General features: G+C 40.5%; 56 protein-coding genes and 1 other annotated feature (2 of these 57 cut by a window edge). Of the genes, 52 read left to right on the plus strand and 4 right to left on the minus strand.

Features of this window, described 5'->3' with window-relative positions; genetic code table 11:
- The 26 genes from ftsZ to pyrE form a co-directional block, all read left to right on the plus strand.
- Window positions 1-796, plus strand: the 3' portion of a protein-coding gene (ftsZ, locus tag FXW34_RS00885) for a cell division protein FtsZ (protein WP_147531951.1). It extends 344 nt beyond the left edge of the window; only the last 796 of its 1,140 coding nucleotides appear in the window; its start codon lies off the left edge, out of view; its stop codon occupies window positions 794-796.
- A gap of 1,145 nt (window positions 797-1,941) precedes the next feature.
- Window positions 1,942-2,877 (plus strand): sigma-E processing peptidase SpoIIGA, encoded by a 936-nt coding sequence (gene spoIIGA, locus FXW34_RS00890; RefSeq protein WP_147531954.1) that lies wholly within the window; start codon window positions 1,942-1,944, stop codon window positions 2,875-2,877.
- Between the two features lie 47 nt (window positions 2,878-2,924).
- Window positions 2,925-3,644 (plus strand): RNA polymerase sporulation sigma factor SigE, encoded by a 720-nt coding sequence (gene sigE / locus FXW34_RS00895; RefSeq protein WP_147531957.1) that lies wholly within the window; start codon window positions 2,925-2,927, stop codon window positions 3,642-3,644.
- Window positions 3,645-3,837: 193 nt separating this feature from the next.
- A complete protein-coding gene (gene sigG, locus FXW34_RS00900; protein ID WP_147531959.1) occupies window positions 3,838-4,617 on the plus strand; it encodes an RNA polymerase sporulation sigma factor SigG in 780 nt (259 codons plus the stop codon).
- 90 nt (window positions 4,618-4,707) lie between these two features.
- Window positions 4,708-4,980, plus strand: coding sequence for a YlmC/YmxH family sporulation protein (locus FXW34_RS00905; protein WP_147531961.1), 273 nt, complete (start codon window positions 4,708-4,710; stop codon window positions 4,978-4,980).
- 69 nt (window positions 4,981-5,049) lie between these two features.
- Window positions 5,050-5,871: a peptidoglycan editing factor PgeF gene (gene pgeF / locus FXW34_RS00910; RefSeq protein WP_147531963.1), complete on the plus strand. Its 822-nt coding sequence runs from the start codon at window positions 5,050-5,052 to the stop codon at window positions 5,869-5,871.
- An 8-nt stretch (window positions 5,872-5,879) separates the two neighbouring features.
- Entirely contained in the window at window positions 5,880-6,575 is a 696-nt protein-coding gene (locus FXW34_RS00915) for a YggS family pyridoxal phosphate-dependent enzyme (RefSeq protein WP_147531965.1), read from the plus strand.
- Window positions 6,572-7,015, plus strand: a complete 444-nt coding sequence (locus FXW34_RS00920; RefSeq protein ID WP_147531967.1) for a cell division protein SepF — start codon at window positions 6,572-6,574, stop codon at window positions 7,013-7,015. The genes FXW34_RS00915 and FXW34_RS00920 overlap by 4 nt, the downstream gene beginning before the upstream one ends.
- A 7-nt stretch (window positions 7,016-7,022) precedes the next feature.
- Window positions 7,023-7,286, plus strand: a complete 264-nt coding sequence (locus FXW34_RS00925; RefSeq protein ID WP_147531969.1) for a YggT family protein — start codon at window positions 7,023-7,025, stop codon at window positions 7,284-7,286.
- Between the two features lie 72 nt (window positions 7,287-7,358).
- Window positions 7,359-8,132 (plus strand): YlmH family RNA-binding protein, encoded by a 774-nt coding sequence (locus FXW34_RS00930; RefSeq protein WP_147531971.1) that lies wholly within the window; start codon window positions 7,359-7,361, stop codon window positions 8,130-8,132.
- An 81-nt stretch (window positions 8,133-8,213) separates the two neighbouring features.
- Window positions 8,214-8,726: a DivIVA domain-containing protein gene (locus FXW34_RS00935; protein ID WP_147531974.1), complete on the plus strand. Its 513-nt coding sequence runs from the start codon at window positions 8,214-8,216 to the stop codon at window positions 8,724-8,726.
- 55 nt (window positions 8,727-8,781) lie between these two features.
- Window positions 8,782-9,019, plus strand: a binding site (T-box leader).
- A 110-nt stretch (window positions 9,020-9,129) separates the two neighbouring features.
- The gene (ileS, locus tag FXW34_RS00940; protein ID WP_147531976.1) at window positions 9,130-11,889 is read left to right on the plus strand and encodes an isoleucine--tRNA ligase; all 2,760 of its coding nucleotides are present in this window, start codon (window positions 9,130-9,132) and stop codon (window positions 11,887-11,889) included.
- 96 nt (window positions 11,890-11,985) lie between these two features.
- A complete protein-coding gene (locus FXW34_RS00945; RefSeq protein WP_147531978.1) occupies window positions 11,986-12,519 on the plus strand; it encodes a hypothetical protein in 534 nt (177 codons plus the stop codon).
- A 32-nt stretch (window positions 12,520-12,551) separates the two neighbouring features.
- The gene (locus tag FXW34_RS00950; RefSeq protein WP_147531980.1) at window positions 12,552-12,842 is read left to right on the plus strand and encodes a TraR/DksA family transcriptional regulator; all 291 of its coding nucleotides are present in this window, start codon (window positions 12,552-12,554) and stop codon (window positions 12,840-12,842) included.
- 74 nt (window positions 12,843-12,916) lie between these two features.
- Window positions 12,917-13,387, plus strand: coding sequence for a signal peptidase II (gene lspA / locus FXW34_RS00955; protein WP_147531982.1), 471 nt, complete (start codon window positions 12,917-12,919; stop codon window positions 13,385-13,387).
- 4 nt (window positions 13,388-13,391) lie between these two features.
- Window positions 13,392-14,303 carry an RluA family pseudouridine synthase gene (locus tag FXW34_RS00960; RefSeq protein WP_147531984.1) on the plus strand — a complete coding sequence of 304 codons (912 nt, stop codon included), beginning with the start codon at window positions 13,392-13,394 and terminating at the stop codon, window positions 14,301-14,303.
- Between the two features lie 244 nt (window positions 14,304-14,547).
- On the plus strand, window positions 14,548-15,090 hold the full coding sequence (gene pyrR, locus FXW34_RS00965) for a bifunctional pyr operon transcriptional regulator/uracil phosphoribosyltransferase PyrR (RefSeq protein ID WP_147531986.1): 543 nt from the start codon (window positions 14,548-14,550) through the stop codon (window positions 15,088-15,090).
- Between the two features lie 138 nt (window positions 15,091-15,228).
- Entirely contained in the window at window positions 15,229-16,527 is a 1,299-nt protein-coding gene (locus FXW34_RS00970; protein ID WP_147531988.1) for a solute carrier family 23 protein, read from the plus strand.
- A gap of 181 nt (window positions 16,528-16,708) precedes the next feature.
- On the plus strand, window positions 16,709-17,647 hold the full coding sequence (locus tag FXW34_RS00975) for an aspartate carbamoyltransferase catalytic subunit (protein WP_147531990.1): 939 nt from the start codon (window positions 16,709-16,711) through the stop codon (window positions 17,645-17,647).
- A complete protein-coding gene (locus tag FXW34_RS00980) occupies window positions 17,610-18,896 on the plus strand; it encodes a dihydroorotase (RefSeq protein WP_147531992.1) in 1,287 nt (428 codons plus the stop codon). The genes FXW34_RS00975 and FXW34_RS00980 overlap by 38 nt, the downstream gene beginning before the upstream one ends.
- A complete protein-coding gene (locus tag FXW34_RS00985; protein ID WP_147531994.1) occupies window positions 18,893-19,993 on the plus strand; it encodes a carbamoyl phosphate synthase small subunit in 1,101 nt (366 codons plus the stop codon). The genes FXW34_RS00980 and FXW34_RS00985 overlap by 4 nt, the downstream gene beginning before the upstream one ends.
- On the plus strand, window positions 19,986-23,195 hold the full coding sequence (gene carB / locus FXW34_RS00990) for a carbamoyl-phosphate synthase large subunit (protein ID WP_147531996.1): 3,210 nt from the start codon (window positions 19,986-19,988) through the stop codon (window positions 23,193-23,195). The genes FXW34_RS00985 and carB overlap by 8 nt, the downstream gene beginning before the upstream one ends.
- Window positions 23,192-23,971 (plus strand): dihydroorotate dehydrogenase electron transfer subunit, encoded by a 780-nt coding sequence (locus FXW34_RS00995; RefSeq protein ID WP_147531998.1) that lies wholly within the window; start codon window positions 23,192-23,194, stop codon window positions 23,969-23,971. The genes carB and FXW34_RS00995 overlap by 4 nt, the downstream gene beginning before the upstream one ends.
- Entirely contained in the window at window positions 23,968-24,912 is a 945-nt protein-coding gene (locus tag FXW34_RS01000; protein ID WP_147532000.1) for a dihydroorotate dehydrogenase, read from the plus strand. Before FXW34_RS00995 ends, FXW34_RS01000 begins: the two co-directional genes overlap by 4 nt.
- Entirely contained in the window at window positions 24,884-25,603 is a 720-nt protein-coding gene (gene pyrF / locus FXW34_RS01005; protein ID WP_147532002.1) for an orotidine-5'-phosphate decarboxylase, read from the plus strand. Before FXW34_RS01000 ends, pyrF begins: the two co-directional genes overlap by 29 nt.
- The gene (gene pyrE, locus FXW34_RS01010) at window positions 25,600-26,232 is read left to right on the plus strand and encodes an orotate phosphoribosyltransferase (protein WP_147532009.1); all 633 of its coding nucleotides are present in this window, start codon (window positions 25,600-25,602) and stop codon (window positions 26,230-26,232) included. The genes pyrF and pyrE overlap by 4 nt, the downstream gene beginning before the upstream one ends.
- Window positions 26,233-26,393: 161 nt before the next feature.
- On the opposite strand, the gene FXW34_RS01015 is transcribed toward pyrE, so the two are convergent.
- The 3 genes from FXW34_RS01015 to FXW34_RS01025 all read right to left on the minus strand — a co-directional run bounded on the left by FXW34_RS01015 (window position 26,394) and on the right by FXW34_RS01025 (window position 29,112).
- On the minus strand, window positions 26,394-26,645 hold the full coding sequence (locus tag FXW34_RS01015; protein ID WP_147532011.1) for a sigma-G-dependent sporulation-specific acid-soluble spore protein CsgA: 252 nt from the start codon (window positions 26,643-26,645) through the stop codon (window positions 26,394-26,396).
- 13 nt (window positions 26,646-26,658) lie between these two features.
- A complete protein-coding gene (locus tag FXW34_RS01020) occupies window positions 26,659-26,862 on the minus strand; it encodes a hypothetical protein (RefSeq protein ID WP_147532013.1) in 204 nt (67 codons plus the stop codon).
- Window positions 26,863-27,402: 540 nt separating this feature from the next.
- Complete coding sequence (locus FXW34_RS01025; protein WP_147532015.1) at window positions 27,403-29,112, minus strand: Rqc2 family fibronectin-binding protein; 1,710 nt, start codon at window positions 29,110-29,112, stop codon at window positions 27,403-27,405.
- Window positions 29,113-29,369: 257 nt separating this feature from the next.
- Here FXW34_RS01025 and FXW34_RS01030 point away from each other — a divergent pair, with 257 nt between their 5' ends.
- The 17 genes from FXW34_RS01030 to spoVM all read left to right on the plus strand — a co-directional run bounded on the left by FXW34_RS01030 (window position 29,370) and on the right by spoVM (window position 47,552).
- Window positions 29,370-32,048 carry a calcium-translocating P-type ATPase, SERCA-type gene (locus tag FXW34_RS01030; RefSeq protein WP_147532017.1) on the plus strand — a complete coding sequence of 893 codons (2,679 nt, stop codon included), beginning with the start codon at window positions 29,370-29,372 and terminating at the stop codon, window positions 32,046-32,048.
- 120 nt (window positions 32,049-32,168) lie between these two features.
- Window positions 32,169-33,044, plus strand: coding sequence for a YicC/YloC family endoribonuclease (locus tag FXW34_RS01035; protein ID WP_147532019.1), 876 nt, complete (start codon window positions 32,169-32,171; stop codon window positions 33,042-33,044).
- Between the two features lie 59 nt (window positions 33,045-33,103).
- Complete coding sequence (gene remA / locus FXW34_RS01040) at window positions 33,104-33,370, plus strand: extracellular matrix/biofilm regulator RemA (RefSeq protein ID WP_147532021.1); 267 nt, start codon at window positions 33,104-33,106, stop codon at window positions 33,368-33,370.
- 11 nt (window positions 33,371-33,381) lie between these two features.
- A complete protein-coding gene (gene gmk / locus FXW34_RS01045; protein WP_147532023.1) occupies window positions 33,382-33,996 on the plus strand; it encodes a guanylate kinase in 615 nt (204 codons plus the stop codon).
- Between the two features lie 2 nt (window positions 33,997-33,998).
- The gene (gene rpoZ / locus FXW34_RS01050) at window positions 33,999-34,220 is read left to right on the plus strand and encodes a DNA-directed RNA polymerase subunit omega (protein WP_147532025.1); all 222 of its coding nucleotides are present in this window, start codon (window positions 33,999-34,001) and stop codon (window positions 34,218-34,220) included.
- A 173-nt stretch (window positions 34,221-34,393) separates the two neighbouring features.
- Window positions 34,394-35,587: a bifunctional phosphopantothenoylcysteine decarboxylase/phosphopantothenate--cysteine ligase CoaBC gene (gene coaBC, locus FXW34_RS01055; protein WP_147532027.1), complete on the plus strand. Its 1,194-nt coding sequence runs from the start codon at window positions 34,394-34,396 to the stop codon at window positions 35,585-35,587.
- An 11-nt stretch (window positions 35,588-35,598) separates the two neighbouring features.
- A complete protein-coding gene (gene priA / locus FXW34_RS01060; protein ID WP_147532029.1) occupies window positions 35,599-38,016 on the plus strand; it encodes a primosomal protein N' in 2,418 nt (805 codons plus the stop codon).
- Window positions 38,017-38,078: 62 nt separating this feature from the next.
- Entirely contained in the window at window positions 38,079-38,564 is a 486-nt protein-coding gene (gene def / locus FXW34_RS01065) for a peptide deformylase (protein WP_147532031.1), read from the plus strand.
- A complete protein-coding gene (gene fmt, locus FXW34_RS01070; RefSeq protein WP_147532033.1) occupies window positions 38,561-39,502 on the plus strand; it encodes a methionyl-tRNA formyltransferase in 942 nt (313 codons plus the stop codon). The genes def and fmt overlap by 4 nt, the downstream gene beginning before the upstream one ends.
- Before the next feature lies 1 nt (window position 39,503).
- Window positions 39,504-40,853 (plus strand): 16S rRNA (cytosine(967)-C(5))-methyltransferase RsmB, encoded by a 1,350-nt coding sequence (rsmB, locus tag FXW34_RS01075; RefSeq protein WP_147532035.1) that lies wholly within the window; start codon window positions 39,504-39,506, stop codon window positions 40,851-40,853.
- A 4-nt stretch (window positions 40,854-40,857) separates the two neighbouring features.
- Window positions 40,858-41,946, plus strand: coding sequence for a dual-specificity RNA methyltransferase RlmN (gene rlmN / locus FXW34_RS01080; RefSeq protein WP_147532037.1), 1,089 nt, complete (start codon window positions 40,858-40,860; stop codon window positions 41,944-41,946).
- 4 nt (window positions 41,947-41,950) lie between these two features.
- Window positions 41,951-42,703: a Stp1/IreP family PP2C-type Ser/Thr phosphatase gene (locus FXW34_RS01085; protein ID WP_147532039.1), complete on the plus strand. Its 753-nt coding sequence runs from the start codon at window positions 41,951-41,953 to the stop codon at window positions 42,701-42,703.
- Between the two features lie 2 nt (window positions 42,704-42,705).
- Window positions 42,706-44,679 carry a Stk1 family PASTA domain-containing Ser/Thr kinase gene (gene pknB, locus FXW34_RS01090; RefSeq protein WP_147532041.1) on the plus strand — a complete coding sequence of 658 codons (1,974 nt, stop codon included), beginning with the start codon at window positions 42,706-42,708 and terminating at the stop codon, window positions 44,677-44,679.
- 437 nt (window positions 44,680-45,116) lie between these two features.
- Window positions 45,117-45,998 (plus strand): ribosome small subunit-dependent GTPase A, encoded by an 882-nt coding sequence (gene rsgA, locus FXW34_RS01095; RefSeq protein ID WP_147532043.1) that lies wholly within the window; start codon window positions 45,117-45,119, stop codon window positions 45,996-45,998.
- Window position 45,999: 1 nt separating this feature from the next.
- On the plus strand, window positions 46,000-46,644 hold the full coding sequence (gene rpe, locus FXW34_RS01100) for a ribulose-phosphate 3-epimerase (protein WP_147532045.1): 645 nt from the start codon (window positions 46,000-46,002) through the stop codon (window positions 46,642-46,644).
- A gap of 74 nt (window positions 46,645-46,718) precedes the next feature.
- Window positions 46,719-47,375, plus strand: a complete 657-nt coding sequence (locus FXW34_RS01105) for a thiamine diphosphokinase (protein WP_147532047.1) — start codon at window positions 46,719-46,721, stop codon at window positions 47,373-47,375.
- A 96-nt stretch (window positions 47,376-47,471) separates the two neighbouring features.
- Window positions 47,472-47,552 (plus strand): stage V sporulation protein SpoVM, encoded by an 81-nt coding sequence (spoVM, locus tag FXW34_RS01110; RefSeq protein WP_147532330.1) that lies wholly within the window; start codon window positions 47,472-47,474, stop codon window positions 47,550-47,552.
- A gap of 435 nt (window positions 47,553-47,987) precedes the next feature.
- Here the strand turns inward: spoVM and rpmB are convergent, their stop codons facing one another.
- Entirely contained in the window at window positions 47,988-48,176 is a 189-nt protein-coding gene (gene rpmB / locus FXW34_RS01115; RefSeq protein ID WP_090830093.1) for a 50S ribosomal protein L28, read from the minus strand.
- 315 nt (window positions 48,177-48,491) lie between these two features.
- Between rpmB and FXW34_RS01120 the strand changes: the two genes are divergently transcribed.
- The 9 genes from FXW34_RS01120 to fabG form a co-directional block, all read left to right on the plus strand.
- On the plus strand, window positions 48,492-48,854 hold the full coding sequence (locus FXW34_RS01120) for an Asp23/Gls24 family envelope stress response protein (RefSeq protein ID WP_147532049.1): 363 nt from the start codon (window positions 48,492-48,494) through the stop codon (window positions 48,852-48,854).
- A 15-nt stretch (window positions 48,855-48,869) separates the two neighbouring features.
- A complete protein-coding gene (locus tag FXW34_RS01125; protein WP_147532051.1) occupies window positions 48,870-50,540 on the plus strand; it encodes a DAK2 domain-containing protein in 1,671 nt (556 codons plus the stop codon).
- 121 nt (window positions 50,541-50,661) lie between these two features.
- The gene (gene sdaAB / locus FXW34_RS01130; protein ID WP_147532053.1) at window positions 50,662-51,324 is read left to right on the plus strand and encodes an L-serine ammonia-lyase, iron-sulfur-dependent subunit beta; all 663 of its coding nucleotides are present in this window, start codon (window positions 50,662-50,664) and stop codon (window positions 51,322-51,324) included.
- Window positions 51,325-51,378: 54 nt separating this feature from the next.
- Window positions 51,379-52,257: an L-serine ammonia-lyase, iron-sulfur-dependent, subunit alpha gene (sdaAA, locus tag FXW34_RS01135; protein ID WP_147532055.1), complete on the plus strand. Its 879-nt coding sequence runs from the start codon at window positions 51,379-51,381 to the stop codon at window positions 52,255-52,257.
- 11 nt (window positions 52,258-52,268) lie between these two features.
- Window positions 52,269-54,308, plus strand: a complete 2,040-nt coding sequence (gene recG, locus FXW34_RS01140; RefSeq protein ID WP_425457382.1) for an ATP-dependent DNA helicase RecG — start codon at window positions 52,269-52,271, stop codon at window positions 54,306-54,308.
- A gap of 461 nt (window positions 54,309-54,769) precedes the next feature.
- Entirely contained in the window at window positions 54,770-55,333 is a 564-nt protein-coding gene (fapR, locus tag FXW34_RS01145; RefSeq protein WP_147532059.1) for a transcription factor FapR, read from the plus strand.
- A 16-nt stretch (window positions 55,334-55,349) separates the two neighbouring features.
- Window positions 55,350-56,351 (plus strand): phosphate acyltransferase PlsX, encoded by a 1,002-nt coding sequence (plsX, locus tag FXW34_RS01150; RefSeq protein ID WP_147532061.1) that lies wholly within the window; start codon window positions 55,350-55,352, stop codon window positions 56,349-56,351.
- A gap of 18 nt (window positions 56,352-56,369) precedes the next feature.
- The gene (gene fabD / locus FXW34_RS01155) at window positions 56,370-57,314 is read left to right on the plus strand and encodes an ACP S-malonyltransferase (protein ID WP_147532063.1); all 945 of its coding nucleotides are present in this window, start codon (window positions 56,370-56,372) and stop codon (window positions 57,312-57,314) included.
- On the plus strand, window positions 57,314-57,671 hold the 5' end (the start) of the coding sequence (fabG, locus tag FXW34_RS01160) for a 3-oxoacyl-[acyl-carrier-protein] reductase (RefSeq protein ID WP_147532065.1). It continues 386 nt past the right edge of the window; the window shows 358 of its 744 coding nt (coding positions 1-358); the start codon lies at window positions 57,314-57,316; its stop codon lies off the right edge, out of view. Before fabD ends, fabG begins: the two co-directional genes overlap by 1 nt.

Here is a 57,671-nt window from a genome sequence, read left to right on the forward strand (position 1 = left end):
AGTAATAGCGCAAATTGCCCGTGAATTAGGGGCACTAACTGTAGGTGTTGTAACTCGCCCATTTACCTTTGAAGGTAAGAAGCGTGCCTCACAAGCAGCTGGTGGTATTTCTGCTATGAAGGAAGCTGTCGATACACTGATTGTTATTCCAAATGATCGCTTATTAGAAATTGTTGATAAGAGTACTCCGATGCTAGAAGCGTTCCGTGAAGCGGATAATGTACTTCGCCAAGGGGTACAAGGTATATCTGACTTAATTGCTGTACCGGGGTTAATTAACCTTGACTTTGCCGACGTAAAAACAATCATGTCCTCTAAAGGTTCTGCATTGATGGGTATCGGTGTAGCATCAGGTGAGAATCGTGCAACTGAAGCAGCTAAAAAAGCCATTTCATCTCCATTACTAGAAACTTCTATTGATGGTGCACAAGGTGTGCTAATGAATATCACAGGTGGAACAAATTTAAGCCTTTATGAAGTTCAGGAAGCAGCCGATATCGTTGCAACCGCTTCTGATCAGGAAGTGAATATGATTTTTGGTTCTGTTATTAACGAGAACTTAAAAGACGAAATTGTTGTAACAGTCATTGCAACAGGTTTTAACGAAGAAGTTATTCAACCTAAAATGACTCGTCCAGCGTTTGGTGGAGTTAAGCCAGGTTTAAATTCAATTAAGCGCGAACCAAAACGAGAAGAAACTCAAACTGAAGCACCTCGTCCAGTTCAAACGCAGCAAACAACTGAGGATACATTAGATATCCCAACGTTCTTAAGAAATCGCAATCGTAGACGTTAATTTTATATGATAAAAAAACAAGGTCATAATCTGGCCTTGTTTTTTTATGCTCAATGAGGGCTATTGGCTACTTCGTTTACAATGGTCCCCACAAACCACATAGTCAATGGGAGCGATTGGCTACATAATTTGCACTGGTCCCCGCAAACCACGTAGTCAATGGGGTCGATTGGCTACATAATTTGCACTGGTCCCCGCAAACCACGTAGTCAATGGGGTCTATTGGCTACATAATTTGCACTGTCCCCCGCAAACCACGTAGTCAATGGGAGCGATTGGCTACATAATTTGCACTGGTCCCCGCAAACCACGTAGTCAATGGGGTCGATTGGCTACATAATTTGCACTGGTCCCCGCAAACCACGTAGTCAATGGGGTCTATTGGCTACATAATTTGCACTGTCCCCCGCAAACCACGTAGTCAATGGGAGCGATTGGCTACATAATTTGCACTGGTCCCCGCAAACCACGTAGTCAATGGGGTCGATTGGCTACATAATTTGCACTGGTCCCCGCAAACCACGTAGTCAATGGGGTCTATTGGCTGCTTAATTTGCACTGTCCCCCGCAAACCACGTAGTCAATGGGGTCTATTGGCTACTTAATTTGCACTGTCCCCGCAAACCACGTAGTCAATGGGGTCTATTGGCTGCTTAATTTGCACTGTCCCCCGCAAACCACGTAGTCAATGGGAGCGATTGGCTACTTAATTTGCAATGGTCCCCGCAAACCACGTAGTCAATGGGAGCGATTGGCTACTTAATTTGCAATGGCCCCCGCAAACCAAGTAGTCAATGAGCGAAATTGGTTACTAAATTTACCGGACCCTTCATTTTTCTATTACTTTGAGATACACATACACTTGGCTGTTGCAATAAACACCAGCTCCCATATTAATCACTATTAGTGATTGCGGATAGTAAATATATAATAGCGGTAAAAAATGTGACAAAAACCGAATGGAATAGTGAAAACTTCCTCTTTTTTGTGTACAGGAAGTGACATACTTCTGTTCCCTTGATACGTTATACTTTTTCGTAACGGACACTAGAATTCCAATAAATACAATTTCTTATGTCCAATAGCTTTTATGAATCACGCTGCAACAAACTTAATAGAAACGGTCTTAGGAAGGGGGGAACAAGGTGACCGTCTACCTTGATGTAATCTGGGTATTAAACGTGTTATTTGATAGCCTCCTTTTGTTTTTAACAGCGATAATCTTGAAACGTCAAGTTTCAATTTGGCGCATTACTGCCGGAGGAATAATTGGCTCGATTATTGTTTTATTAGCCGTAACTCCACTCCAGTCTATTTCAGGGCATCCGCTCACCAAGTTGCTTTTTTCTATTGTCATGGTCTTTATAGCTTTTGGATACAAAAGATTTCGTTATTTTATTTCTGGGCTCATGACTTTTTACTTCACTACATTTCTCATTGGAGGAGCCCTAATAGGCACGCATTACTTTGTCAATTTTGATTTTAAATTATCATCATCTGTAATGCTTGCCAGTGTAAAAGGATTTGGAGATCCAATTAGTTGGATGTTTGTGCTCTTAGGTTTCCCAATAGCCTGGCATTTCTCGAAATCAAATATCGAGAGAATAGAAACTGTTAAAATTCAGGCAAATCATTTCGTAAAAGTAAAAATTCAGTTGGACGATTTGAAGCTAGAGTTAACAGGATTGGTTGATAGTGGAAATCAGCTATATGATCCGATTTCTAAAGCTCCCGTTATGTTTGTCTCGATAAAGAATTATAGAGAGGGGTTACCTGAAGAGATTATTCGATTGACTGAAAACCCAGAGGCAATCATGTTTGGAGAAGAACAGGCACCGAGCCAGCTAGAAGGAAGGATGAGAATTATACCTTGTAAGGTGGTCGGAAAAGAGCATCAGCTCATGCTTGCCTTAAAGGTCGATCAAATTATCATCGAGCAGGAAGATCATCGATTTATCAGAAAGAATGACTTAATTTCCTTCACAATGCAGGAGCTATCAAGTGAGGATTCTTTTCAATGTATCGTTCATCCGAAAATGCTTTCAGGACCTAAAGAGTACACCACAACAAAAGTAAGCTAATAATACTATACTCATTAAAATTAATATTTAGAAGGTGAGGATATTTAATGAAAAGAATCAAACTACGCCTTTACTATTATTGGTATAAATTATTGATGAAGCTTGGTTTAAAAAGTGATGAAGTCTATTATATTGGTGGAAGTGAGGCATTGCCACCTCCATTATCGAAAGAAGAGGAGGAGGTGCTGCTTAAAAAACTTCCAAACGGTGACAAAACTGCACGTTCGATGCTAATAGAACGGAACCTACGACTTGTAGTTTATATAGCTAGAAAGTTTGAAAATACCGGAATTAATATTGAGGACTTAATCAGTATCGGCACAATCGGGCTGATAAAGGCGGTAAATACATTTAATCCGGAAAAGAAAATCAAATTGGCTACATATGCCTCCCGTTGTATCGAAAATGAAATTTTAATGTATTTACGAAGGAATAATAAAATTCGTTCAGAAGTTTCCTTTGATGAACCATTAAATATTGATTGGGACGGTAATGAGCTGCTGTTGTCAGATGTATTAGGGACTGAGGATGATATTATCACCAAGGATTTAGAAGCGAATGTGGATAGAAAGCTGCTCTTAAAAGCGCTTCATCAATTATCTGACCGTGAAAAACAAATTATGGAGTTGCGTTTTGGTCTTGGGAGTGGGGAGGAAAAAACGCAAAAGGATGTAGCAGATATGCTTGGGATTTCTCAATCATATATATCCAGATTAGAAAAAAGAATTATCAAGCGGCTGCGCAAGGAGTTTAATAAAATGGTGTAAAAAGAATGAAAATTCTCCTATGTCAGCTTTAAAAAGTTATCTATAGTAAAAAATATTTTTTTCGGCAATCTTTCCCAATCATGCAAGCCTTTTTCGAGTTTTTCATGATTTCCTTTCATAAGGCTTGTGCATATTTTTCCTTCTTGCGGAGATACTGTTTTTTGTACAGCAACTCCTGTGAGGAGGGAATGGATTGACTCGAAACAAAGTTGAAATTTGCGGGGTTGACACATCAAAGCTTCCAGTTTTAAAAAATGAGGAAATGAGAGAACTCTTCAAGCAAATGCATAAGGGAGATATTACTGCACGAGAAAAACTCGTGAATGGCAATTTAAGATTAGTATTAAGTGTCATTCAACGGTTTAATAATCGAGGCGAGTTTGTTGATGACTTGTTTCAAGTCGGATGTATCGGTCTTATGAAATCAATTGATAATTTTGATTTAAGTCAAAACGTGAAGTTTTCTACTTATGCTGTTCCGATGATTATTGGAGAAATTCGCAGATACCTAAGGGATAATAACCCAATTCGGGTATCGCGCTCGCTTCGGGATATTGCTTATAAGGCCCTGCAGGTCAGAGAAAGATTAATGAGTGAAACATCCCGAGAACCGACAGCTGAAGAAATTGCTAAGGTATTAGAAGTACCACATGAGGAAATCGTCTTTGCCCTAGATGCAATTCAAGACCCTGTCTCATTATTTGAGCCAATCTATAATGATGGCGGTGATCCAATTTATGTAATGGATCAGTTAAGCGATGAAAAAAATAAAGATACTCAATGGATTGAAGAAATTGCCTTAAAAGAAGGCATGAGACGCTTAAATGAACGAGAAAAATTGATTTTGAGAAAGAGATTTTTCCAGGGGAAAACGCAAATGGAGGTCGCCGAAGAAATCGGAATCTCTCAAGCGCAAGTATCTCGTTTAGAAAAAGCGGCCATTAAACAGATGAACAAAAATATTCAACATTAAAGCTGCCAAATCGGCAGCTTTTCGTATTTTTAATATTATTTATAGCTAACTATACATATAATCTAAAAGAAGCTCTGTGAGGTGATCAGCATGGTTAAAATATCTGATTTTCAAATTAAAGATGTTGTCAATGTGTTTGATGGTAAACGTTTGGGGAATATCGGAGACATTGATATTAATCTTAATACGGGGAAGATAGATGCGGTGGTAATAGGCGGTACTGGTAAGGTGCTTGGTATTTTTGGGAAGGATGACCAAATTGTCATTCCGTGGAAAAATATTATCAAAATTGGTGAAGATGTTATTTTAGTTCGTTATCAAGCTTCACATGATAGTCAATTTCTGGAGGCTGAGTTAAAGTAAACGCTTTTTTACTGGGAGCGATTGGGGCAATGTGGTAAACTATAGGAAAATGTAATGAGGGATTAATTCATGGAGCCTTTTATTTTAAAAAGTTCATCATTTTTTGAAATTGATGAATGGACTAGAGAATTTCCTGATTTAGTTGCCGGTTTTACAACGAAGCATGGGGGGATTAGTAATGCCCCATTTGCTTCGTTGAATTTTGGGTTTCATGTTGGTGATGACCAAAATACTGTCTGTGAAAATAGATCCCGGTTGGCGAGGATTATTGATTTTCCACTTAATCAATGGGTTGGTGCTGAGCAGACCCATGAAATTAACATTCGCAAAGTGACAAAATCAGACTGTGGCTATGGAGCATTTTCTTATGATGATGCTTTTAAAGCGACTGATGGATTTTATACAACAAATGAAGGGATTCTTTTAACGCTTGCCTATGCTGACTGTGTACCTTTATATTTTTTTGCACCGAAACAGAAGATAATTGGAGTTGCTCATGCCGGCTGGAAGGGGACAGTATCGGGAATTGGAGCGGAAATGATTTCGATTTTACAAAGGAATGAAGCTGTCCGTCCAGAAGAGGTACAAGTAGTAATTGGACCATCGATTTGCGGAAATTGTTATGTCGTAGATGAACCTGTCATATCTCATTTGCAAAATAGGCTAGAAGCTGTCGAAGAAAAACCGTATAATTTAATAGGAGACAATCAATACCAACTTAATCTGCGCGAAACAAACCGTTTTTTATTAATCGAGGCTGGTGTGCAGGAAAATCATATAAAACAGACACAATTGTGTACGAGTTGTCATCATGATGTGTTTTTTTCACATCGGAAGGACAAAGGAAAAACTGGAAGAATGATTAGTTTTATTGGCTGGAAGGAGGCCTAGTAATTGAAATGAGCGTTACAGCAAATTTACAAGCAATCCAGCAAAAAATCCAAGCTGCTTGTGAAAAAACAGGCCGAGGGCCGTCTGAAATAAAGATTATTGCCGTTACGAAATACGTGAGTGTAAAACGTGCGCAAGAAGCAGTAGAGGCTGGCGTGGCTCATTTAGGTGAGAACCGAGATGAAGGTCTGCTTGAAAAATGGTCTATTTTACAGGACAAGCCTACTTGGCATTTTATCGGTACGCTGCAAACAAGAAAGGTTAAAAATATTATCGATAAGGTTGACTATATTCATTCACTAGACCGGCTATCGCTTGCTGCAGAAATAAACAAGCGGACGAAGAAACCTATAAATTGCTTTGTACAGGTCAATACTTCTGGAGAAGAGTCAAAACATGGTCTTAATCAGGATGAAGTAATTGATTTTGTAAAATCGTTATCAGCGTATCCAAATATTATCGTTGCAGGCTTAATGACAATGGCACCAAATACAGAGGATGAAGCAATTTTACGAAGTTGCTTTCAAAACTTAAGAAAGCTAAAGAATTCTATTACTGATTTGAATCTCGACTATGCTCCATGTAAGGAGTTATCGATGGGAATGTCAAATGACTTTGAGATTGCAGTTGAAGAAGGCGCGACAATGGTTCGAATCGGTACGGCGTTAGTCGGAAATGAGTCTTTAGGAGGTGAACAAAGATGAGCATCAAATCGAAACTTAAAACATTCTTTTTCTTAGATGATGAGGATTATGAATATGAGGAAGTTGAGGACAATAATATTCAGGAGCCTAGGCGTGAAATAAAGCCATCTCCGCAAAATGTATCTAAGCAAAATATCGTCAGTCTTCAAAGTGTTCAAAAGTCGTCTAAGCTTATCTTATGTGAACCTCGTGTTTATGCTGAAGCACAGGAAATAGCTGATCATTTGAAAAATCGCCGCTCGGTTGTGGTAAACCTGCAGCGCAGTGATGCTAATCATGCAAGACAGATTGTAGACTTTTTAAGTGGCACAGTCTATGCGATTGGCGGAGAAATTTCAAAAATAGGCGCTGATATATTCCTTTGTACTCCAGATAATGTTGAGGTATCAGGTAATATTACCGAATTTCTACAAGAAAATGACATCCATCATTCGAGGTGATTAATTAATGAGTTTTGTATTTGAGGTATTAGTCCAGATTATTCAAATATATTCTTGGGCATTGATAATTTATATTTTATTGTCGTGGTTTCCTAATGCACGTGAATCAGGGTTTGGCCGTTTTTTAACAAATATTTGTGAGCCATACCTAGAGCCGTTCCGTCGGATTATTCCACCGCTAGGAATGATTGATATTTCACCAATCGTTGCTATTCTCGTACTCCGATTTGCAACAAGTGGATTATATCAATTATTTGCTTGGTTAGCATAAAGACAAAGGCTCTCCTTATTGAGCAGAGCCTTTTTTCATTGCTTCATAAGTAACATGATGAAGGGTGCTTTCATGAATATTTATCAGCATTTTCGACCGGAAGAGCGCGGCTTTATCGATACTATTATCGATTGGAAGGGCTATGTGGAAGCTTCCTATTCTCCAAAGCTAACCGACTTTCTAGACCCGCGTGAACAGCAAATTGCCAAAACAATCATTGGGGAGCATGGGGATGTCCTCATTTCATTCTTTGGTGGAGTGGAAAATAGTGAACGGAAACGGGCCATTCTTGCTCCTGACTATTTTCAGGCTACTAACGATGAATTCAAGATCTCTCTTTATGAAATCGAATATCCTTCAAAATTTGTAACAATTGAGCACCGCCAAGTATTGGGCTCATTAATGTCGTTAGGACTAAAACGGAGTAAGTTTGGGGATATTTTATTTCACGGAAGCACTGTCCAATTTTTCGCGACAATGGAAATTCGTGATTACATTGAGATGGAATTAAAATCGATTGGCAGGGCACAAGTTCGACTAAAGGAAATTCCGTTAGAAAACGCCTTGATGGTGGATGAGAATTGGCAAGAACTTTCAATTACCAGTTCATCACTACGCTTGGATACTTTAGTGTCTTCCATCTATCATATTTCTCGCCAAAAAGCTCAAGTTTTAATAAGCCAAGGTTTAGTTAAAGTAAACTGGACAATTGTTGAATCTGTATCGTTTGAATGTGGTGAAGGGGATACATTGTCGGTAAGAGGCTATGGTCGAGTTAAGATTTCTGCAATCGAAGGAAAAACAAAAAAGGACAAATGGCGAATTTTAGCGAAACTACTAAAATAAATTTCGTTTATAAAGAAGGAATATAAAGGGTACTGTCGAATATTTGAATATACATACGAGTCTTGATTTGGAGGTGGCGTTATGCCGTTAACACCGTTAGATATACACAATAAGGAATTCAGCAAGGGATTTCGAGGCTATGATGAAGATGAAGTAAACGAATTCCTTGATCAAGTTATCAAAGATTATGAATTATTAATCCGAGAAAAGAAGGAATTAGAAGAAAGATTAAAGGATCAAACTGAGAGACTAGGTCACTTTTCAAGCATTGAAGAGACCTTAAATAAATCGATTGTGATTGCGCAGGAAGCGGGCGAGGAAGTTAGACGTAATGCGCAAAAGGAAGCAAAGCTCATTATTAAAGAAGCAGAAAAAAATGCTGATCGTATTGTAAACGAATCTTTAACAAAGGCAAGAAAAATTGCCTTGGAAATAGAAGATTTGAAAAAACAATCTAAAGTTTTCCGTACTCGTTTTAAAATGCTAATTGAAGCGCAGCTTGATTTATTAAAAAATGACGATTGGGATCATTTATTACAATACGAATTAGATGCATCTGAATTAAAAGCTGCAGAAGAAGATTCTTTAGCGTAACTTGACGAACGAAAGGCAAATCGCATATAATGTCATCACAAAAGAATGTTAATAATTTTTGACGATGATAGGGACAGTACGTTTTTTCAATAACTTTTAAAAGCGAACCGGGGGCGGTGAAAGCCCGGGAAAGTTGAAAATTCGAAAAATCACCCTTGAGTTCCAAGTTGAACGCTATTTAAGGATAGTCTAAGTAAGCTATGGCGTATATTCACGTTACGAATAACTAGTGGACAGAAGCATTTTGCTCTGTCAATTAGGGTGGTACCGCGGGAAACCTTCTCGTCCCTTTTTTGTGGGATGAGAAGGTTTTTTTATGTTTATTTTTATTAATGGTACCGTTATTTGGAATGCGAATCACTCAAAAAGTCTATATAAATAACATTCCATAGGAGGAAAAGAAATGGAGTATAAAGATACATTATTAATGCCGCAAACTGAGTTCCCAATGCGTGGAAACCTTCCAAAGCGCGAACCAGACATGCAGGCAAAGTGGGAAGAAATGAATATTTACAAAATGGTACAAGAACGAACAAAAGGCAGACCGATGTTTGTTCTTCATGACGGACCGCCATATGCAAACGGCGATATCCACATGGGCCACGCTTTAAACAAAATCCTTAAAGATTTCATCGTACGCTATAAATCAATGAGCGGTTTCCAAGCCCCATATGTACCTGGTTGGGATACGCATGGTTTACCAATTGAGCAAGCATTAACAAATAAAGGCGTAAAACGGAAGGAAATGAGCATCGCTGAATTCCGTAAGCTTTGTGAGAAATATGCATATGAGCAAATCGAAAACCAACGCGGTCAATTTAAACGTCTAGGTGTACGCGGTGATTGGGAAAATCCATACATCACACTTAAGCCAGAATACGAAGCTCAGCAAATTAAAGTGTTTGGTGAAATGGCAAAGAAAGGCTATATTTACAAAGGTCTTAAGCCAGTTTATTGGTCTCCATCCAGTGAGTCAGCACTTGCTGAAGCTGAAATTGAATATCAAGATAAGCGCTCTGCTTCCATTTATGTGGCGTTTAATGTGAAGGACGGAAAGGGTGTCTTGGATAGCGATACAAAAATCGTCATCTGGACAACAACTCCTTGGACGATTCCAGCTAACCTTGGTATCTCCGTTCACCCTGACTTAACTTATGTAGTTGTTGAAGTAGACGGAAATAAATTTGTTGTGGCAGAAGCTTTATTAGAGTCAGTAACTAATGAAATTGGCTGGGAAAACCCAAATGTTGTTAATAAAGTGAAGGGTAGCGAGCTTGAATATGTTGTTGCACTTCATCCAATTTATGGTCGTGAATCTCTTGTTATGCTTGGTGAGCATGTAACAACTGATGCCGGTACTGGCTGTGTTCACACTGCACCAGGCCACGGGGAAGATGACTTCCACGTTGGGCAAAAATATGGTCTTGATGTCTTGAATCCAGTAGATGATAAAGGACACATGACTCATGAAGCGCCTGGATTTGAAGGTTTATTTTACGAAAATGCTAATAAGCCAATCACTGAAAAGCTTGAAGAAAATGGTGCATTATTAAAGCTTTCATTTATCACACACTCTTATCCGCATGATTGGAGAACTAAAAAACCGGTTATCTTTAGAGCAACTGCCCAATGGTTTGCTTCAATTAAGGATTTCCGCAATGAGCTCCTTGAAGCGGTAAAGGAAACAAAATGGGTACCTGAATGGGGCGAAACTCGTCTATTCAATATGGTACGTGATCGTGGCGATTGGTGTATTTCACGTCAACGTGCATGGGGTGTACCAATTCCTGTATTCTATGCTGAAAATGGTGACGCAATCATTACGGATGAAACGATTGCACATGTATCTGCAATGTTCCGTGAACATGGTTCAAATATTTGGTTTGAGCGTGAAGCTAAGGACTTGCTTCCAGAAGGCTTTACTCATCCAGGTAGCCCGAACGGTGAATTTACGAAAGAAACGGATATCATGGATGTTTGGTTTGACTCAGGTTCATCTCACCAAGCAGTTTTAGAAGAGCGTGATGACTTGCAACGTCCGGCCGATCTTTACTTAGAAGGATCTGACCAATATCGTGGCTGGTTTAACTCATCATTATCAACTGGTGTTGCGGTTACTGGTAAAGCTCCATATAAAGGTGTATTGAGCCACGGCTTTGCTCTTGACGGTGAAGGTAGAAAAATGAGTAAATCAATCGGAAACGTTGTTGTACCAGCAAAGGTAATGCAACAGCTTGGTGCCGATATCCTGCGTTTATGGGTTGCTTCTGTTGATTATCAGGCAGATGTTCGCGTATCTGATGCAATTCTTAAACAGGTTGCCGAAGTTTACCGTAAAATCCGTAACACATTCCGTTTCTTGCTTGGAAATCTTGCTGATTTCAATGCTGAGACAGATGCGGTTGCGTTCGAGGAGCTTCGCGAAGTGGATCAATTTATGTTGGTCAAATTAAATAAAGTGATTAAAACTGTTCGCGATTCTTATGAAAATTATGAATTTGCAACTATCTACCATGCAGTTAATAATTTCTGTACATTAGACTTAAGCTCATTCTATTTAGATTTCGCAAAAGACGTACTATATATCGAAACAAGTAATAATCATGAGCGTCGCGCCATTCAAACTGTACTTCATGAAAGCTTAATCGCCTTAGTGAAGCTAGTAACGCCAATTCTCCCTCATACTGCTGATGAGGTTTGGGGTTATATTCCAACTGCGACAGAAGTGAGTGTCCAATTAACGGATCTTCCTGAATACCAGGAGCTTCCAAATGCAAGCAAGCTTGAGGAAAAATGGACATTATTTATGAAGCTTCGTGATGATGTGTTAAAAGCGTTAGAGGAAGCTCGTAATGAAAAGGTAATTGGAAAATCTTTAACAGCTAAAGTAACGCTTTATGTTAATGAAGCAACAAGAGAATTGCTCGATTCTATTGATGAGAATTTGATGCAGCTCTTTATTGTATCAGGCTTCGAAGTGGCTGGCACGTATGGAGATGCACCAGAAAATGCTGTGAAGCTAGACAATGCGGCGATTGTGGTCACAAAAGCGGAAGGCGAAACTTGTGAACGTTGCTGGACAGTTACGACTGAAGTCGGTCAGGATAGTGACCACCCAACGCTTTGCCCTCGCTGTGCAACAGTGGTAAAAGAAAATTATTAAGAAATGTGTTTTGATTGTGGCTAACCGTTTTTGGTTAGCCCTTTTTTCATTACCCAAGAGATCGAGAAAAGTGAGCTAGGGTAATGAAAAAGTGATTTGAATTACCCTAGAGCCAAAAAAGAGTCGCTAGGTAAATACAAAAAGGATTTGAATTACCCTAGAGCCAAAAAAGAGTCGCTAGGTAAATACAAAAGTGATTTGAATTACCCTAGAGCCAAAAAAGAGCCGCTAGGTAAATACAAAAGTGATTTGAATTACCCTAGAGCCAAAAAAGAGTCGCTAGGTAAATACAAAAAGGATTTGAATTACCCTAGAGCCCCAAAAGACGCGCTAGGTAAATACAAAAAGGATTTGAATTACCCTAGAGCCCCAAAAGACGCGCTAGGTAAATACAAAAGTGATTTGAATTACCCTAGAGCCAAAAAAGACGCGCTAGGTAAATACAAAAGTGATTTGAATTACCCTAGAGCCCCAAAAGACGCGCTAGGTAAATACAAAAAGGAAAATTCCCACTACTCATCGTCCGTCATCGACCTCCACAAAAATCGCATCCATCGATTTCCACTTCCACTAATACTTGTGGCATTTGACAATAGTTTAAATGTTACTGAAAATACAATCCGGTCATAATAAAGTCAAATGAACCAATCGGAGGGATAGAGATGGAAGCGAAATTAGCAAAGCTTTATACCGAACTCCGTACAACCAGCGAAGAATTATTAAAAAGAATGGAAAGCAGTAATGGTTCAAATGAAATTCAAGAAATCTTAAAGGAAGAATTGAATGATATAGAGGCAACGATGGTAAAAATAAAAACAGGACAGTATGGAATTTGTGAAATGTCCGGAGAAATGATTCCAGCAGAGGTTCTTAAAATCATGCCGACAATTAAGTCATTAAAGGATATTGAAGGGTTAAACAGTTTTTTTCGAAAACCAATTAACACAATTTGAAAAAAATATCGTTTTTGTCTGGAGTATGCTAAAATGCAAAGGTATAGATTTGTCGAGAGTTGGAGGTTGCCTTTGTGTTTTATTACATAATAGCTTTATTTGTCATTATTCTTGATCAACTAACCAAGTGGTTGATTGTTAAAAATCTAGAGCTTGGTGAAAGCATACAGATTATCGAAAATTTTCTTTATATTACCTCTCATCGGAATAGAGGCGCAGCATGGGGAATTTTACAAGGACAAATGTGGTTCTTTTATGTTATTACGGTAATTGTGATTATAGGTATTGTTTTTTATATCCAAAAGGTTGTAAAAGATAAATGGCTAGCAGGTGTTTCACTTGGATTAATGCTTGGTGGAGCAATAGGGAATTTCATTGACCGAGTTTTCCGTAAAGAGGTCGTTGATTTTATTAATACCTACATATTTGGCTATGATTTCCCAGTATTTAACATTGCGGATTCTGCTTTGGTAATCGGTGTTATTTTGCTGATGATTCAAATGTTTCTTGAAGAGCGGGAATTAAAGAGAGCAAAAGAGGAGTAATTTAATGGAAAGTTTAGCGTATACAGTCCCAGAGGAACAGAAAAATGATCGGATTGATAAAGTAATTTCTGGCTTAAATAATGAATGGTCACGAACACAGGTTCAACAGTGGATTAAAGAGGGACATATTCTCGTTAATGGCACAGGTGTGAAAACAAATTATAAGTGTCATATCGGTGATGAATTAGTTGTTAATATTCCTGAACCTGAAAGTTTGGATGTTGAAGCGGAAGAAATGGATTTAGATATTTATTATGAAGATTCAGATGTATTAGTCGTTAACAAGCCTAAAGGAATGGTGGTTCATCCAGCACCAGGACACTTAAGTGGGACACTTGTAAACGGGTTGATGGCTCATTGCAAGGATCTATCAGGAATAAATGGTGTTCTCAGACCAGGGATTGTGCATAGAATTGATAAGGATACATCAGGGCTACTCATGGTTGCAAAAAATGATTTAGCTCATGAAAGCTTGGTCAATCAATTAGTAAATAAGACTGTCGTTCGAAAATATAAGGCAATTGTTCATGGAAATATACCTCATGATTACGGAACTGTTGATGCACCGTTAGGACGTGATCCAAAAGATCGCCAGAGCATGACAGTAGTAGATAACGGCAAGAATGCTGTTACGCATTTTGAAGTATTAGAGCGACTCGGTGAGTTTACGTTAATTGAATGTCAGCTCGAAACTGGAAGAACACATCAAATTCGTGTTCACATGAAATATATTGGCTATCCTTTAGTTGGAGACCCAAAATATGGTCCGAAGAAAACTCTTGATATTAACGGTCAGGCTCTTCATGCAGGCATATTGGGTTTTAACCATCCACGTACAAATGAATACCTACAATTTGAAGCACCGCTTCCGTCTGATTTTATGTCCGTATTGGAACAACTGCGAAATAATCGTTGACAAAAATCGACTCTTATTTTAAGATAGCAATAGTTAATAGAACCTTTAATACAGTCCCGTGAGGCTGAGAAGGAAACGGATATCTTTTGGGGGATTTTTGTGTAGAAATCCTCAAGAGTACTCTTTGTGTACGCACACCCTCTCGCTAACTCGGCGAGAGGGTTTTTGGTTTATCCAGCTCCAGCTCCAGCGCCAAGGCGCTTCTGCTTTTATTTAAATCTTTCAGAGAGGAGGGCACAACACCATGAGCCAAAAAGCGATTGTATTAGATGAACAAGCAATACGGCGCGCACTAACAAGAATAGCCCATGAAATTATTGAAAGAAATAAAGGAATAAAAAACTGCATATTAGTTGGAATTCGTACTAGAGGAATTTACTTAGCAGACCGCTTAAGTGCCAGAATTGAACAAATCGAAGGTACAAAGGTACCGGTCGGTGAAATTGATATTACATTATATCGAGATGATTTGACTAAAATAACAGTAGATCAAGAACCAGTTGTAAAGGGCAACAATATCCCGATTGATATCAACAATCAAATTGTGATTTTAGTAGATGATGTATTATTCACGGGGAGAACAGTCAGAGCTGCGATTGACGCAGTGATTGACCTTGGCAGACCAGCAGCCGTCCAGCTGGCGGTATTAGTGGACAGAGGTCATCGCGAACTGCCAATCAGAGCAGATTATGTTGGGAAAAATATTCCAACCTCTAGTTCCGAAAAAATCGTTGTCGAATTAACAGAAGTAGATGAGAATGACCAAGTAAGTATATATGACAAATAAATAACCCTTTTAAATGCAGTCCTGTGAGGCTGGCAAAAGGGGGGAGGGCAAACCACAACAATGTGTTTCGCCAACGCTTTCATAACCCTCTTTTGCCCAAGGCAAGAGAGGGTTATTTCATAAAGGAGAGGTAGAAACATGAGTAAACCAGCATTAGATATCAACGAAGTACCCACACCCGGAAAATGGTTAACACTTAGTCTCCAGCACTTATTTGCGATGTTTGGCGCAACCATCCTTGTTCCGTATTTAGTCGGATTAAGTCCATCGATTGCCCTCATCTCAAGTGGTTTAGGTACGCTTGCCTTTCTCATCATTACAAAATGGCAAGTACCAGCTTATCTCGGATCTTCTTTTGCATTCATCGCACCAGTCATTGCTGCTAAAGCAAGTGGTGGTCCTGGCGCTGCGATGATAGGGACCTTCTTGGCCGGCTTGGTCTACGGTATGGTCGCTCTCGTAATCAAAAAACTTGGCTATCGCTGGATAATGAATTTACTTCCACCAGTGGTAGTAGGACCGATTATAATCGTCATTGGTCTTGCTCTATCAGGAACTGCCGTAGGAATGGCAATGAATAACCCTGATGGAGATTACAGTTTATTGCACTTCTCGATTGCCCTTGTAACATTAGCAGCAACAATTATTTGTTCAATATATATGAAAGGGATGTTAAGTCTAATCCCGATTTTATTCGGAATTGTAGTAGGCTACATCTATGCTCTAGCTGTTGGAGTGGTTGATTTTTCTCCGGTACAACAAGCTAAATGGTTTGAAATGCCAGACTTTATCTTCCCATTTGTTGATTATAAAGTAAAAGTAACAGCTGAACTTATTCTCTTGATGGTTCCAGTAGCAATCGTTACTTTATCAGAACACATTGGACATCAGCTTGTGTTAAGTAAGGTAGTTGGTCGTGATTATATAAAAAATCCTGGCTTACACCGCTCCATTTTAGGAGACGGAATGGCAACAATGATTTCTGGTTTAATTGGTGGACCACCGAAAACCACCTATGGTGAAAATATTGGTGTCCTTGCCATCACTAAAGTTTATAGTGTCTATGTATTAGCAGGTGCTGCGGTCATTGCGACAATCTTCGGGTTTGTTGGTAAAATCACTGCATTAATATCGACGATTCCAACGCCAGTAATGGGCGGAGTATCGATTCTCCTGTTTGGTATAATCGCTTCATCAGGTTTAAGAATGCTTGTTGATAGTAAAGTAGATTTTGGTAATAATCGTAATTTGATGATATCGTCTGTTATACTTGTAATTGGAATAGGTGGAGCATTCATCAAAATTAGTGACGACTTCCAAATTCAAGGAATGGCACTTGCAGCCATCATTGGAGTGCTACTCAATCTGATCCTACCTGGTCGAGAACCAGTAAAAGATGATATGTTTGAAACAGAATCTAACGAAGCCATTTCGTAAGTACCTTTTAATTAAGTCCAGAGAGACTTACAAGGGTGATAAACAAAATGATTGGAAAATGTGCACTAGTATGCCTTTTTCCAAACCTTAACGAGTTCATTTTGACACCCAGATGATTTGTATTCTGGGTGTCTTTTTTAAAAAAATAAGGAAGAAAATTCCACCAAGGAGATGGGAGTAAATGACTGATTTACTTAAAACTACGGAGCTTTCAACCGAAGATATTAAAACAATCTTGATAGATGCACAGCGCTTTGCCCAAGGCGAACAATGGACACCTGAAAAGCCAACCTATGTTGCCAATTTGTTTTTCGAACCAAGCACAAGAACAAAAACAAGCTTTGAAATGGCTGAAAGAAAATTAGGGTTACAAGTCATTCCGTTTGAAACAGGTCGCTCAAGTGTTCTAAAGGGAGAGACTTTGTATGACACAGTCAAAACGTTAGAATCAATTGGTTTGGACGCTGTCGTAATCCGACATGAACACGATAATTATTTTGATGAATTAAAGGATAAATTCAAGTTAGCGATTGTTAATGCAGGCGATGGTTGTGGCCACCATCCTACCCAATCATTACTAGATCTATTAACCATCCAGCAAGAGTTTGGTCGATTTGAGGGCTTAAAGGTTGCCATCATTGGTGATATTCGCCATAGTCGCGTTGCACGCTCCAACGCTGACGCACTTGTTCGTCTCGGGGCACAGGTAGTTTTTTCAGGACCTGAGGCTTGGTTTGATGAAGAAATGCCACAAGGGTGTATAATGGAACCGATAGACCGCGCAATTTCGACAGCAGATGTCGTAATGTTGCTTAGAATTCAACATGAACGTCATAATGGGTCGGAAACAGCTGATTTAGATGAGTATCATCGTCAATATGGCTTAACCGTTGAAAGAGAACAAACGATGAAGCAGGGTAGTATCATCATGCATCCAGCACCGGTTAATCGAGGCGTCGAAATAGCAGATTGCTTAGTTGAAGGGAAGCGTTCAAGAATCTTTAAGCAAATGCAAAATGGGGTCTTTGTCAGAATGGCGGTGCTCAAGCGAGTTTTAGAATCATCACAAGGGGGTAGTGAAAATGTCGTACATAATCAAAAATGGTCAGTTACTTACTGAGACAGGTGAATTAACAAAAGTAGACTTGTTTATTGACAAAGGGGAAATTATTGAAGTAAATCAAGACATCAATCGCGAGGCTGATGAAATCATCGATGCAAATGGGCTCTTGGTCGCTCCAGGTTTTATCGATGTTCACGTCCATCTTCGTGAGCCAGGTGGAGAAAAGAAGGAAACAATCGCTACCGGAACGATGGCAGCAGCTAAAGGCGGTTTTACAACGGTTGCAGCCATGCCAAATACAAGACCTGTTCCAGATTCAAAGGAACAGCTACAAGCATTAAATCAACGTATTAGCGAAACAGCAGCGGTTCGTGTGCTGCCATATGCTTCGATTACAGTGAGAGAGCTTGGTCAAGAATTAACCAATTTTGAAGAATTAAAAGAAGCTGGTGCATTTGCCTTCACTGATGATGGCGTCGGAATTCAAGAAGCTAGCATGATGCTTCAAGCAATGAAAAATGCTGCCGCTTTAGACATGGCGATTGTCGCTCATTGCGAAGACAACTCATTAATTAATAAAGGTTGTGTCCATGAAGGTGAATTTTCAAAAGCTAACTCTTTAAACGGAATTCCGTCAGTGTGTGAATCCGTACAAATCGCACGCGACGTGCTGTTAGCTGAAGCAGCTGATTGTCACTATCATGTATGCCATATCAGTACAAAGGGTTCTGTTCGCGCAGTAAGAGACGCAAAGCGAGCTGGAATTAAAGTAACAGCAGAAGTAACACCACATCACTTATTACTATGTGATGAAGATATCCCAGGCTTAGATACGAATTACAAAATGAATCCGCCACTTCGTGGAAGTGAAGATAAAAAGGCGCTTATCGAAGGGTTGCTTGATGGAACGATTGATTTTATCGCAACTGATCACGCTCCACATACTGCTGAGGAAAAAAGTGCAGGAATGCAGCTGGCTCCATTCGGAATTGTTGGCTTAGAAACTGCCTTCCCGCTTTTATATACACATTTTGTAGAAAAAGGAATCATTACGCTAAAACAATTAATAGATTACTTAACGATAAAGCCGGCAGAAACCTTCAAGCTTCCTTTTGGAAAAATTGAAGCTGGAGCCGCAGCTGACCTTGTACTTCTCGATTTACAACACAAGGAAGCAATTGATTCAAGCAAGTTTCTTTCTAAAGGAAAAAATACACCTTTTGATGGCTGGGAATGTAAAGGCTGGCCAGTGCTTACAATCGTCGCAGGAAAAATCGTATGGAAAAAGGAGAGAGTCGATATATGAAAAGGCAATTGATACTCGAAGACGGAACGATCATGGTCGGTGAAGGATTTGGTAGTGAAGTAGATACAATCGGAGAGGTCGTTTTCAATACCGGGATGACCGGTTATCAGGAAATATTGTCTGATCCATCTTATTGCGGTCAAATCGTTACCCTAACATATCCGTTAATTGGTAACTATGGGATTAACCGTGATGATTTTGAATCGATTCAACCAGCGATTAAAGGTTTTATTGTGAAGGAAGTTTGTGATTTTCCATCAAACTGGCGGAATGAATTATCGCTAGACGAATATTTCAAAATTAAAAAAATCCCAGGAATCGCAGGGATTGATACGAGAAAATTGACTAGAATCATCCGTAACCACGGTACATTAAAAGGTGCCATCTGCAGCATAGAAGAAGATGCGTCAAAAGTTGTCGAAATGTTAAGAGAAAAGCCGTTAGAAACGGATCAGGTGAAACAGGTCTCGACTGTTACACCATATGCTAGTCCAGGGCGTGGCAACCGTGTTGTCCTTGTTGATTTTGGTATGAAACATGGAATTTTACGTGAGCTTAACCAACGTGACTGTGATGTAATTGTTGTTCCTTACCACTTCACAGCAGAGCAAATACTACAATTAAGTCCTGATGGAGTGATGCTTTCCAACGGACCTGGGGATCCAAAAAGCGTTCCAGAAGCAAAAGAAATGATTGCGGGTCTAATCGGAAAAGTTCCATTATTCGGAATTTGCCTAGGACACCAACTATTCGCTTTATCATGTGGTGCCAATACAGAAAAAATGAAGTTCGGTCACCGTGGATCTAACCACCCTGTAAAAGATTTAGCAACAGGCAAGGTTTCATTAACTTCGCAAAACCATGGTTATACAGTTGAAGATGCATCAATTGCTGGAACCAACCTTGAAGTAACCCATATTGCCTTAAATGATGGCACAGTAGAAGGCTTAAAGCATACACAATATCCAGCATTCACTGTCCAATTCCATCCAGAAGCTTCACCTGGACCGGAAGATACAAACGGATTATTTGATCGTTTCTTAAATATGGTAGAAGAACACAAACAAGAGAACGGGAGAGTGCTAAATAATGCCTAAACGTACCGATATTAATAGTATTTTAGTAATTGGGTCAGGTCCGATTATCATCGGTCAAGCCGCTGAATTTGACTATGCGGGAACTCAAGCATGTATGGCACTGAAAGAAGAAGGCTATCGTGTTATTCTTGTAAACTCAAACCCTGCAACGATTATGACTGATACAGAAATTGCCGATGCAGTATACATTGAGCCGTTAACAGTTGAATTTATTTCACGAGTTATCCGTAAAGAACGTCCAGACGCACTTGTACCGACATTAGGAGGCCAAACAGGTTTAAACCTTGCAGTTGAATTAGCAGAGTCTGGGATTCTTGAAGAATTAAATGTCGAAATATTAGGAACTAAGCTATCTGCGATTAAGCAAGCAGAAGACCGGGAGCTGTTCAGAGATTTAATGAATGAGCTAGGTGAGCCAGTTCCAGAAAGTGATATCGTCCATACTTTAGAGGAAGCCTATCGTTTTGTTGGTGAAGTTGGCTATCCTATCATCGTTCGTCCTGCTTACACATTAGGTGGTACAGGTGGAGGTATTTGCCATAACGAAGCAGAATTAATCGAAATCGTAACAAGCGGTTTAAAAAATAGTCCAGTTAACCAATGTTTACTTGAGAAAAGTATTGCTGGGTTTAAGGAAATCGAATATGAAGTAATGCGCGATGCCAACGACAGTGCGATTGTTGTGTGTAACATGGAAAACATCGACCCGGTTGGTATTCATACAGGCGACTCAATCGTTGTGGCACCAAGCCAAACCTTAAGTGATCGCGAATATCAATTATTAAGAAATGTATCGTTAAAAATCATTCGTGCGTTAGGAATCGAGGGTGGTTGTAACGTTCAACTAGCGCTTGACCCAGACAGCTTTAACTACTACATCATTGAAGTTAACCCACGTGTAAGCCGTTCATCAGCACTAGCATCAAAAGCAACTGGCTACCCAATTGCTAAGCTTGCTGCAAAAATTGCTGTTGGCTTAACGCTTGATGAAATGATGAACCCTGTAACTGGAAAAACTTATGCATGCTTTGAACCAGCACTTGATTATATCGTTACGAAAATCCCACGCTGGCCATTTGATAAATTTGAATCAGCAAACCGACTTTTAGGTACGCAAATGAAAGCTACTGGTGAGGTCATGGCAATTGGTCGTACCTTTGAGGAATCGCTATTAAAGGCTATTCGTTCACTTGAGGCAAAAATTTACCATTTCGAGCTTAAAGAAGCAGATCAAGTTGATGATGGTTTAATCGAAAAACGGATTAAGAAAGCAGGCGATGAGCGCTTATTCTACATCGCTGAAGCATTAAAACGTGGTGTAACGATTGAAACAATTCATGAATGGTCTAAAATTGATTTATTTTTCCTTAAGAAATTTGAAGGAATTATCAAATTTGACGCTGTTGTTGAACAAAATGCGTACGATGTTGAAGTAGCAAGACAAGCTAAGGAAATGGGTTATTCTGATAAAACTTTAGCAGCTAAATGGAATGCAAAGGAAATCGATGTTTACAACTGGAGAACAGAACAAGGAATTGTTCCTGTCTATAAAACAGTCGACACTTGTGCAGCTGAATTTGAATCAGAAACACCATATTTCTATGGAACGTACGAGGACGAAAATGAATCGCTTGTAACGGAGCGCGAAAGTGTCATCGTGTTAGGTTCAGGTCCGATTCGTATCGGTCAAGGAATTGAGTTTGACTACTCAACAGTTCATGCAGTTTGGGCGATTAAAGAGGCAGGCTATGAAGCCATTATCATTAACAACAACCCTGAAACAGTTTCAACTGACTTCAGTATTTCCGATAAATTATACTTTGAGCCACTGACAATTGAAGATGTAATGCACATTATCGATTTAGAAAAGCCGCTTGGAGTTATCGTTCAATTCGGTGGTCAAACAGCTATCAATCTAGCAGGCCAGTTGGTTGAAAGAGGCGTGAAGATTTTAGGAACTTCCTTAGAAAATCTTGACCGAACTGAAGACCGAAATCAATTTGAAGCAGCTCTTTCACAGCTTGGCATTCCACAGCCAAAAGGAAAAACGGCTTTAACAGTCGAAGAAGCTGTTGCTGTTGCAACTGAAATTGGCTATCCAGTGCTCGTTCGTCCTTCCTATGTTTTAGGTGGAAGAGCGATGGAAATCGTTCATAAAGAAGATGAGTTAAGATTTTACATGAAGAATGCGGTAAAAGAAAACTCTGATCCAATTCTGATTGACCGTTATGTAACAGGAAAAGAAATCGAGGTTGACGCGATTTGTGATGGTAAGGATGTAGTGATTCCAGGGATTATGGAGCACATCGAACGCGCCGGAGTCCACTCAGGGGATTCCATCGCCGTTTATCCGCCACAACGAATCACTGATACTGTGAAGGCAAAATTGATTGAGTATACGGATACATTGGCTAAAGGCTTAGGAATCATCGGCTTACTAAACATTCAATACGTGGTTGCAGGTGAAGATGTATTCGTAATTGAAGTAAACCCACGTTCAAGTAGAACTGTGCCATTCTTAAGTAAAATTACGAACGTACCGATGGCTAATATCGCGACAAAAGTAATTTTAGGTCATAGCCTTGCTGAACAAGGGTATGAGTCAGGCCTTGTTCCAGAAAAGAAAGGTGTATTTGTAAAAGTACCAGTCTTCTCATTCGAAAAGCTTCGTCGTGTTGACATTACGCTTGGACCTGAAATGAAATCAACTGGGGAAGTAATGGGTAAAGATTTAACGTTTGAAAAAGCTTTATACAAAGGCTTTGTAGCGGCAAAAATGAATATTAAAAAATCAGGAACAGTGTTATTGACTGTTGCCGATAAAGATAAAGCAGAAGCATTACAGCTTGCGAAACGATTTGCTGCCATTGGCTATCAGCTATTAGCTACTAGTGGAACAGCAACTTACTTACAAGAAAACAGCATTCCAGTGATGGTAGTTGAAAAAATCGATGCGAGTGATTCAAATCTCCTTGATGTGATCCGTAAAGGTGAAGCACAGTTAGTCATCAACACATTTACTCGAGGAAAACAACCAGAACGCGATGGCTTCCGCATTCGTCGTGAATCAGTTGAGAACGGGGTGCCGTGCTTAACATCATTAGATACTGCTGATGCTATTCTACGAGTGATTGAATCAATGACCTTCTCTGCAGAAGCGATGGAAAGCGCTCCTGAGGTGCGAAAGGCGGTCTTAATGTGATCAAAAAAGAGCAATGTACCGTTATTAATCAACAAGAAATCGCAGCAGACGTATTTGAACTAACGTTACAAGGTGAAGTGGTGCTCGAAATGCAGGAGCCTGGGCAATTTGTTCAGTTAAAGGTTACAAACGCAATTGATCCATTATTAAGAAGACCCATTAGTATTTCGAATATAGATAAAGACAACTCTCAATTTACAATGATTTATCGGAAAGAAGCGAAGGGTACGACGCTTCTTTCCCAGAAAAAAAGCGGAGATACTGTCGATGTACTTGGACCACTTGGGCACGGTTTTCCAGTTGAGGAAACTCAGGCTGGTGAAACGGCTCTATTAATTGGCGGTGGTATCGGCGTTCCGCCACTGTATGAATTATCAAAGCAATTAGTAAAGAAGGGAGTCAAGGTGATTCATGTCCTTGGCTTCCAAACTGAATCGGTTGTATTTTATGAAAACAAATTTGCTGAGCTTGGGGCAACATATGTAGCAACGGTCGATGGAACACATGGAACACGTGGCTTTGTAACTGATGTTATTTCTGGTGAAGGCTTGGAGTTTGATACTCTTTATGCTTGCGGTCCAAAACCAATGCTAAAGGCCCTCGAGAGTGGTTTTCATGACAAAAAAGTGTTCTTGTCTTTAGAAGAGCGAATGGGCTGTGGTATTGGTGCGTGCTTTGCTTGCGTCTGCCATACCGGTGATAACCCAGAGGGACATTCCTATAAAAAGGTTTGCACAGATGGTCCAGTATTCCGAGCAGGGGAGGTTGTCATATGAGTTCATTAAATATCGAATTGCCAGGTTTATCATTAAAGAATCCTGTGATACCTGCTTCCGGATGCTTCGGCTTTGGAAAAGAGTACGCCCAGTTGTTTGATCTAGATAAATTGGGTGCGATTATGATTAAGGCGACTACAAGTGAGCCGCGTTTTGGAAACCCAACACCACGTGTTGCTGAAACTGAAGCAGGGATGCTCAATGCGATTGGCTTACAAAACCCCGGTTTAGAGAAGGTTATGAACGAAGAGCTTCCATGGCTGGCTGAGCGTTATTCTGTGCCAATTATTGCTAACGTCGCTGGTTCAAAGGAAGAGGATTATGTTGAGGTGGCACGAAAAATTTCTACAGCTCCAAATGTTCATGCATTAGAGCTAAATATTTCATGCCCAAACGTTAAAACTGGCGGAATTGCTTTTGGAACCTGTCCGGAAACGGCAAAACGGTTAACAAAACTTGTCAAAGAGGTTTCCTCTGTACCGGTTTACGTAAAATTATCACCTAATGTCACGAATATCGTTGAAATTGCCAGAGCTGTTGAAGCGGGTGGTGCAGACGGAATCACAATGATAAATACTTTGCTCGGCATGCGCCTTGATTTGAAAACAGGAAAGCCGATTTTAGCTAATCGTACCGGTGGTTTATCGGGTCCGGCAATTAAACCGGTTGCCATCCGAATGATCCATGACGTCAGTCAAGTCGTATCGATTCCAATCATCGGAATGGGCGGAATTTCTTCAGCGGAAGATGTCATCGAGTTTTTCTATGCGGGAGCAAGCGCTGTTGCAGTCGGAACAGCAAACTTCGTTGATCCATTTGTTTGTCCAACCATTATTGAAGAGTTACCTGATCTTTTGAAAAAATTAGGCTATGAGCACATTTCAGAATGTACGGGAAGGAGCTGGGGACGCCATGAAAAACTCGCTCATCATCGCTCTTGATTTTGCGTCAAAGCAAGAAGTATTCCAGTTTCTTGACCGGTTTGAAGGAGAATCCTTATTTGTAAAAGTTGGAATGGAGTTATTTTATCAAGAAGGACCTGCGATCATTTCTGAGCTAAAAGAGAAAAATCATCAGGTATTTCTAGATTTAAAGCTTCATGATATACCAAATACGGTTCATAAAGCAATGAAGGGGCTAGCACGACTTGGTGCTGATTTAGTCAATGTTCATGCAGCTGGTGGCAGTGAAATGATGAAAGCAGCCATCGCAGGTTTGGAGGCTGGTACTCCAAGTGGTTTAGTACGCCCTCGTTGTATTGCGGTTACACAGTTAACGAGCACATCAGAGGAACAAATGCGTGCTGAGCAGTTGATTCCAGTATCAATTGAGGAATCAGTGCTTCATTATGCCAGTGTGGCGCAAGGTTCGGGAATGGATGGAGTCGTTTGCTCAACGTGGGAAGCCGGAAAAATCCGCTCTGAGCTTGGTCCAGACTTTTTAACAGTAACCCCTGGAATTCGCTTAAGCTCTGATGCGACACAGGACCAAAAACGAATCGCAACGCCGGAAACTGCTAGACTTGCGGGAGTATCATCGATTGTTGTTGGTCGACCAATCACACAGGCTAGTGACCCTGTTGCAAGTTACAAACGCATCAAGGAAGCTTGGGAAGGAGTTAGTTTAACATGAAACGTAAAATTGCTGAAAGACTATTAGAAATCGAAGCGGTGGCACTTCAGCCGAATGATCCATTTACTTGGGCATCTGGCTTACGCTCACCAATTTATTGTGATAATCGCTTAACTCTGTCTTATCCTGCAGTGCGCAAAGAAATTGCGGGTGGCTTAAAAGCTTTAATTGAAGAAAATTTTGCAGGGGTTGAGGTAATCGCTGGTACAGCTACAGCAGGTATTCCACACGCTGCTTGGGTAAGTGATTTGCTAGATTTATCGATGTGCTATGTTCGTTCAAAGCCAAAAGGACACGGAAAAGGCAATCAAATTGAGGGACGTGTAGCAGCCGGACAAAAGGTTGTTGTTGTTGAAGACCTTATTTCCACTGGTGGCAGCGTCATTACCGCTGTTGATGCATTACGTGAAGCAGGCTGTGAAGTGCTTGGAGTTGTGTCAATCTTTACATACCAGCTTGCTAAAGGGGAAGAAATGCTTAAAGAAGCAGGTGTTAAAGCTGTTTCATTAACAGATTTCACAACGTTATCTGAAGTAGCTGAAGAAAAAGGCTATATTAAAGGTGAAGACCGTCAAACTCTAGCAGCTTGGCGCGTTGACCCAGCTGAATGGGGCAAGCAATTTGCTTAATTGATGGATGCTGAAATAGTGAAGAGGATGAACCTTTTGGGGTTGATCCTCTTTTTAATTTGGGCGATTATATTTCGCTTTTGGCGATTAAATCGGGATTTTGGCGATTAAATGGAGAAATCGGCGATTAAATCAAAATTTCGGCGATTAAACCTAAATAGTTAGAATAGTAACTCATAGACCTCATTTAGTTCGTGAGCCCGCTTTGCATCCTGCTCTTCCTTAGCATAATTGATTTCATCAGGTAAAATTTTATCTAAAAAATCAATCTCTTCTTGATCAAGAACTCGTACAAACGCTTCTTCATTTTGGAAAGCCTGACTAGCCAGTTTTTTATAAATTCTTTTTCCAATCGAATATTGATCAGTGTAATTGGATATTGTTTCTCGCAAGTAACCAAGGGTTTTATCCATGCTTTATCTACTCCTACTCATCAAAAAAGTCTAAAAATGATTTGTCATTCTTGCTTTGCTTATTTTGATAATATGGATTGTCTTCCGTTGCATCCTTTGGGTCGAGATTAGTTTTGATGGCTAGAAATGGCCCTTTTGGCGTTTCAGCAATTATTCTGTCTGTTAGGTTTTTAAATTCGGGCAGTTTGTTATTACCAGGCTGTTGTGGTTGTGTCACTTTTGCCACCTCCTAAAGAATAGGGTGCAGAGAAAGTTTGAAATTTATGTATTGGAGGTTTATGGTGGCTTCGTAGAATAATCTTGTAGAGGAAATGTTGTGACAAATTAGTGAAATTACCAGAAATTCTGTGTGTTTTTGGATTTCACTGAAGTAAATACAATTTTTTTTGTTTATTTCTGAAGGCTATTATGCTGTTTTCTTTCATTTTTTAAAAAACCTCAACTATATTGAGCGTATAATTATGAGGTAATTTTTTTGATTAGAAGATATGCTCGATTTTTCAAAACTTATGCTCGGCTTTTCGAAATTTATGCTCGACTTTCGAAGATTTATGCTCGGCCTTTCAATATTTATGCTCGATGTAAAATTTTGTATGCTCGAAAAAAACACCATTTGCTCACCTATACCCCGTTATGCTTATTTTTTACGATAAATGCTCAAATATATCACATTATGCTCAGGTTCGGTTTGGTCCTATACTAAAAAGATCTCCTCCCCCCAAAAAAAGAACGCCGACTCAATGTCAGCGCCTAAAATTTATCTCTTCAATTTCAGCACAATATCTTCACTTGGTGTTACATATACGGTTTGTTGGTGATCGTAAATGACAAAGCCAGGTTTCGCACCACTAGGTTTCTTTACATGCCTCACAAGGGTAAAATCCACTGGAACCGAGCTTGATTCACGTGCTTTGCTAAAATAAGCAGCTAATGAAGCAGCCTCTAAAATCGTTTCTTCAGATGGTGCTTTCGAACGAATCACGACATGAGAGCCGGGAATATCCTTTGTGTGGAACCATAAATCATCACGTGCTGCCAGTTTATTCGTTAAATAATCGTTTTGCTTATTATTTTTACCAACTAAAATTTCAGTACCATCTGAGGCTGTGTACGAATCCAGGACTGGTTTCGCGTTAACTGATTTTTTTGCCTGACGCTTGCGTCGGTCGCGGATGTAGCCGCCCTCAACTAACTCCTCGCGAATTTCCTCAATATCCTTTGGTGAGGCGGTTTCAACCTGGGACAAGAGCGCATCAAAATAGGCCACTTCATTGCGTGCTAAAGCAATTTGTTCGCGAACAATCTCCAATGCGTTTTTGGCTTTTTGATATTTACTAAAATAACGTTGTGCATTATCGGATGGATTTTTTTGCGGATCAAGTGGAATCGTCACAGTTGCTCCAGTTTCATCATAATAATTGATGACCTCAATTTCCTTCATGCCGCGCGTTACGGAAAACAAATTGGCCGTCAGCAATTCACCAAACAACTGATACTCATTTGCCCGTTCGGCTTCGGTAATGGTCGCTTCCAATTTACCAATTTTCTTTTCATTTTTATCTTTTTCATTAATAATGAAGCGCAATAAGTCGGTGGCTTGCTGTTTCACACGGTCTCTTACCGCTTTGCCAAAATAGTACCGATCAAGCATTTCGCTTAAGGTGGAGAATGTTTTTGCTTCGCCCCCGTGTGAATCAAGTGGGAATAAGTAATAGGCTTCCTTGCCACCGTTTTCTGTTATCGCTGGTAAATAATCATGTCTGTAAATTTTATTAAGCATGGCCAAAAATGCTTTTGGCAGTGTGGTCCGATTGGCTAGTCCAGCTTGGTGCAAAATCTCCTTGGCAACTAGAGGCGATATACCCGCAAAGTTGGTCACAATCTGCTTATCTAGTTTACCGGCATTAAAGTCCAAACGACGTAAAATGTCATCTTCATTAAGACCAAATGGGTTTTGTTTATCCTGTTGTGGCGGTAAAATATACGGCTGCCCAGGCAAGATCGCTCGATGGCTGTTAACGGCAAATGAGACATGCTTAATGCTGTCTAGAATCATTTTCCGGTCTTTATCGACCAAAATGATGTTGCTATGCCGACCCATGATTTCTACAATCAACTGCTTATAGGAAAGGTCACCGAGTTCATTGCGGCCTTTCACCTCAAATACAATGATCCGATCAAGTTCAATCTGATGAATATCTTCTAAAATAAACCCTTCGAGGTGCTTACGCATCAGCATGCAGAACATCGGTGGTTCTGCGGGGTTTTCATAGCTTTCATTCGTTAGTTGTGCTCTGGCATAGCTTGGATGAATCGACAGCAGGAGTCGGTGATTCTTCCCATTTGCACGAATGACCATCAGTAATTCATTTGGAAATGGCTGTTGGATTTTATTAATTCTTCCCCCTTTAAGCGCTTGGGAAAGTTCATTTGTCATGGCGCGCGTAAATAATCCGTCAAAAGACATAGTCATAACATCCTTTACTATATGTAGCGCTCAAGTGAGAGCTTTTCTCAGTCTAGCTACGGAGGCTAGGGGCTCGGGTTACAAGCCAAACCCTTCCAGAAATCAGGATTTCCTGCAGTGCTCGTCTTGTACCTGTCGCCCCTGGGCAAGCCTCCTCCGCTTTTCTTACTACATTCTATCATTTTTTTGGACGAGGCTGAATAAGCTTTATTTAGATAAGCAGTGTATGCAAAATAAGGAGGAAGTGAGATGGCCGGATGAAGTTCCATGAGATGAGTAGAAATGATGTAGGGGAAGCATTAAATACCGACCTATCCTTAGGATTGTCCGAAGAAGATGTTAAAAAGAGGAGAAAACAGTACGGTTATAATGAACTCGAAGAAGGGGAGAAGCAATCCGCCTTACTTCTTTTTTTAAGTCAATTTAAAGACTTCATGGTTCTAGTGCTACTTGCGGCCACACTGATTTCAGGGTTACTTGGGGAATATATCGATGCAATCGCCATCATTGCAATTGTAATTGTAAATGGCTTTTTAGGATTTTTCCAAGAACGTCGCGCTGAAAAATCGCTTCAGGCGTTAAAGGAACTGTCCGCCCCTCAAGTAACTGCCCTCAGAAACGGTAATTGGACTAAAATTCCATCCAAAGAATTAGTGCCAGGTGACCTAATCAAATTTACTAGCGGTGACCGAATAGGTGCCGATGTGAGATTAATAGAAGCGATGAGTTTAGAGATTGAAGAATCAGCATTAACAGGAGAGTCTTTACCTGTTCAGAAACATATCGATTCCTTAAATCCAAATGAACATCTAGGAATTGGTGACTTGGAAAATATGGCCTTTATGGGCACGATGGTTACAAGAGGTAGTGGAATTGGAGTCGTTTGTGCTATCGGAATGAAAACGGCGATGGGACAAATCGCCGACCTGCTTCAATCTGCAGAAACGATGGAAACACCACTGCAACGTCGGCTTGAGCAGCTTGGAAAAATATTAATTGTTGCTGCCCTTTTACTCACAGTATTAGTAGTCGCACTAGGCGTTATGCAGGGGCATGACCTTTACACGATGTTTTTAGCGGGTGTGTCGTTAGCGGTTGCTGCGATTCCAGAAGGTTTGCCAGCAATTGTTACCGTTGCACTAAGTCTTGGGGTACAGCGGATGATTAAGAAAAATGCAATTGTTCGTAAGCTGCCAGCGGTAGAAACGCTTGGTTGTGCGTCGGTAATTTGTTCTGATAAAACCGGAACAATGACACAAAACAAAATGACCGTCACTCATGTATGGAGTGGGGGAAAAACGTGGACGGTTGATGGAGTTGGCTATGAACCACGTGGGAATTTTTATTTTCGCCATCAGCCTTGCAGTTTAGATCACGAAAAAGAGCTTCAGCAATTACTTATGTTTGGTATGCTTTGTAATCATGCTGAAATCACTAAAAAAAATGATGAATTTATCATAGATGGTGATCCGACAGAGGGAGCACTGTTAGTAGCAGCGATGAAGGCGGGCTATGAACGGAAGCAATTACTAAACCAATATGAAATTGTTAACGAATTCCCATTTGATTCTACTCGAAAGATGATGAGTGTCGTCGTGAGAGATCCTGCGGGCAAACACTTTGTTGTGACGAAAGGGGCACCAGATGTTCTTCTTGGAAAATGTCAATCTGCCCTTTGGGATCAAAAAACACAGTATATTAATGAAGAATCTAAAACGACCGTGCAAAATGCAATTAACGAGCTTGCCTCACAAGCACTCCGAACGATTGCAATTGGTTTTAAGCCGATTCCGCCCAATACACTTATATTGCACGAGGATGAAGCTGAGAAGGATTTAATTTTTATCGGATTACAAGGGATGATTGATCCGCCACGTCCGGAAGTAAAACAAGCTGTCAAAGAATGTAATGAAGCGGGAATTAAGACGGTCATGATAACTGGTGACCATGTCATCACAGCAAAAGCAATCGCTAAGCAATTGGGCATTTTGACTGGAAAAAGTAAGGTGCTTGATGGTAAAGCATTATCTGAAATGGAATTAAACGAGCTCGAGGAAGTGGTTGATGATGTATCAGTATTTGCGCGTGTATCGCCTGAGCATAAGCTGAAAATTGTGAAGGCACTGCAAAACCGCGGCCATATCGTCGCTATGACTGGAGACGGCGTCAATGATGCACCGGCAATTAAGGCGGCAGATATTGGGGTTGCAATGGGTATTACTGGAACTGATGTTGCTAAAGAGGCATCAGCGCTTGTTTTATTGGATGATAATTTTGCGACGATAAAAACAGCGATTAAAGAAGGACGGAACATATACGAAAATATCCGGAAATTTGTTCGATATTTACTCGCATCAAATGTTGGGGAAATTCTGGTGATGCTTTTTGCGATGCTAATGGGCTTACCATTGCCGCTTGTGCCAATCCAAATTCTTTGGGTCAATTTAGTAACCGATGGTCTGCCTGCTATGGCGCTTGGCTTAGATCAGCCTGAGGGTGACGTCATGAAGCGAAAACCACGAAGTCCGCGGGAAGGCGTTTTTGCAAGGGGACTCGGCTGGAAGGTCATTTCGAGAGGTTTCCTGATTGGGGTTGTCACACTTGCTGCGTTTATGACCACATACCGGAATCCGGATGATCTTGCTTATGCCCAAACCGTGGCATTTGCTGCCCTTGTTATGGCTCAATTAATCCATGTATTTGATTGTCGCAGTGAAAAATCTGTCTTTTCTCGGAATCCTTTTGGAAATAAATATTTAGTGCTAGCGGTTATTTCATCACTGTTATTAATGTTTGTTGTTATTTACTATCCGCCTTTACAGCCAATTTTCCATACAGTTCCGATTATTGCCAAGGATTGGATATTAATTACAGCATTATCCTCAATTCCAACTTTTTTACTGGCAGGTTCATTTTTCGCAAGAAAAACAAAATAAAGTATGTTATAATTCACAGGGTAATAGAGGGGACTCTATTACCTTTTTCTTTGAAAACAATATTTACTCTATTGATTCACATGCATTTTTGATTTTCTTCATAAGATTGGATGTGTAATAATGATTGTAAGCATGACTGGTTTTGGTCGTAGTAAAAAGGAATCAGAGCGTCTTAGTGTCACAGTAGAAATTAAAACAGTGAATCATCGGTTTTGTGAATTTTATTTTCGCATGCCAAGGACTCTTTTAAAAATAGAAGATAAATTGAAAAAAAAGCTTAGTGATTATATCCTAAGGGGTAGGGTCGAAGTATTTGTGACCTTAACTGGCGAAGCCGTTGTTAATCGCAAGGTTCAAATTGATTGGAATCTGCTTGACGATTATTATCAATACATAAATGCAATTAAAGAGAAGTATGGACTAAACGAGCAAATATCCTTAAAGGAGCTTGTTAATCGCGAAGAACTCATTACGATTGAAGAGAGTGATGAAGAAAACGATGAGCTTGAAACATTAGTCCTTGCTGCTGTCGAAGAAGCTGCCCTAAGTCTCAAACAAATGAGACAAACAGAAGGGGAGGCATTGGCAGACGATATTTCTGATAATCTAAACCAGCTAAATAGTCGTGCCATACAGCTAAAGGAATATGCGCCGATTGTTGTTAACCAATACAAGGATCGCATTACAAAGCGAATGCAGGATTATTTATCTGGACAAATAGATGAAGCAAGAATTGTCACAGAGGTTGCTATTTTTGCTGAAAAGGTTGATATTAATGAAGAACTGACTAGACTAAATAGTCATATTCAACAATTCCAAAAAACATTACTATTAAAAGAGTCGGTAGGTCGGAAGCTTGATTTTCTTGTTCAGGAAATGAATCGTGAGGTTAATACGATTGGTTCAAAGGCAAACGATTCAACGATTGCTGGTGAAGTAGTCGAAATGAAGAGCTTGTTAGAGAAAATCAAAGAACAGGTTCAAAATATCGAATAAAACCGTTTAGCGACTAAGTCTCGCGGTAAAAATAGATAAAGAACTACAGGGGGATTACCATGGGGATTCAATTAATTAACATCGGGTTTGGGAATATTGTATCTGCAAACAGAATTATTTCAATTGTAAGTCCTGAATCCGCACCGATAAAGCGAATTATTCAAGATGCACGCGATCGAGGATCCTTAATTGATGCAACTTACGGAAGACGAACTCGAGCTGTGATGATTATGGATAGTGACCATGTGATATTATCTGCTGTTCAGCCTGAAACAGTGGCACAAAGGTTAAATAATAACCGTGAGGAAATCATTGAGGAAGGGTAGGATTTACTAATATGCACGAAAAAGGCTTATTAATCGTTCTTTCTGGACCATCTGGTGTTGGAAAGGGGACTGTTCGGAAAGCGATTTTTGCCCATCCCGATACAGCGTTTGAATATTCCATTTCGATGACCACGAGAGCACCTCGTGAAGGGGAAGTAGATGGAGTAGATTATTTCTTTAAATCAAGGAATGAATTTGAAGAACTCATTGAGCAAGGCAAGCTTTTAGAATATGCTGAGTTTGTTGGCAATTATTACGGAACGCCTGTTGACTATGTAAGAGAAACCCTAGATAACGGTAGAGATGTTTTTCTGGAAATTGAAGTACAGGGAGCAAGGCAGGTTCGTGAGAAGTTTCCAGAAGGATTATTCATTTTTCTTGCACCACCTAGTCTTAGCGAATTGAAAAATCGCATCACAACTAGGGGCACAGAATCAGAAGAAATCATCAACAATCGGATGACAGTAGCAAAAGAAGAAATTGAAATGATGTCATTATACGATTATGTGGTTGAAAATGATCAAGTTGACAATGCGGTTGATAAAATAAAAGCAATTGTTATTGCGGAACATTGTCGCAGAACACGAATTGAACAACGCTATAAAAAAATGCTGGAGGTAGAATAAATATGCTTTATCCTTCGATTGACTCTTTATTAACAAAGATTGATTCAAAATATTCATTAGTATCAGTAGCTGCAAAAAGAGCGCGAATTCTTCAAGAGGACAGTAGCTATCAGCTATCAAAGTATGTTTCTCATAAAAACGTGGGGAAATCCTTAGAAGAAATTCATGCTGGTAAATTAACGTTTTCAAATGAAGCAAAAAATGAAGACACTCCGACTGAATAAGATAAGGTCAATCAAATAACAACCTGAATGGGTTGTTATTTTTTTAGGTGTTGATTAGAGCGGAAGGCACAGTGCCTGGAGCAGAAATTAACATATTAGAATGAAATAAATGAAAAAAATCCGATATTCTTGCATAATAAAAGAAAGAACTGTTGATAGGTGGGGGGACATATATGTTAAAAGGAAAAAAGATTCTGCTCTGTGTGACCGGCGGAATTGCAGTGTACAAAGCAGCAGCACTAACAAGCAAGCTTACCCAAGCGGGAGCTGACGTGAAAGTCATTCTTAGTGATGCGGCTCTTAAATTTGTAACACCGCTAACCTTCCAAGCATTATCAAAAAATGATGTATATACAGACACGTTTGATGAGAAGGACTCAAATGTGATTGCGCATATTGATTTGGCTGATTGGGCTGACCTTGTCTTGGTCGCACCTGCTACTGCCAATACGATTGCAAAGCTAGCCTATGGACTAGCGGATAATATGATTTCAACAACATTACTAGCAACGACAGCACCGGTGTGGGTGGCTCCAGCAATGAACGTCCATATGTACGATCATCCCGCTGTTCAGAAAAATATTATGACACTCGCCCAATTCGGCTACCAATTTATTGAACCGAGTGAAGGTTATTTAGCCTGTGGATATGTAGGTAAAGGTCGTTTAGAGGAGCCTGAAAAAATCGTTGAGCTTCTGGGCCTATTTTTTGCAAAGAAAAACCCTAAACTTGTTGGCAAAAAGATCATTATTACGGCAGGACCAACGAGAGAAAGTATAGATCCTGTTCGCTATATTACGAATCACTCAACCGGTAAAATGGGCTATGCGATTGCGGAAGAAGCGGCCAAAGCAGGAGCAGAAGTTTTATTAATTTCCGGACCTGTCAGCATTACACCACCTAATGGTGTAACTGTTATTCATGTGAGTAGTGCAGAAGACATGTATCTGGCGGTAATGAAGGAGTATGAAAAAGCTGATGTAGTGATTAAAACAGCTGCAGTAGCTGATTATCGACCAAAGGTACAGCATGATAATAAAATGAAGAAGCAGCCGGGTGAACAAGTGTTAGAACTAGAACGTACAAAGGATATTCTGTTTGAGCTTGGACAAAGAAAGACTGAGCAAATATTAGTGGGCTTCGCTGCGGAAACGGAGCATGTTGAAGAATATGCAATGGGCAAATTAAAAAAGAAAAATACCGATATGATTGTCGCTAATAATGTGAAAACAGCTGGTGCTGGGTTTGGAACGGAAACGAACATTGTTACCATTTATAAAAAGGATGGGACGAGTCTTGAGTTGCCGCTTATGACAAAGCATGAGGTAGCGCAAAACATTCTCGAACAAATCTCGCTTTTATTATAGGATGAGAAAATATGAAAATTGCAAGTGTAATTGTTGACGTCTCTGCTAAACAAATTGATAAGGGCTTTGATTATTTGATTCCTGAACAGTGGCGAGGATTAATTGAGCCAGGCATGCGTGTCGTCGTTCCGTTTGGCCCTCGTCACATTCAAGGCTTTGTTGTCGGTGTGAAGGATGATTCAGATTTCGATATGAATAAGCTAAAAGAAATCATCGAACCGATGGATTTGACTCCTGTATTGAACGAAGAAATGCTTGAGCTCGGATATTGGCTCACTGATGAGGTGCTTTGCACAAAGATCTCCGCCTTCCAAGCGATGCTTCCAGCCGCTTTAAAAGCGCAATATGATAAAAAAATTACCCTGTCACCTTCTGCAAACATTGGGGAAGTACATGATGATTTACGCCTTTTTCTACTAACTGAGAACGAGTTGTCCTGGAAGGAAGCGCTCCAGCACGATTTGATTTCGATTGTCCATAAGGAGCTCGCTAAAGGAACGATTGAAGTCCAATATGTGGTCAAGGAGAAAACGAAGAAAAAGAAGGTACTTCACGTGCTTCCTGCACTGGCAGCTTTTGAGCTAGAGCTTGAAAAAGAAAAATTAACAAAAGCTAAAAAGCAAATGGAACTCGTCCAATTTTTTATCGAAAATCCTAAGCCAATCGAACTGAAAAAGCTGCAGGTAAATCTTTCGGTAAGCAGTGCCACCATTAAAAGCCTTATTGAAAAGGGAATCCTCAAGCAACAGGAAATGGAAGTGTATCGTGACCCTTATGAGAATCGGGAATTTAAACGAACAGAACCGTTTCCGTTAACTGAAGAACAAAGCGAGGCTATAGCGCCAATTGTTCATGCAATTGAAACCGGACAGCACGAAGTTTTTCTTCTGTATGGAGTGACTGGGAGCGGAAAAACCGAGATTTACCTCCAATCAATTCAAGAGGTAATTGATAAGGGGAAGGAAGCAATAGTGCTTGTTCCGGAAATCGCGTTGACTCCGCAAATGGTTAATCGATTTAAAGGGCGCTTTGGCGATCTCGTCGCGGTATTACATAGCGGACTTTCAAGCGGTGAGAAGTATGATGAATGGCGTAAAATTCAACGCAAAGAGGTTTCGGTTGTTGTTGGTGCTCGTTCGGCCATTTTTGCACCGTTTGAGAATTTAGGCATCATCATTATTGATGAGGAGCATGAAACGAGCTATAAGCAAGAGGAAAATCCACGATATCATGCTCGCGATGTGGCAATAAATCGAGCTAAACGATATTCGTGTCCAGTTATCCTTGGCAGTGCAACACCTGCACTTGAAACCTTTGCCCGCGCTCAAAAGGGAGTTTATCAGCCATTAACCTTAACGAAGCGAATGAATGAGCAAGCTTTACCATCCGTGAAAATAATTGATATGCGGGAAGAGCTCAGGGGCGGGAATCGCTCAATGTTTTCGAGTGAGTTATTTGAAAAGCTCCAAGATCGTTTGCAAAAGAAGCAGCAAACCGTCTTATTTTTAAATAAACGTGGTCATTCATCCTTTGTGATGTGCCGTGATTGCGGTTATGTCGTGCTTTGTCCGCATTGTGAAATCTCCTTAACTTATCATCGCGTGCAACATAACATGAAATGCCATTATTGCGGGTTTGAATCAGCGGTACCAAAGCTTTGTCCAGAGTGCCAGAGTGAGCACATTCGCTATTTTGGTACGGGGACTCAAAAGGTTGAGGAGGAGTTAGCGAAGCTTTTACCTGAAGCTAGGGTCATTCGCATGGATGTCGATACGACGACACGCAAGGGATCGCATGAAAGGCTGTTAACAGAATTTCAGGAAGGGAAAGCGGATATTTTACTGGGAACTCAAATGATTGCAAAAGGGCTTGATTTTCCTAATATTACGCTCGTTGGTGTCTTATCGGCCGATACGATGCTACATCTTCCAGATTTTCGCGCATCAGAGAAAACGTTTCAATTGTTAACCCAGGTGAGCGGTCGAGCAGGTCGCCACCAGCTTCCAGGTGAGGTTGTGATTCAAACCTATACACCAGAACATTACAGTATTGAACTGGCTGGAGAGCAGGATTTTGATCGATTTTATGCGAAAGAAATGCAAATGCGAAAAATCCATCAATACCCGCCATTTTACTACTTGGCTCTCATTACAGTCAGTCATGAGGAGTTAATGAAGGTGGTCTCTGTTACCGATAAAATCGCCCGCTATTTACGCTCGCATCTATCAAATAAAGCGGTAATATTAGGTCCGGTTGCTTCACCAATTCCAAGGATCAAGGATAGATATCGCTATCAATGTTTGATAAAATACAAGCGGGAACCAGAGTTAGTCAATACGCTGAAAAAAATCAATGAACTATTTTTACCAGAAACAACAAGAACGGGTATGCAAATCTCAATGGATATGAATCCATATATTTTAATGTAAAGTTATGAGAATCAAGATTTTAGTTGAAAATGAAAGATATAGATACAATTGGAGGAACGGATTTGGCTATACGAAAAATCGTCACTTATCCTGCTGATATATTAGAAGTGGAATGTGAGAAAGTAACTGTATTTGATAAAAAACTGGCAAAGCTCTTAAATGATATGTACGATACGATGATTGAGCATGATGGAGTAGGGCTTGCTGCTCCGCAAATCGGCTTAAACAAGCAGATTGCCATTGTAGATATCGATGATGAAATGGGAACAATAGAGTTAATTAATCCTAAAATCATTGAAGCGACTGGAAGCCAGATTGGACCGGAAGGATGCCTTAGTTTTCCAGGTGTATACGGTGAAGTTGAAAGAGCGAATTATGTAAAGGTACAAGCACAGGATCGGAAGGGAAGAACCTTTTTAATTGAAGCAGAGGAATTTTTAGCAAGAGCGATCCAGCATGAAATTGATCATTTAGCAGGTGTTTTATTTACTACGAAAGTAACTAAATACTTAAATGAAAGTGAATTGGAAGGAGGCGAAGACGAATGACCAAAATCGTGTTTATGGGTACGCCTGATTTTTCAGTGCCGATTTTACGAAGCCTCGTTGAGAACGGCTATGATGTGATTGCGGTAGTGACTCAGCCAGACCGTCCAGTTGGTCGTAAAAAGGTATTGACTCCGCCGCCGGTAAAAGTGGAAGCAGAGTCGCATGGAATTCCGGTGTTTCAGCCGGAAAAAATCCGCCGTCCAGATGAATTAGCACCGATTCTTGAGCTTAAGCCAGACCTTGTTGTCACTGCTGCATTTGGTCAAATTTTACCAAAAGAATTACTTCAAGCACCTAAGTACGGCTGTATTAATGTACATGCCTCCTTGCTGCCTGAATTGCGCGGTGGCGCTCCAATTCATTATGCCATTTTACAAGGAAAGAAAACAACGGGTATTACGATTATGTACATGGCAGAACAATTGGACGCTGGCGATATTCTCACGCAACGTGAGGTTGAAATTAGTGAAGATGATAACGTGGGTACGCTGTTTGATAAGTTAAGCAAAGTAGGCTGTGATTTGCTCATCCAAACCTTACCGAAATTGCTCGCAAATGAGCTTACCCCGATAGCGCAGGATGAAGAAAAAGCAACTTTCGCCCCAAATATTAAGCGAGAGCAGGAGAAAATTGACTGGACTAAAGCTGGCGAAGACATTTACAACCAAATTCGTGGTTTAAACCCGTGGCCAGTCGCCTTTACGGTATGGAATGAATTGCCGCTCAAGATTTGGCAAGCTACCAAGCTTCTTGCCTCGAAACAAGCAGCGCCAGGAACCGTTATTGATCTTCATAAGGACGGTATCGTCATTGCAACCGGCAATGAAACAGCAATCAAAATTACCGAGCTTCAGCCATCTGGGAAAAAGAAAATGGGTGCAGCCCAATTTTTACAGGGAAAAGTCTCATTGAGTATTGGTGATAAGATTGGAGACTAAAATGAAGGAAAAGAAAAAAAACGTCCGTGAAGCAGCGCTGGAGTTGCTGGAAGCTATCGACAAAAATCAGGCCTACAGTAATCTTCTTCTAAATAAGACGATTGAAAAAAATCAGATTTCCAGAATGGATGTTGGATTGTTAACCGAGCTTATTTATGGGACATTGCAGCGTAAGATGACTTTAGACTATTATTTAGCTCCATTTTTAAAAAACAGTAAAAAGCTTGAAGGCTGGGTATTAAATCTGCTAAGGCTTACTGTATATCAAATGGTTTATTTAGATAGAGTACCTGACCGAGCCGCGATTTTTGAGGCGGTCGAGATTGCCAAAAAACGAGGTCATAAAGGGATTTCAGGTATGGTGAATGGAGTGCTGCGCAGCATCCAACGTAACGGTCTTCCGAGCCTTGACGAAATTGCTGACCCGATTGAACGACTTTCTGTTGCGACAAGTCATCCTGAATGGCTCGTTAAGCGTTGGGTTGAACAATTGGGCTTTGAAAAAACTCAAGAAATGTGTGAAGTCAATTTAACACCACCGACGCAAACAGCTCGAGTGAATTCAACAAAAATCAGTCGAGATGACTGTATGACGCTCCTTGCGGAAGAGGGCTTTCAGGTTGAGAAAAGTTCGATTTTACCAGAAGCAATTAAAGCTTTGCGTGGCAATTTAGCTACTTCAAATGCCTTTAAGGAAGGTTTACTTACCATACAGGATGAAAGCTCGATGCTTGTTGCACATGCTTTAGATATTCATACTGATGAAAAAGTACTTGATGCTTGTGCTGCTCCAGGAGGAAAATCAACGCATATTGCGGAAAAGTTGAACAATACTGGTTCGGTCATCTCGCTCGACCTTCATGAGCACAAGGTGAAGTTAATTGCTGAAACAGCCTTGCGACTAGGCTTAAACAATATTAAAACAAAAGCGCTCGATTCACGAAAGGTCCAGCAGCAATTTACCAAGGACAGCTTTGATAAAATCCTACTTGATGCACCGTGCTCTGGTTTAGGAGTAATGCGACGAAAGCCTGATATGAAATTTACAAAAAAAGCCGAAGATCTAAATCGACTTCAGACGATACAATTGGATTTGCTTGATTCTGTTGCTCCATTATTAAAGAATGGTGGTATATTAGTTTACAGTACATGTACGATAGATAAAGAAGAAAATACCGCAGTAGTTGAGAAATTTTTAAATAAACATCCTGAATTTGTAGGTGACCTTTCCGTAAAAGAGAGAATGCCTGAAGGGGTTCAGCCGTTGGTTGAAGATTTTTCTTTGCAAGTATTGCCGCAGGACTTCGGCTCGGATGGTTTTTATATCGCGTGTTTAAGGAAGAAGGTGTAATATTTTGGAAAGTATAACAACAGCAGAGAACCAATCATCTAGTGACACTAAACGTTCAATATATTCGTTGCGATTAGAGGAATTAAAGGATTGGTTAAAGGAAAATAATGAAAAGCCTTTCCGTGCTGAGCAGATTTTTGATTGGCTATATAAAAAAAGAGTCTCATCGTTCGAGGAAATGACAAATCTTTCGAAAGGATTACGGGACAAACTTGGCGAACATTTTGTGTTAACGACCTTAAAAACGATTATTCAACAATCCTCGTCAGATGGCACGATAAAGTTCCTGTTTGAGCTTAAGGATGGTTTTTCGATTGAAACGGTCCTGATGCGACATGATTATGGGAATTCTGTTTGTGTCACAACTCAGGTTGGTTGTCGGATTGGCTGTACATTTTGTGCATCAACTTTAGGTGGCCTAAAGCGGAATTTAGAAGCTGGGGAAATTGTAGCGCAGGTCGTGAAGGTTCAACAAGCACTTGATGAATCCGATGAGCGAGTTAGCTCGATTGTCATTATGGGGATTGGCGAACCATTTGATAACTATGATAATATGTTATCCTTTTTAAAAATCTCTAATAGTGAACAGGGCTTAAATATTGGGGCACGCCATATTACCGTATCGACTAGTGGTATCATTCCTAAAATTTATCAATTTGCCGATGAAAACATGCAAATTAATTTTGCAATATCGCTACATGCTCCTAACACAGAAATTAGAAGTAGGCTCATGCCGATTAACCGAGCTTATCAGCTTTCAGACTTAATGAAAGCAGTGCGCTACTATATTGAAAAAACAGGACGTCGGGTTAGTTTTGAGTATGGTTTGTTTGGTGGGGTCAATGACAAGGTAGAGCACGCAGAAGAATTGGCTAGACTAATAAAAGGAATCAAATGCCATGTAAATTTAATCCCAGTCAATTATGTTCCAGAACGGGATTATGTAAGAACTCCAAGAAATCAAATTTTTGAATTTGAAAAAACACTAAAAAAACATGGAATCAATGTGACGATTCGCCGCGAGCACGGGCATGATATCGATGCAGCATGTGGTCAACTTCGTGCTAAGGAGCGGAAAGAGGAGACGAGATAAACGCATGAAAGCAGTTTTTATGACAGATAGAGGGAAAATTCGTCAACATAATGAAGACAACGGCGGGATTTTTGTAAATCACGCCGGACAACGCTTAGCAATCGTTGCTGATGGAATGGGTGGTCATCGTGCTGGGGATGTTGCCAGTGAAATGGCGATTAAAAGCTTGAAGGAATTTTGGGAACAGTCTGAAGAAATTACAACGGCTGAAGTTGCTGAAAGCTGGATTCAGGAGCACATTCATGTGGTGAATCGGGAAGTTTTTCAACACTCGCAAACGCATGATGAATGTGAAGGTATGGGCACAACCATTGTCGCGGCTATCTGTACAAATAAATTCACGACGATTGCCAATATTGGTGATAGCCGATGCTATATGTTGAATGAGGTAGGCTTTAAGCAAATTACAGAAGATCACTCATTGGTCAATGAGCTTGTCCGCTCAGGCCAAATCTCAAAGGAGGATGCAGAGCATCATCCACGCAAAAATGTCCTAACACGAGCTTTAGGTACTGAAGCAGATGTTGCGATGGATATTACGACGATTACCTTTGAGGAAGGGGATTTACTGCTTCTTTGCTCAGATGGACTATCAAACAAGGTAAGTGAAAGTGAGCTTAGCGAAAAACTAACTGAAGACATCACATTGGAGCATAAGGCAACGAGTCTCATCGAGCTTGCTAATCATTATGGCGGTGAGGATAATATCACCCTTGTTATTGTAGAATTTTACGATACATGCGAAAGTGGTGAATAAACATGATGATAGGGAAGCGTGTAAGCGGTCGTTACAAGATCATTGATATGGTCGGCGGCGGTGGAATGGCCAATGTTTATTTAGCACACGATATGATACTAGATCGAGATGTTGCAGTTAAAATGCTTCGGCTTGATTTTGCCAATGATGAAGAATTTATTAGACGCTTTCATCGTGAAGCTCAATCGGCAACAAGCCTAGTACATCCAAACATTGTCGGAATTTATGATGTTGGGGAAGAAAAAGACCTCTATTATATTGTCATGGAATACGTTGAGGGGCAAACGCTAAAACAATACATACAGCAAAATTCTCCACTAGCAGTGGATGAAACGCTAAATATTATGAAGCAATTAACATCAGCCATCTCTCATGCACATCAAAATCATATTATCCATCGAGATATTAAACCTCAAAATATATTAATTGATCACCAAGGGAATGTGAAAATTACTGATTTTGGTATTGCTATGGCCTTAAGTGCCACTAGTATTACTCAAACAAACTCAGTCCTTGGCTCGGTCCATTACTTATCGCCAGAGCAGGCAAGAGGTGGAATGGCTAATAAGAAATCTGACATATATTCGCTGGGCATTGTGATGTTCGAGATGTTAACTGGTCGACTTCCGTTTTCAGGCGAGTCTGCTGTGTCTATAGCTCTAAAGCATCTACAATCGGAAACTCCTTCAGTTAGACGCTGGAATCCGCTTATTCCACAAAGTGTGGAAAACATCGTTTTGAAAGCAACGGCAAAGGACTCTTTCCATCGTTATAATAGCGTGGAGGAAATGGAACTAGACTTGGGGACTGCCCTCGATGTAGAAAGAATCAATGAACCTAAATTTATCATCCCAGTTGATGACGAAGCAACGAAAGCAATTCCTATTATTACAAATGATCGCAGTTTTCCTCATAATTTGGATGAAACTCGGATTCATGAAAAAGAAAAACCAAAAGAAGAACCGCAACCAGTAAAAAAAGAGAAGGAACCAAAAAAGCCGAAAAATCGCAAAAAATGGTCAATCATCCTAGGCTCCGTCTTTGCAGCATTGGTACTGTTCGGAATTTTGGCTGTAACAGTGCTTCCAGATTTAATCGGACCTGAGGACGTGTCTGTTCCAGATGTAAGTGAAATGGAACTAGAAGATGCTATATCAGAAATCATATCAGCTGGTCTTGAGGTAGGCGATACGATCGAGATACCAAGCGATGAAATCGATGAAGGCTTTGTGGTGAAAACCGATCCGAAAGCAGGTAGCTCCGTAAAGGAAGGTACCAAAATTGATGTTTACCAAAGTACCGGTAAAGAAAAGATAGAGCTTGACGATTACGTGGGTCGTAATTTTGATGATATCGTACGTTTACTAGAAAAGCAAAACTTCAAGGATATTAAAACAACAGAAGTATATGATTCCAGTGAACCTGGCACGATATTAAAGCAATCACCTGAGGAGGGTGAAGAGGTTCTTCCTGAGGATACAGTCCTTGAATTTACCATCAGTAAAGGTCCAGAAAAAATCGTCCTAAAGGATTTAACTGAATTTAATGCAAAAGGTGTTCAAGACTATGCTGAGTCTAATGGATTAACGATTGACATGTCGCAGGAGCAGTATCACGATACGATTGCACAAGGCTTAGTCATTTCGCAAAATCCAGCACCTGGAACACAACTTAATAAGGGTGATAAGGTTACCGTCATTATGTCAAAAGGAAAACAAGAAATACCGCCTAAAAAGGTAGTAAAGGAAATCACCATTCCTTATGTTGAAACGGAACCAGGTCAAGCAAATGAAGTACTAATTTATGTAGAAGATATGAACCGAAGTATGACTGAGCCTTATGAGACAATCTATATTACTCAAACCGTAAAAAGGACAATAGAATTGTTCATTCCATATGGGAAAGTTGCAGGCTATAAAGTGATACGTGATAAGAGTGTCTATATAGAAGAATCGGTCTCCTATCCTGCAGAATAATTAGGGAAATGTCTGTCAGATGGCGTGATACTACGCCTTCTGCATTTTTATCAATGTCTAGCTGTAGGCGCCATCGGCTCGAGGTCTTAAGTCAATCCGTCCAAAAGGTAAAGATCAACCTTTCGGCCGGCTCGTCTTAAGCTTGTCGCCGATAAGCGGGCGCCTTCCGCATTTCAATGTCCAGCTGCAGGCGCCATCAGCTCGAGGTCTTAAGCCAATCCGTCCAAAAGGTAAAGATCAACCTTTCGGCCGGCTCGTCTTAAGCTTGTCGCCGATAAGCGGGCGCCTTCCGCATTTCAATGTCCAACTGCGGCGGCTAGGGGCTCTGGGTCATAAGTCAATCCGTCCAGAAGGTAAAAGACAACCTTCAGGCCGGCTCGCCATATGCCTGTCGCCCCTGAACGAGCCGCCTTCGCATTTCATAAGGGAGTGTTGCTATGCCTGAGGGCAAAATTATTAAAGCGCTTAGTGGGTTTTATTATGTGCTAGGTGATGAAGGAATCGTGCAATGTCGGGGAAGAGGCGTTTTTCGAAAAAACAAGATCACCCCATTAGTAGGGGATTATGTTGTATATCAAGCTGAAAATGATCAGGAAGGCTACATTCTTGAGGTCAAAGAACGGAAAAATGAATTAGTCCGTCCACCTATCTCAAATGTTGATCAAGCGATTCTCGTGTTTTCTGCTGTTGAACCAGATTTTAGTACAAATTTGTTGGATCGTTTTCTTGTGCTTATTGAGTACAATCATATAACGCCAATTATATGTATTTCCAAGTTGGATTTAACCGATGAAAATTTAAGGGTGAAGCTTGAACAATATGCAGAGGATTATCGAAAAGCAGGCTATACCGTTATCCTTACCTCCTCAGAAACAGAGCTTGGTATTGATAAGCTAGCTCCGTATTTAGAAGGTGAAATATCGGTGTTTGCTGGTCAATCTGGTGTCGGAAAATCATCATTGCTTAATGTTTTACGACCAGATTTAGATTTGAAAACGGATGATATTTCTTCCCACCTTGGTCGAGGGAAGCATACGACTAGACATGTAGAGCTAATTGAAGTCGGTAATGGACTAGTTGCGGATACACCTGGATTTAGCTCGCTGGAATTTACTGATATTGAAGCCGAGGAACTGACTTATTGTTTTCCGGAAATCGCAACCGAAAGTGAAAAATGCAAATTTAGAGGCTGTCTGCATCTCTCGGAACCAAAATGTGCAGTGAAGGCGGCCGTGGAGAACGGTGAAATACCAATTTACCGTTTCGATCACTATAAGGATTTTTTACAAGAAATAAAAGAGAGAAAGCCGAGGTATTAACATGGTTAAAATAGCACCATCAATATTATCAGCTGATTTTGCTAAGCTGGGGGAAGAGATTAAAGATGTTGAGCGTGGAGGCGCAGATTATATTCACGTTGATGTAATGGATGGCCATTTTGTTCCAAATATTACGATTGGCCCATTAATCGTGGAAGCGATTCGTCCAGTAACAAAATTACCATTGGATGTACATTTGATGATTGAAAATCCAGATCAATACATTGAAGCATTTGCAAAAGCAGGAGCAGATTATCTCACGGTACATGTGGAGGCGTGTAGACATCTTCACCGTACTTTAGGCTATATTAAGTCATTTGGAGTAAAAGCAGGTGTTGTATTAAATCCAGCAACACCAGTCGAAATGATTCAGCATGTTTTAGAAGATGTGGATATGGTGTTGTTTATGACTGTAAATCCAGGCTTTGGTGGTCAGAAATTTATTCCATCTGTATTACCGAAAATCAAGCAATTAAGAGAAATGATTGATGCAAAAGGGCTCGATATCGAAATTGAAGTTGATGGTGGCGTTAATGCAGAAACTGCAAGACTTTGCGTGGAAGCAGGAGCAACAGTTTTAGTCGCAGGCTCTGCAGTATATAACCAAGCTGATCGTGCGAAAGCGATCGCTGAAATCAGAGGATAATAATAAAACTTTAAAGAGTCAGCAAATTGCTGGCTCTTTTCCAAAGGATAAAAGAGGATGTCAGGTGATTTGAAATGATAATCAATATTGTTGGAGGCGGTCCGGTTCAATTTTTTCCTGATTTGAAGCTGTATGATGATGATGTATCGATTTGGATTGGTGTTGATAAAGGCGTCACCATTTTACTGAACAAAGGAATTACACCATCATATGCTTTTGGAGATTTTGATTCAGTTTCCGGTGAAGAATGGCAAAAAATTGAGCAGACAGTCAGCGGTATTCAAAGATTCAAGCCCGAAAAAGATGAAACGGATATGGACTTAGCCATTAATTGGGCTCTCGAGCAAAGGCCTGAACGCATTCGAATTTTTGGCGGTACTGGAGGACGATTGGACCACTTCTTTGGAAATGTCCAATTATTACTAAAACCAATTTTACAAAAGCAGACCACAGAGATTAACATAATCGACCAGCAAAACATAATCTATGCTAAACCGCATGGAGTACATACGATTGAAGAATTGGCAGAACTAAAGTATATCTCATTTATCCCCATCACACCTGTAAAAAATCTGTCGCTTCGAGGGTTTAAATATCCTTTGACGGATTGTCATATTCCGCTTGGTTCAACATTATGTATTAGTAATGAGCTACTAAAGGATTATGGTACTTTTTCCTTTTCCGAAGGCATATTATTGGTGATAAGAAGTTGTGATTTAATAATCACCTGATAAAAGTAAAGTACTCATCTACTTATATTGAATATGATATTAAGGGCAGATTTAAACACGGTATGGATTTGTTTTAGATGGTGAGGAGGGACAATTATGAGATTTTATACGATCAAACTGCCAAAATTTCTTGGAGGACTTGTCCGTGTAGTGATAGGAGCATTTAAAAAGGGTTAATGTTTTTAATGTTTGTGGCACCCCGCTTATATAAAAATATAGATGGCTTGGTTGATGCACCCTAATCGGGGTGCTTTTTTGCTATTAATTAAGATTGACTCCTTCATTTGCAGAAGTAACCAGAAAATATTGTAACAATGATTGTGATTGAGTATTCGGTTTCGGTAGGTGGACAGAAACTAAGCCATCAATAAGGGTGATTGACTATTTGGTTTCGGTAGGTGGACAGAAACAAAGACATCAATAAGGTTGATTAAGTACTTGTTTTTCGCATTGACCACAAAGAACGCCTCAATGAAGCCGAATTAGCAGCTATATTTTAGTGCACTAACCAAAATGAACGTAATAGACCTACATAGTGTCAAATAAGACTTTCTCCGAGCAATAAATCCATAAAGAAAAAAGACACCCATCATAGGTGTCTTCAAGAGTGCATTATACGCGTTCTACTTTACCGGATTTTAACGCTCTTGCTGAAACCCATACACGTTTAGGCTTTCCGTCAACAAGAATGCGTACTTTTTGAAGGTTTGCACCCCATGTACGCTTGTTAGCGTTCATTGCGTGGGAACGTGCATTACCTGTAGTGGTTTTCTTACCAGTGATTACACATTTACGTGGCATGTTTCTTTCCCTCCTTACTACCGAAGCTTGAAACTATTTTCCATGCTGGTATTTACAATCGCCAGATTATGTCCAACAATTTTAAAAACATAGAGAATGTTTGTTTCTTAGACATAAAAAGATACTTTAATAATTTAACATACAACCTCGGTGAATGCAATAGGATGGGAAAAAAGCTTTCAAGAAAAATTCCTTGACATAGTAAAAGACCCATAGTTCATAATAATACTGTTAGGATGATTCCCTTTCAAAATTAAATTGGTTATAGTAAAATTACCTTAGTCAAGCAGCAATTTCCAAAAGGGGGAACGATTTATGTCAATAGAACTTAAAACTCAGTACGGCCAAATTGATATTTCAAATGATGTTATCGCTACAATTGCAGGCGGTGCGGCAACAGATTGCTATGGTATTGTAGGAATGGCTTCAAAGCAACAATTAAAAGACGGTTTGACCGAAATTTTGCGTCGAGAAAATTTCACGCGTGGCGTGATCGTTCGTCAGGAAAATGAGGAAGTACATATCGATATGTATATTATCGTTAGTTACGGAACGAAAATTTCCGAGGTTGCTCACAATGTACAATCAAAAGTGAAATATACATTGGACAAAACCGTTGGGCTTGCAGTTGACTCGGTAAATATTTACGTTCAGGGTGTTCGTGTAACGAACCCGTAGTGAGGAGGATTTTTTGTGTCGATTAACGTCTTAGATGGAAACCGTTTCGCAGAAATGATTATTCAAGGTGCTAATCATTTATCTGCTAATTCAAAATATGTCGATGCGTTGAATGTATTCCCTGTTCCAGATGGTGACACAGGAACAAATATGAACTTATCTATGACTTCTGGGGCAAAGGAAGTAAAAAATAACACCCAAGCACATATTGGTAAAGTAGGTTCAGCGCTATCAAAGGGTCTACTAATGGGGGCACGTGGAAATTCAGGTGTTATTTTATCTCAACTATTTCGAGGATTTTCCCGTGCCATTGAGCATAAGTCTGAAATTATAGCAAAAGACTTTGCAGCTGCGCTTGAAGCTGGAGTTGAAACCGCTTATAAAGCTGTTATGAAGCCTGTTGAAGGAACGATTTTAACAGTTGCTAAAGATTCTGCGAAAAAAGCAGTTCAGGTAGCTAAAAAGCAAACTGATATTATCGTGGTCATGGAGGAAGTAGTGAAGGAAGCACAAAGCTCACTAAACCGTACTCCTGATCTTCTACCAGTCCTAAAAGAGGTTGGTGTAGTGGACAGTGGTGGACAAGGTCTTGTATTTGTATATGAGGGCTTTCTTGCTGTATTAAAGGGAGAAGCACTTCCAGAAGCTACAACTGCCCAAGTGAAAATGGAAGAACTAGTAAGTGCTGAGCATCACAAAAGTGTTCAAAGCCATATTTCAACAGAGGATATTGAATTCGGCTATTGCACAGAGTTTATGGTGAAGCTTGATCATGAGAAGCAACCTTTTTCTGAAGAAACCTTCCGTCAAGATTTAAGTCAACACGGAGACTCCTTACTTGTCATAGCAGATGAAAAGCTTGTTAAAGTCCACATCCATGCGGAGCATCCAGGGGAAGTGTTATCCTACGGCCAACGCTATGGAAGTCTTGTAAATATGAAAATTGAGAACATGCGTGAGCAACATTCAACTATCGTTGGCGAGCCGACATTGGAAGTTGAAACTAAACCTGCTAAGCCAAGAGAGGCTCGTGAGTATGCGATCGTAACGGTATCCATGGGAAGTGGTATTGCTGAACTGTTCAAGAGCATCGGTGCCCAAGCAGTTATCGAAGGCGGTCAAACGATGAACCCTAGTACAGAAGATATCGTTTCGGCAATAAAGGAGGCAAACGCCAAAAAGGTGATTGTGCTTCCTAATAATAAGAATATTATAATGGCTGCAGAGCAGGCGGCTGAGCTTGTTGAACAAGATGTGATTGTCATTCCATCGAAAACCGTTCCACAAGGGATGTCAGCAATGCTTGCATTTAATCCAGTGGTTTCCTTAGGTGAAAATAAAGCAGCGATGACAGATGCACTTCAGCATGTGAAAACCGGTCAGATAACCTTTGCGGTTAGAGATACAAGCATCGATGGTTTAAATATTGAAAAAGACGATTTTATGGGGATTTTTGATGGGAAAATCGTTGTGAAAAATAAAGATAAGGTAAAGGCAGCACAGGAATTGCTTAGCGAAATGATTGATGAGGACGCAGAAATCCTTACAATCCTGCAAGGTGAGGATGCAACGGATGCAGATGTTGCTGGACTTACAGACTTTATCCAATCGCAATTTCCAGACATAGAAATCGAAATCCACAACGGTGAACAACCATTATATGCCTTTATTTTTTCTGTTGAATAATAAATGTAATATGCCAATGAAATAGGAGGAGCTTCCTCCTATTTTTTTGTGGGTTAAATTGAGCGATTTGGGATTCTCCGTCATATAATAGAATAATAGACAGAAGAGAGGATGCGGCAGCGTGAAATACAAAAGCGTTTTTGACATCATCGGACCTGTTATGATCGGTCCATCAAGTTCACATACCGCAGGTGCAGCAAGAATTGGCCGCGTGGCGCGTAGCTTATTTGCTCGACAACCAAAATGGGCTCATATTCATTTTTATGGATCATTTGCCCAAACATATAGGGGACACGGTACAGATGTGGCCATGATTGGCGGAATCCTCGATTACGATACCTTTGACGAAAGAATCATTGATGCCATTAATATCGCCAAAAGTTCCGGCTTGGAGCTTCATTTTTATGAGGAAACAGCGATTCCTAATCATCCAAATACCGCCAAAGTTCGCATTGGTGATGAGCAAGGAGAATTAGAATTAGTAGGTATTTCAATTGGTGGCGGTAAAATTGAAATTATTGAATTAAACGGTTTTCAATTAAAGCTATCTGGCAATCACCCGGCGATTTTAGTTTCGCACAACGATAAGTTTGGGACAATCGCAGGCGTATCCAATACATTAGCAAAATATGAAATTAATATTGGGCATATGGAGGTTTCAAGAAAGGATGTTGGGCAGAAGGCACTGATGACAATCGAGGTCGACCAAAACATTGATGACAGCATCCTCAAGGAAATTGAAAAACTCCCTAATGTGCTAAAAGTAACGAAAATTGTAGAGTAAATACCTTTAAAAAAAATTTGTGAACAAATCAATTCAAAGCAAGGAGGACATCCAATGTTTCGCAACGTAGCTGAATTGGTTAAACTCGCACAAGAAAAGCAAAAACAAATTGCTGATATTATGATTGAGCAGGAAATGTCTGTAACAGGACGAACAAAGGAAGAAATATTTCGCTTAATGGAGCGAAATTTATCGGTCATGGAACAAGCAGTGGAACGAGGCATAAACGGTGTTCATTCCCATTCCGGCTTAACGGGTGGTGATGCAGTTAAGCTCCAAAATTATATCAAAAAAGGTCAATTTTTATCTGGAGAAACGATGTTGGACGCCGTTAGTAAAGCGGTGGCGACGAATGAAGTGAACGCTGCAATGGGAACCATTTGCGCCACTCCGACTGCAGGAAGTGCAGGGGTCGTTCCCGGGACATTATTTGCGGTAAAAAATAAACTGAATCCCACTCATGAACAAATGGTAAAATACTTATTTACAGCAGGAGCATTTGGGTTTGTGGTTGCCAATAATGCATCCATTTCAGGTGCTGCCGGAGGGTGTCAGGCAGAAGTTGGCTCAGCAGCGGGAATGGCTGCGGCTGCGATCGTTGAAATGGCTGGAGGTACTCCAAATCAATGTGCTGAAGCAATGGCAATTTCTTTGAAAAATATGTTAGGCTTAGTGTGTGATCCTGTTGCAGGATTAGTAGAAGTTCCATGCGTAAAAAGAAATGCGATGGGTGCTGCCAATGCAATGGTGGCAGCCGATATGGCATTAGCAGGAATAACAAGTAGAATACCATGTGATGAAGTCATTGAAGCGATGTTTAAAATTGGCCAGTCGATGCCAGTTACACTTAGAGAAACAGGACAAGGAGGGTTGGCGGCAACACCCACGGGTCGTAAGCTTGAAACAAAGATCTTTGGAAAGCCGTTAAAATAATTGTGAGTACAATGATAAAGGAACCGGTAACAGTATTAAAAGGAATTGGCGAAGAAACGGCGGAAATGCTCGCTGAAATGAATATTCATACTGTTTGCGATTTATTAGAGCACTTTCCATACCGTTATGAGGATTACCGTTTGCGAGATTTGGCAGAAGTTAAGCACGACGAAAGAGTAACGGTGGAGGGGAAGGTTCACAGTGAACCTTCTTTAGTTTTTTATGGTCGCAAAAAATCAAGACTAACGATTCGGCTTTTAGTCGATCGCTATTTAATTCAAGTAGTGTTTTTTAATCAACCATTTTTGAAAAAGAAAATTAGCCTCAATCAACAAGTAACCGTAACTGGAAAATGGGATGCTCACCGCCAAATGATCACAGCCAGTGAAATCCATACAGTGGGCATTTCACAGACGAAAGAGCTTGAGCCTGTTTATGCCGTAAAAGGGAAACTGACAGTGAAAGGGATAAGGAAGTTTATTAAGCTAGCGTTTACACAATTTCAAAATCAAATCAGTGAAACTTTGCCTGAATCGATGTTACAGCGCTATAAATTAATGAATCGCCAAAATGCGCTGAGGGCATTGCATTTTCCCTTAAACCAAGATGAAGTGAAACAGGCACGCAGAAGATTTGTGTATGAGGAGTTTTTATTGTTCCAGCTAAAAATGCAGGCACTTAGGAAATATGAACGCGAACAAGCAGCGGGTGTTGCCCAAAATTTCGACCAACAAAAGGTGGACGAGTTTATCAATCGTCTCCCGTTTCCATTAACGAATGCACAACAGCGAGTGGTTGGCGAAATATTAACAGATTTGCGCTCGCCTTTTCGGATGAATCGCCTCCTCCAAGGCGATGTTGGCTCTGGGAAAACGGTCGTTGCGGCAATCGGTTTATTTGCAAGTGTATCAGCAGGTTTTCAAGGTGCTTTAATGGTGCCGACAGAAATTTTGGCGGAACAGCATGCTGAATCGTTAAAAGGTTTGCTAGAACCGGTTGGGATTAGGAGTGAACTTTTGACTAGCTCGGTTAAGGGGAAGCGCCGTAAAGAAATTCTTGAAAAGCTAAAGTTGGGTGAAATTGATGTGTTAATTGGCACCCATGCCTTAATCCAGGACGAGGTCATATTCAAGAGCTTAGGCTTTGTCATTACCGATGAACAGCATCGTTTTGGAGTAGAGCAACGTCGGATCCTCCGTGAAAAGGGTGTGAACCCTGATGTGTTGTTTATGACGGCCACGCCGATTCCGCGGACGCTCGCGATTACTGTTTTTGGTGAAATGGATGTGTCTATCATCGATGAAATGCCTGCTGGACGAAAAACGATTGAAACGTATTGGGCGAAGCATGATATGCTCGAGCGTGTTTTAGGCTTCATGGAAAAAGAATTAAGAAAAGGACGTCAAGCTTATGTGATTTGTCCCTTAATTGAGGAATCAGAAAAGCTTGATTTGCAAAATGCGCTTGATGTACATAGTACGCTGACGCATTATTTTCAAAATCGTGCCAGGGTTGGCTTGATGCACGGGAAGCTCGCAAGTGTTGAAAAGGATCAAGTCATGAAGGAGTTTAGCGCAAATGAGTTGCAGGTGCTAGTCTCGACGACCGTGGTCGAGGTCGGGGTCAATGTACCGAATGCAACATTTATGCTGATTTATGATGCAGAGCGGTTTGGACTCGCTCAGCTTCACCAGCTTCGTGGCCGAGTCGGACGAGGTTCTGAGCAATCTTATTGTATTCTACTGGCTGATCCGAAAACAGAGGTCGGTAAAGAGCGGATGACGATTATGACTGAGACAAATGATGGATTTGTCGTCAGTGAAAAGGACCTTGAGTTACGCGGACCTGGTGATTTTTTTGGAAAAAAACAAAGCGGACTGCCTGAGTTTAAATTAGCTGATTTAGTCCATGATTATCGGGCGCTCGAAACCGCACGAAACGATGCGGCAGTTTTAATCAATTCTAAAGCCTTTTGGGAAGCCGATGAGTATGCAGTCCTCAGAAGCTACCTCGGGGAATCAGGGGCAATGGCAGGAGAAAAACTAGATTAGGGTCTTTGTGGTGTCTAGCTCCAGCGGCTAGCCCCTCGAACGCTTCGATCAAGCAGTTGAAGTCAAAAAGCCGACTTCACCCGCTTGCCCTCCAGCGTTGTCGTGGCTGAACGAGCCGCTTCCGCTTTTCGAAGTGTCTAGCTCCAGCGGCTAGCCCCTCGAACGCTTCGGTCAAGCAGTTGAAGTCAAAAAGCCGACTTCACCCGCTTGCCCTCCAGCATTGTCGTGGCTGAGCGAGCCGCTTCCGCTTTTCGAAGTGTCTAGCTCCAGCGGCTAGCCCCTCGAACGCTTCGGTCAAGCAGTTGAAGTCAAAAAGCCGACTTCACCCGCTTGCCCTCCAGCATTGTCGTGGCTGAACGAGCCGCTTCCGCTTTTCGATTATTTTTCTCTTGCATTCTCAAACTTCAACTTATATACTACTGTTAGTACCTAGTCATAAGAGCTCGGACGGTGTGATAAATATGAGACGCAATAAAAAAGAACGTCAACAATTATTAAAAAGTACAATTAAGGAAAACCCTTTTATTACAGATGAGGAACTTGCTGAAAAATTCTCTGTCAGCGTGCAAACGATTCGGCTCGATCGCTTAGAATTATCGATTCCAGAGCTACGCGAACGGATTAAGCATGTTGCCGAAAAGCGTTTTGATGATGAAGTTCGTTCACTGCCAATTGATGAAATCATTGGGGAAATAATCGATATTGAATTAGATAAAAGTGCGATTTCCATCTTTGATGTAAGTCGGGAACATGTTTTTAAAAGAAATCAAATTGCCAGAGGGCATCACTTGTTTGCCCAGGCAAATTCGCTTGCCGTAGCGGTAATTGACGATGAATTAGCGCTGACTGCGAAGGCAAATATTCTATTTACTCGGCCGGTTAAAGAAAATGAACGTGTAATTGCCAAAGCAAAAGTAGAAAAAATTGATGATGAGACAGGAAGAACCAAAGTAGAAGTAACTAGCTTTGTGAATAATGAACTTGTCTTTAAAGGCGATTTTGTGATGGTCCGTTCAAAAAAATAACATAAGGATGAGTGTTATGAAAATTGCAATTGATGCAATGGGAGGGGACAACGCTCCTAAGGAAATCGTTCTTGGTGCAATGAAAGCTATTCAACAATTTCCTGATGTTGAAATCACCCTTGTTGGTGATGAAGCAAAAATAAAGCAATATTTAACGAATAATGAACGAATTGATATTTTACATACAGAAGAAGTTATTTTAGCAACAGATGAACCGGTTAGAGCGGTTCGACGAAAAAAAACAGCTTCAATGGTGCTTGCGGCTCAAACTGTTGCCGATGGCAAAGCAGACGCCTGTATTTCTGCAGGTAATACAGGAGCACTTGTTGCAGCTGGCCTATTTGTTGTTGGTAGAATTGAAGGAATCGATCGACCGGCTTTATCGCCAACATTACCAACAATTGGTGGAGAAGGATTTTTGCTGCTTGATGTTGGGGCAAATGCCGATGCTCGTCCGGAACACTTGCAGCAATTTGCAATCATGGGATCGATTTACTCGCAAAAGGTCCGTGGAATTGCGAAACCTCGAGTCGGCTTGTTAAACATTGGTTCAGAGGAAAAGAAGGGTAATGATTTGACTAAGAAAACCTACGAGCTTTTGAAACAAACCGATGTTCATTTTATCGGAAATGTCGAGGCACGTGATTTGTTAGATGGCGTAGCAGATGTTGTTGTGACAGACGGCTTCACCGGAAATATGGTGTTGAAGACGGTGGAAGGAACGGCAATGTCAGTGTTTAAAATGGTGAAATCCACCTTGATGACCTCGATAAAAACAAAAATTGCTGCGGTGATGTTAAAACCAGATCTTTTAGAATTAAAAAATAAAATGGATTACTCTGAGTATGGTGGAGCAGGATTGTTCGGATTAAAGGCACCTGTAATCAAGGCGCATGGGTCTTCCGATGCAAATGCGTTATATAATGCGGTACGCCAAACAAGAGAAATGGTTGGTGGAGATGTGACAGGACTGATTAAGGAATCAGTTGCGAATTTACACACTCCGATTGAAAATTAGGAAAATAGGTGATGAGTAATGGGTAAAATCGCATTTTTATTTCCAGGACAAGGTTCACAAACAGTAGGAATGGGAAAAGAAATGGCCGATTCGTTTGCAGAATCGAGAGCGATTTTTGAAGTAGCAGACCAAACTTTACATACGGATTTATCAAGATTGATTTTTGAAGGACCACAAGAGGAATTGACGCTCACAACGAATGCACAGCCAGCTCTAATGACAACAAGCATTGCCATTTTAGAGCATTTTAAACAATATGGAATTAAACCGGATTACTGTGCGGGGCACAGCCTTGGTGAATATACCGCATTAGTTGCAGCTGGTGCCTTTTCGTTTGAAGATGGCGTGTATGCTGTTCGTAAGCGTGGAGAATTCATGGAAGAAGCTGTTCCGGCAGGCGAAGGAACGATGGCAGCTGTTTTAGGAATGGAACGCGATGCCTTGACAGCAGTTTGTGAAGAAATTACAAATAGTGGAAATCCAGTCCAGCTTGCAAATATGAACTGCCCAGGTCAAATTGTTATTTCTGGCTCTAAAACAGGCGTTGAATTAGCATCTGAAAAAGCTAAAGAAAATGGAGCTAAACGCGTACTACCTCTAGTAGTAAGTGGTCCGTTTCATTCATCATTAATGAAGCCAGCTGCTGAAAAGCTTAGTGACGTTCTTAATGGAATCACGATTAAAAATGTTACGATACCGGTCATTGCCAATGTAACTGCAGCGCCAATGACAGAGGCAGAAGATATTAAGCAAAAGCTAATTCAACAGTTATACTCCCCAGTTCTTTGGGAAGATTCAGTTAAGCAGATGCTAGAGTTAGGTGTAGATACATTTATTGAAATTGGTTCTGGTAAAGTGTTATCCGGATTAGTGAAAAAAGTGGACCGTAAAGCCCGTACTTATTCAGTATCAGATGTGGAAAGCTTAAAGGCAACGATCGAAGCATTGAAGGAGGAAGCATAATGAAATTACAAGGTAAAGCAGTACTTGTTACAGGTGCATCAAGAGGAATTGGCCGTGAAATTGCTTTAGAGCTTGCTAGAGAAGGAGCTAATGTTGCTGTTAACTATTCTGGTAGTGAAGCAAAAGCCCTGGAAGTAGTTGCAGAAATCGAAAGCCTAGGGTGCGAAGCATTTGCTGTTCAATGCGATGTGGCAAATAGCGAATCAGTTGCGGAAATGATTAAAGCAACGATTGATCGTTTTGGAAAATTGGATATACTTGTTAACAATGCAGGTATCACTCGTGATAATCTATTAATGCGCATGAAAGATGAAGAATGGGATTCTGTCATTAACACGAATCTTAAAGGTGTTTTCC

Origin of the sequence: Bacillus marasmi (assembly GCF_902168435.1) — a bacterium.
Lineage (GTDB): Bacteria > Bacillota > Bacilli > Bacillales > Cytobacillaceae > Bacillus_BU > Bacillus_BU marasmi.

Bases quoted from the DNA above. Each gene is read 5' to 3' on its own strand.
- gmk (WP_147532023.1), top strand. From the start codon at position 33,382: ATGCACGAAAAAGGCTTATTAATCGTTCTTTCTGGACCATCTGGTGTT.
- FXW34_RS00970 (WP_147531988.1), top strand. From the start codon at position 15,229: ATGAGTAAACCAGCATTAGATATCAACGAAGTACCCACACCCGGAAAA.
- pgeF (WP_147531963.1), top strand. From the start codon at position 5,050: ATGGAGCCTTTTATTTTAAAAAGTTCATCATTTTTTGAAATTGATGAA.
- FXW34_RS01000 (WP_147532000.1), top strand. From the start codon at position 23,968: ATGAGTTCATTAAATATCGAATTGCCAGGTTTATCATTAAAGAATCCT.
- FXW34_RS01105 (WP_147532047.1), top strand. From the start codon at position 46,719: ATGATAATCAATATTGTTGGAGGCGGTCCGGTTCAATTTTTTCCTGAT.
- FXW34_RS01035 (WP_147532019.1), top strand. From the start codon at position 32,169: ATGATTGTAAGCATGACTGGTTTTGGTCGTAGTAAAAAGGAATCAGAG.
- pknB (WP_147532041.1), top strand. From the start codon at position 42,706: ATGATGATAGGGAAGCGTGTAAGCGGTCGTTACAAGATCATTGATATG.
- fabD (WP_147532063.1), top strand. From the start codon at position 56,370: ATGGGTAAAATCGCATTTTTATTTCCAGGACAAGGTTCACAAACAGTA.
- FXW34_RS01030 (WP_147532017.1), top strand. From the start codon at position 29,370: ATGAAGTTCCATGAGATGAGTAGAAATGATGTAGGGGAAGCATTAAAT.
- carB (WP_147531996.1), top strand. From the start codon at position 19,986: ATGCCTAAACGTACCGATATTAATAGTATTTTAGTAATTGGGTCAGGT.
- priA (WP_147532029.1), top strand. From the start codon at position 35,599: ATGAAAATTGCAAGTGTAATTGTTGACGTCTCTGCTAAACAAATTGAT.
- pyrR (WP_147531986.1), top strand. From the start codon at position 14,548: ATGAGCCAAAAAGCGATTGTATTAGATGAACAAGCAATACGGCGCGCA.
- FXW34_RS00960 (WP_147531984.1), top strand. From the start codon at position 13,392: ATGGAAAGTTTAGCGTATACAGTCCCAGAGGAACAGAAAAATGATCGG.
- spoVM (WP_147532330.1), top strand. From the start codon at position 47,472: ATGAGATTTTATACGATCAAACTGCCAAAATTTCTTGGAGGACTTGTC.
- FXW34_RS00905 (WP_147531961.1), top strand. From the start codon at position 4,708: ATGGTTAAAATATCTGATTTTCAAATTAAAGATGTTGTCAATGTGTTT.
- recG (WP_425457382.1), top strand. From the start codon at position 52,269: ATGATAAAGGAACCGGTAACAGTATTAAAAGGAATTGGCGAAGAAACG.
- FXW34_RS00925 (WP_147531969.1), top strand. From the start codon at position 7,023: ATGAGTTTTGTATTTGAGGTATTAGTCCAGATTATTCAAATATATTCT.
- FXW34_RS00935 (WP_147531974.1), top strand. From the start codon at position 8,214: ATGCCGTTAACACCGTTAGATATACACAATAAGGAATTCAGCAAGGGA.
- rpe (WP_147532045.1), top strand. From the start codon at position 46,000: ATGGTTAAAATAGCACCATCAATATTATCAGCTGATTTTGCTAAGCTG.
- FXW34_RS00915 (WP_147531965.1), top strand. From the start codon at position 5,880: ATGAGCGTTACAGCAAATTTACAAGCAATCCAGCAAAAAATCCAAGCT.
- FXW34_RS00980 (WP_147531992.1), top strand. From the start codon at position 17,610: ATGTCGTACATAATCAAAAATGGTCAGTTACTTACTGAGACAGGTGAA.
- coaBC (WP_147532027.1), top strand. From the start codon at position 34,394: ATGTTAAAAGGAAAAAAGATTCTGCTCTGTGTGACCGGCGGAATTGCA.
- FXW34_RS01120 (WP_147532049.1), top strand. From the start codon at position 48,492: ATGTCAATAGAACTTAAAACTCAGTACGGCCAAATTGATATTTCAAAT.
- FXW34_RS00985 (WP_147531994.1), top strand. From the start codon at position 18,893: ATGAAAAGGCAATTGATACTCGAAGACGGAACGATCATGGTCGGTGAA.
- rsgA (WP_147532043.1), top strand. From the start codon at position 45,117: ATGCCTGAGGGCAAAATTATTAAAGCGCTTAGTGGGTTTTATTATGTG.
- plsX (WP_147532061.1), top strand. From the start codon at position 55,350: ATGAAAATTGCAATTGATGCAATGGGAGGGGACAACGCTCCTAAGGAA.
- FXW34_RS00950 (WP_147531980.1), top strand. From the start codon at position 12,552: ATGGAAGCGAAATTAGCAAAGCTTTATACCGAACTCCGTACAACCAGC.
- remA (WP_147532021.1), top strand. From the start codon at position 33,104: ATGGGGATTCAATTAATTAACATCGGGTTTGGGAATATTGTATCTGCA.
- rsmB (WP_147532035.1), top strand. From the start codon at position 39,504: ATGAAGGAAAAGAAAAAAAACGTCCGTGAAGCAGCGCTGGAGTTGCTG.
- pyrF (WP_147532002.1), top strand. From the start codon at position 24,884: ATGAAAAACTCGCTCATCATCGCTCTTGATTTTGCGTCAAAGCAAGAA.
- FXW34_RS00920 (WP_147531967.1), top strand. From the start codon at position 6,572: ATGAGCATCAAATCGAAACTTAAAACATTCTTTTTCTTAGATGATGAG.
- fmt (WP_147532033.1), top strand. From the start codon at position 38,561: ATGACCAAAATCGTGTTTATGGGTACGCCTGATTTTTCAGTGCCGATT.
- FXW34_RS00930 (WP_147531971.1), top strand. From the start codon at position 7,359: ATGAATATTTATCAGCATTTTCGACCGGAAGAGCGCGGCTTTATCGAT.
- ileS (WP_147531976.1), top strand. From the start codon at position 9,130: ATGGAGTATAAAGATACATTATTAATGCCGCAAACTGAGTTCCCAATG.
- rpmB (WP_090830093.1), bottom strand. From the start codon at position 48,176: ATGCCACGTAAATGTGTAATCACTGGTAAGAAAACCACTACAGGTAAT.
- sdaAA (WP_147532055.1), top strand. From the start codon at position 51,379: ATGTTTCGCAACGTAGCTGAATTGGTTAAACTCGCACAAGAAAAGCAA.
- FXW34_RS01015 (WP_147532011.1), bottom strand. From the start codon at position 26,645: ATGGATAAAACCCTTGGTTACTTGCGAGAAACAATATCCAATTACACT.
- FXW34_RS01025 (WP_147532015.1), bottom strand. From the start codon at position 29,112: ATGTCTTTTGACGGATTATTTACGCGCGCCATGACAAATGAACTTTCC.
- rpoZ (WP_147532025.1), top strand. From the start codon at position 33,999: ATGCTTTATCCTTCGATTGACTCTTTATTAACAAAGATTGATTCAAAA.
- fapR (WP_147532059.1), top strand. From the start codon at position 54,770: ATGAGACGCAATAAAAAAGAACGTCAACAATTATTAAAAAGTACAATT.
- pyrE (WP_147532009.1), top strand. From the start codon at position 25,600: ATGAAACGTAAAATTGCTGAAAGACTATTAGAAATCGAAGCGGTGGCA.
- sigE (WP_147531957.1), top strand. From the start codon at position 2,925: ATGAAAAGAATCAAACTACGCCTTTACTATTATTGGTATAAATTATTG.
- FXW34_RS01085 (WP_147532039.1), top strand. From the start codon at position 41,951: ATGAAAGCAGTTTTTATGACAGATAGAGGGAAAATTCGTCAACATAAT.
- FXW34_RS00975 (WP_147531990.1), top strand. From the start codon at position 16,709: ATGACTGATTTACTTAAAACTACGGAGCTTTCAACCGAAGATATTAAA.